Origin of the sequence: Chitinophaga filiformis (assembly GCF_021646545.1) — a bacterium.
Classification (GTDB): domain Bacteria; phylum Bacteroidota; class Bacteroidia; order Chitinophagales; family Chitinophagaceae; genus Chitinophaga; species Chitinophaga filiformis_A.
The window spans coordinates 1-57,671 of record NZ_JAKIRP010000011.1 but is presented as its reverse complement, the minus strand read 5'-3'; the positions used below and the strand labels follow the sequence as shown (position 1 = coordinate 57,671).

Sequence of the window (57,671 nt, the reverse complement as noted above, 5' to 3'; positions counted from 1 at the left end):
TCGTCAAACAGGTATTCTGCCAGTGCCTTTGCCAGTTCGGTTTTACCAACACCGGTGGTACCCAGGAATATGAAGGAACCGATCGGACGTTTAGGGTCCTGTAAACCGGCCCGGCTTCTGCGGATAGCATCAGATACAGCGATAATCGCTTCTTCCTGTCCTACCACTCTCCTATGCAGTTCGTCTTCCAGGCGAAGCAGTTTATCTCTTTCGCTCTGCATCATTCTTGATACCGGGATACCGGTTGCCTTGGCAACGTTTTCCGCAATATCTTCCGCGTCTACCTCTTCTTTCAGCAACCTTTTATGGTCGGATGATATGATATTCAGTTCCGCTGTGTAACGGGTGATCAATTCTTCCTGTTCTTTGACCTTTCCGTAGCGGATCTCTGCCACCCTGCCATATTCCCCGTTACGTTCAGCCTGTTCAGCTTCCAGTTTCAGGTTTTCTATGGCACCTTTGGCATTCTGCAGTTTATCTACAATTTCCTTTTCCGCCTGCCATTTCGCTTTAAATGTGCTGCGCTGTTCACCCAGCCGGGCTATCTCTTCATTCAGTTCGCGCAGTTTGTCTTCGTCATTCTCGCGTTTAATCGCCTCTCTTTCTATTTCCAACTGTCTGATACGCCGTTCCAGTTCGTCCAGTTCTTCCGGCATCGAGTTCATTTCCAGGCGGAGTTTGGCCGCGCTTTCATCTATCAGGTCGATGGCCTTATCGGGCAGGAAACGGTCGGTAATGTAGCGGTTTGACAATTCCACCGCTGCAATGATCGCTTCGTCTTTTATCAGTACATGGTGATGGCTTTCATAACGCTCCTTCAGACCGCGGAGGATGGATATAGCATCTTCCACGGTAGGCTCGTCTACCATTACCTTCTGGAAACGGCGTTCCAGTGCTTTGTCCTTCTCAAAATATTTCTGGTATTCATTCAGCGTAGTAGCACCGATGGCACGGAGCTCACCACGGGCCAGGGCTGGCTTCAGTATGTTGGCAGCGTCCATAGCGCCTTCCATGGCACCTGCACCAACCAGCGTATGGATCTCGTCTATGAAGAGGATCAGTTGTCCCTCACTTTCAGTCACTTCCTTGATCACCGCTTTCAGTCTTTCTTCGAATTCCCCCCTGTACTTCGCACCTGCCATTAATGCACCCATGTCCAGTGCATAGATGGTCTTGCTTTTCAGGTTCTCAGGAACGTCTCCGTTAATGATACGGTGTGCCAGTCCTTCCACGATAGCCGTTTTACCCACACCTGGTTCACCTACAAGGATCGGGTTGTTTTTGGAACGGCGGGAAAGGATATGCAGCGTTCTCCGGATCTCCTCATCGCGGCCGATCACAGGGTCCAGTTTACCGGCCCTAGCCAGCTCGTTGAGGTTCTTAGCATACTTCTGCAGGGAATTGTATTGGGTATCAGCTGTTTGCGAGTTCACTGTGCTACCCTTGCGTAGTTCAAGGATGGCGGCCTTTAATCCTTTTTCGGCGAGACCGGCATCTTTCAGCAGTTTGGCAGTATCATCGCTACCACCGAGTAAGCCCAGCAGCAGGTGTTCTACACTGACAAATTCATCCTTAAATTCCTTGATACTGGCGCCAGCTCTCAGCATGGCATTGTTGGCATCGCGGCTGAGTACCTGTCCGCCTTCGCCCCCGGAAACGCGGGCATATTTCTTTATTTGGTCATCCAGTCTTGACGACAGGAAGTTAGTGTTTACATTGTTTTTCTTTAAAAGATAGTCTATAGCACTCTCCTGATCATCGAGCAGGGCCTTCAGCAAATGCCCCGTCTCAATGGCCTGTTGTTGTCCATTAAAGGCTAATTGCTGCGCCTGTTGCAGTATCTCCTGTGATTTAATTGTGAAGTTATTCAAATTCATAACAGTTAGTTTTCTCCTTTTAACGCCTATCTATAAAACGTCTTTATGAGAACAACAAAACCTGCTCCAAGGTTAACAAAGGGGGCAATTTGGCAGAAATACCGGTACCGGACTGCTCTTTTTACAGCATTTCCGGTACCGGACTGCAATTATTTCATTTTTTGACCAGTACTAACCTGGCTCTGTCGGCCTTATACATACCATTATAGAACTTCGCCAGTTCCGGATAGGCTGAGGCGGGGTAAGAACCTCCTTTGTGGTCAATGGAACGGATATAAGTAATTACATTACCTTCTACCGTCACCTTTGAAGCGTAGGCGCCGAATATGCTCTGTAATGCTACCGGCTGGGGCATTGCCTCCGGTGTATACCCTTCCGGAATGATGATCTTTACGGTATCCACGTCCCGGTAGGCATCATTCAGGTAAATATCCGATCTGCGGGCGGAATCCGACGTCAGACGCCTGCCTGTTTTGGTCAGCAGATTCGGCTCCAGGAACATACGTTTGCCCGTAACAGTAGCATAGTTGTGGGCAGCAATCTCCAGGTGTTCATCTATAGCGGGCAGCGACTCCTTTAACTGCCTGCACTCGTAGCCGTTAACGTCATAACTGGAAAAATAACCTGCCTGTTTGAGACGCTCCAGGATCTTCTCCCTGGTATAAACATTCAGCATGGCAAGCAGGTCGTCCTGCTGAAGGCCGGTATAACGTGTATCCGCTTTCAGCGTCATGTCCCCCGTTTCGGCAATAGTGGCATTGATGCGACGTATCTGTTGATTCTGTTCCATAGTGTACACCGGAGTGTGGATCAACTTACTCCCCGTTTCATCCACAAACAGCACGTGCCTGTCTGCGGTAAAACTACCCAGGTATCCTGCAGGCTGAAAGTTACTCGTACATTCCAGCCAGGTGCTGTCTTTAGTGCCGGGCACACAGACGATTACATGGTTAAAGCGTGAGGAAGGAAAGCTTGCCTCTGTTACATCTTTATCGTCTTCACCCGCATACACGAGCGCACAGGAAGCTTTAATTCCCGCTTCCTTCAGCAGCGCACACATATAATTAGAAAGTGCTTTACAGTCTCCGTAACCCTTGCTGGCCACATAGTTGGCGTCGAAGGTCTGCCAGCCGCCAATGCCCAGCTGAACGCTGATATACCTGGTATGCTCCTGCAGATACTTATAAAGTTTTGCGATCTTTTCCTCCCGGCTCAGACCATCTGTTAACTGATGCACCGTTTGTTTAACGCCATCAGGCAGCTGGTCCCGCCCCTGGTTCAATATGTACATAAAATGTCCATATGCCTCCCAGGTGTTCATGGCCCCTTTATACTGCTGCATTTCAAAATCCGCAGGCGCCAGTTGGACGGTGGTTGTACGTCTATGCCAGCTGGGTGCATAAGCCTCTTCCGATACCGGCCGCATATTTTTTACTTCCCAGGTATAAGTATTGTCATTCCCTTCTTTTGTGAGCACCGGTTCACCCTTATAATTGAAATGATGGTAACGCAGCACGTAATCTTTCGGAGCTGTCACCGTTAGCTTACTTTGTTCAACAGCATAAGCTGTTGCCCGCTGTGGCATCCAAAAAGGCAGGTAAAAGGAGTGATTGTATCTTATTTCAATTTCGTATTCTATTGTATGCGGATATACGTTATAATAAAACGCATGTTGCTTATACCTGTCATCCGTCATCAGCGATTCACTGCCTACACCACTGAGGTCCTGTAAATCGCTCTGCTTTAATTTTTTAATGGGAACGCCCAGCGCGTCATACAGGGTGCCTTTAATAGAACGGAGATCGGTCAGTTTATCATAGAACGCTGTGGCTCTCGCGTACCGCTCTCCTTCTGCATCCATCACCGTCAGTACATAATGGGTAGTCACCCTTACATCTCTGGGATCATTGATCTTAATGCTCACCTCTTCCATCCGTTTCACGATATGTGCATTGGACTTGAGCGAATCAGGGATCATTGCTGCCGGGTAAACCGGGTCGCCTGCAAATACAGGCGTAAGAAAGGACAGGAAGCACACACAACAACAGAGGCTGTATGCATACTTCTTTATCATATAGGTTAGCATTGTTTAGCTTTTTCTTTTGAGGACGATTTGTTCGGATTGTTTCTTTACGATCATATCAAAGAAATCACGCAGTGAATTGTATTCATCAGGTGCAAAGACAGCTCTGTTCAGTTTTACTCTTGAACGGAACTGGATAGAATTTTCATTCTGCTGGATGAGGTACTGGAAGATACCTTCATTCTCATTGAATTTAACCATGGCTGATTTGGGTAGTTCCTCCACTACATATCCATCAGGAACGGTCATATTCAATGTATAGGTCTCATCCATTACACAGGGCATTTCAACGGGGTATTTGCGTTCCTGTGAGCGGAAAGGATTTTTACGTGTTGCTTCTGTAAATAAAGGGTTGATATAGAGCATACCGGCATCATCTGCTTTCATCTCAAAATCATACTTCATTTTCAGTACTTCTTCGTTTTCTTCCAGGTTCTCCAGCTCCACACCGCTGATAACAGTTTCTGTTGCAAAGTCTTTTTCCTTTCCTTTAAAATAGGCGTCCTTGCCCTTATCTTTTATAGAAGAACGGATCATGCAGGATTCAAAGTAAGTAGGATATTGCTGCAAACTTCCTTTGAGACTACCGCCTTCTCCACCCATGAGCATCACAAAAGTGCTCTTTTGTTCGAGCAGGTTGTCCGGATTGAAATACAAGGGCGGCACCTCTTTGGATAACAGTCGCGCGTGACCGTTATAACAGGAGATATCTACGCGGCCGAAGCCCAGGTATGGCCGGGAAGCATCCAGGAAATACATCAGTGTATCTACCGTGATAGCTGCCATGGTATAGTTAAAACGGGATTTAAGCGGATAAAGTTCATGGGTCAGGCCATGATTTCGTGTGCTGAGTACCACCGGATCAGCATTCAGCTTTGCGCGGCGTAACATGGCTATCAGCAGCAGATTGATGTCTGTTTCGTTACCGTTACGGGAAGTGAAAACCGTTTTTATTGGTTTGGAAAGATATAAACCGGAATGATCCGTGCAGGTAAAGTTATTCCTCACATAATTGTAAATACGGCGGGCTTTGGCAGTATCATCTTTCAGGCCTTCGGTCAGCTGGTCTACCACATCTCCCAGATAGCCATTGTTCTTACTCAGGTCTGCACCGAAGTCTTCATCCTTGTTCAGCTCTTCTGAGAATTTCTCCCAGGTGCCCATCACCGGTCTGACAGGGGCTCCCGGATATTTTATTGCAGACAACTGGAATTCTATCCTGGTAATATGGTTACGCAGGGAAGTGGTGTAACTTTCTTCCCGCAGGGCAGGAATATCTTTGGCTGTCCATACGTTCTTCGTTGTATTGGAAGAAAAGCTGCCATGCTGTGATGCGCTGGTAGGGCCATTTGTTTCAAAAGTCAGGTTATATGTCGTCCTGTCATACGTTGTTTTTACAGCCAGCATACCGTTGATATCCTGTTTCAGGAAGACGAAGTCATATATCTCCGGAATTGTAACACTGTACTCGCTAAGCAGGCAGGGATGCTCATCCTGGAAGGTCCAGGGCTGCAGGTTGAAGTAGAAGGGAGATGTTACCGAATAGGTATACTCGATGATCGTTCCCTCTTTTACGCCAGGAATGGTGAACTTCTTCATAATGAAGTTCTTGTCTAACTTGTCGGTAAAGACGCTTTTACTCTCAAGTTTCGTTTCTACCACCTGTCCGTTTTCCAGATTATAAGCTACAGCTTTAAGGTTGATCAGTTTTTCTTCCAATTGTCCGGAAACGAAAAGAGGGACCGTTACAGTGGCCTCGTCGTAACCGTTCTTGTCAACGATCTTAATTCTTTTTAATCGCTTGAAAGATAATTCAAAGTGATCCCTTTCCGCCTGGAATTCAGAGGACCCGATGTCTGCAAGAATAACCGCATGTGCGGAGGTATCTTTTTCAAATGATGTCGGAGTAAAGTCTTCCGCACTGATCTTCCCAAATTTGATTTTGTCCCTGGTCTGAGAAAATGTTGTAAGTGTAAACAAGCAGGCTGTCACCAGCTGCAGGGGGAATACAATAGATCTGCTACGCATACAGGATATAAGGATTTTGGGGATGAAGGTAAGGGAAAACTGTATTCGAACCTTTGCTATAGCAAACTTTTATTTTTATGTAACTTGCACTCATTCATGAACCTTGCAGCAAAATATACGGCATTCATCAAGCAGCACGCGGCTGATCTGGGCTTTGACCATTGTGGCATTGCCAAAGCGGTACAGCTCGACGATGATGCCCGCCGGCTTGAGCAGTGGCTGCATAAGGGCATGCATGGCTCCATGCACTACATGGAGAATCATTTTGACAAAAGGATCGACCCAAGGAAACTGGTAGATAATGCCCAGTCTGTCATTACCCTGCTACTCAACTATTATCCTGCTCAGCAACAGCAGCCTGAGGCGCCAAAGATCTCCAAATATGCCTACGGCCAGGACTATCACGAAGTCATTAAAGGCAAACTCAATACCCTGCTGGCCCGCATGCAGGAAGCCTTCGGAGAGGTAAGTGGTCGTGGGTTTGTAGACTCTGCCCCCGTGCTGGAAAGAAGCTGGGCGCAACGCAGCGGTCTGGGCTGGCTGGGAAAGAACGGAAACCTCATCCATAAGCAGGCAGGCTCCTTCTTTTTCATTGCAACACTTATAACCGATCTGGCCCTGGAGTACGATAGTCCTGTAGGCGACTATTGTGGTTCCTGTACCCGTTGCCTGGATGCCTGTCCCACGCAGGCGCTGGTAGCGCCCGGTGTAGTAGACGGCAGCCGCTGTATTTCCTACTTCACCATTGAGCTGAAAGAATTACTGATCCCCGACAACATGCAGGGACGCTTCGAAAACTGGATGTTTGGCTGTGATGTATGCCAGGACGTTTGTCCCTGGAACCGTTTTTCCAAACCGAATCAGACAATGGAGTTTACCCCTATCCCGGAAATTCTCAACTTCAGTACTAAAGACTGGGAAGAGCTGACCGAGGAAGAATTCAAGAAGGTCTTCCGCCGCTCCCCTATGAAACGCTCCAAATATGCCGGTATCCGTAGAAATTTGCGTTTTATTAACGGATGAGATTCTTCCCTTTTGTTCTTTTTGCGTACATTGTTAGAACTAGTATTGCCGACTATTCCTTCACCTATCTGCTAAAGGGAGTGCTATAAAGTTTCTGTTTTATGGAAGTTAAGGTATTAACTGCACCTGGTTTATATGGTTCAGGCCCATTACACTGGCAAAGCATCTGGGAAAAGACATCCGGATATAAACGTATTGATCAGCAAAACTGGGATGCCCCGGTCATGACGGAATGGGTAAAAACAATTGAGGACGCTGTGGCTGAGGCAGGTCCTGACGTGGTGATCGCGGCACATAGTCTGGGTTGCATTGCGCTGGCCTATTGGGCGCAGCAAACGAAGCTTACTATTAAAGGCGCTCTGCTGGTGGCTCCTGCCGACACGGAACGTCCGGGGTTCCCGGCTGCCGCAAGGGGATTTGCGCCTGTTCCGCTAAAACCGCTGCCGTTCAAAAGTATTGTGGTCTCCAGCACGAATGACGAATATGCCAGCCTCGAGAGAGCCAGATTTTTCGCTGATGCCTGGGGCAGCCGTTTTGTGAATGCCGGGCCTAAAGGACATATCAATGCAGATTCCAACCTGGGTGAATGGCCCAAGGGACAAATATTACTGGGTGAACTGGTCAGGAACTGGGAGACGTTGTAATAAAAAAAAGGCCATCCGCCTGAAGGCGGACGGCGATTGATATTCCACGTCATGGCTTATTCAGCCGTTATAGATCTAGTTCTTATTTAAAACCTTTCATCAGGTAAAATGCATCGTTCCAGCGCAGCTCATTCCTGAACTGATACAGGTCTGTATTCTTGCCGATACGTACATATTCAATACCCGCCATGTCTGCAAAGTCCTGCATATGTGCAGCCGTCAGGTTCTGACTGTAACAGGTGTGATGCGCACCTCCCGCCTGAATCCAGGCAGCGCAACCCGTACGCATATCAGGCAGTGGCTTCCACAATACTCTCGCTACCGGTAGTTTAGGCAGCTGATGTAAAGGCTCTACTGCATCCACTTCGTTCACCAGTAACCGGAAACGATTACCCATATCGATCACAGACGCATTGATAGCCGGACCTCCCGCTACGTTGAACACCAGTCTCACAGGATCTGCCTTACCGCCAATACCCAATGGATGGATCTCACAGGATGCTTTGCCATTCGCAATAGACGAACAGATCTCCAGCATGTGTGCGCCCAACACCAGGCGATTATCCGGATCAAAGTGGTAAGTATAATCTTCCATGAAAGAGTTACCACCAGGCAGTCCGCTTCCCATTACTTTCATCGCCCTTACCAGCGCCGCTGTTTTCCAGTCGCCTTCACCCCCAAAACCATATCCGTCAGCCATCAGACGTTGTACTGCAATACCCGGCAGTTGCTCCATGCCATGCAGATCTTCAAAGGTATCGGTGAATCCTTTGAATTTACCTTCTTCCAGGAATGCACGCAGACCTAACTCAATACGAGCTGCTTCCCGCAGAGACGCATGTTGTGCGCCCCCTTTCAGCAGCGGGGCTGCTACTGCATAAGTCTGCTCATATTCCTGTACCAGTGTGCCGATAGCTGCATCGCTGATGCCTTTGATATATTTTACCAGGTCTCCTACACCATAACCATTCACAGAATAACCAAACTGTAATTCAGCTTCCACCTTATCACCTTCCGTTACGGCTACCTGGCGCATATTGTCTCCGATACGGGCAAAACGGGCGCCCTGCCAGTCAAACCAACCCGCAGCTGCACGCAGCCAGGTACCTATTTCGGCAGTTACTTCCGGGTCCTGCCAGTGACCAGCTACCACTTTCCTGTCCATTCTCATCCTCGACATCATGAAACCAAACTCACGGTCGCCATGGGCAGACTGGTTCAGGTTCATAAAGTCCATATCTATATCATTCCAGGGGATGTCCCTGTTGAATTGTGTATGCAGATGCAATAAGGGGCGTTGCAGGATCTTTAATCCCCCGATCCACATCTTGGCAGGAGAGAAAGTATGCATCCAGGCGATCACCCCAATACAATCAGGCGCTGTATTCGCTTCCTGGCAAATGCGGTATATTTCGTCGGGCGTTTTTACGACCGGTTTAAATACAATACGTACCGGTATGTTGGCGTCTGCACCGAGCGACTGCGCGATCTTTTCTGCGTGCGCCGCTACCTGCTTTAAGGTTTCTTCTCCGTAAAGATGTTGGCTGCCGGTGATGAACCAGGCTTCAAATTGCTTCAACTGTATCATGCTGTTGGAATTTTAGATGTGACCTGCGCTATTACGCTTGACCATAATAGGAATCGGGCCCGTGTTTGCGTTCAAAATGTTTTTTGATCAGAGATTCTTTCAGTTTAGGGCACTCAGGACGGATAGTCTCTGTCAGATAGGCCATCCTTGCTACTTCCTCGAGCACCGCTGCATTGTACACTGCTTTATCGGCCGTCTTTCCCCAGGTGAAAGGCGCGTGATTGCCCACAAGCATCATCTCCACATCCTTATATGATAATTTCCTTTCCTCCAGGCATTGCATGATCTGGAAGCCTGTTTCATGCTCATAGTTACCCTTGATCATTTCATCGCTCATCGGCGCCGCGCAGGGTACATCTGCCGTCAGGTGATCGGCATGTGTTGTGCCGTAGATCGGAATGTCCCGTTGTGCCTGTGCCCAGGCGGTAGCATATGTGGAGTGTGTATGTACAATGCCTCCGATATCTTCCCAGTGCTTATATAACACTGCGTGGGTTTTGGTATCTGAAGATGGACGCCCTGTGCCGGCGACGGTCTTTCCGTCGAAATCAACGATCACCATGCTGTCTGGCGACAATAGCTTGTAAGGCACGCCGCTTGGTTTAATGGCAAAGACGCCGGCGCTGCGGTCTACCACGCTCACATTTCCAAAAGTGAACAATACCAGTCCTAATGCGGGCAATTGCATATTGGCTTCGTAAGCCTGTTCCTGGATGCCCTTGTATCGGTTGCTCATACGTAGAGTTTTTCGGTGAATGCGCCCAGTTCCTGGAATTGACGGTAACGGGCCGCATAGTATGGAACATTCTCCTGGCGCGGTTGCCAGACAGTTTCAAAACCTGAGGTCATGGCTTGCTGTGCAGTCTCAATATCGCTGTAAATGCCTGCCGCGGTAGCTGCAAACATAGCAGCACCCAGTGCACATGCATTCTCACTGTTGACGATCCTGATAGGCCTGTTCATCACGTCTGCCAGCACCTGCATGGCATAAGACGATTTCTTGGCTACACCCCCCAGGGCTATCACTTCCTTAATAGGCACCCCTTCTTTTGCGAAACGCTCAGCGATGCTCTGTGCACCGAAAGCGGTGGCTTCTACCAGTGCTTTGAACATCTGCACGGCATCTATCCCCAGGTGTAAGCCGGTGATAGTGCTCTTCACAGTGTGATTGGCATCAGGTGTACGGCGACCGTTAAACCAGTCCAGTGCCAGGGGATCGTTTTCCTTTAAAGGCAGCTGCTGCGCCTGTTGTGCCAGATGGCCTAATAATTTATCTTCTACTGCAGCCAGTTTCTCTTTGTCCTCCGGTAACAGGGCATATAATGGCCCCATAATGAGACGGCGGAGCCAGGCAAATACGTCGCCATAAGCGGATTGTCCAGCCTCCAGTCCCAGCATGCCAGGAATTACAGAACCATCTACCTGTCCGCAGATGCCTTTTACGAACAAGTGTCCTGCTTCCTCCATCGGGGCCACCAGGATATCGCAGGTGCTGGTGCCGATCACCTTACAGAGGGAATAGGACTGGATACCACCACCAACAGCGCCCATATGGGCATCGAAGGCGCCGGTGCCTATTACCACGTCTTTTGACAATCCCAGGCGGGTGGCCCATTCTTCACTGATGGTACCAGCCGGAACGGTGGCTTCCACAGTATCGGTATATGTTTTATCGTATTTGCCCAGGTAAGGGTGTAATTTCTCCAGGAAATCCTTTGGAGGTAAACCTCCCCATGAAGCATGCCACATCGCTTTATGGCCCGCCGCACAGCGGCTGCGTAACAAGGTGCTGAGGCTGCGGTTGCCGGTCAGCAGGGCGGGAATCCAGTCGCAATGCTCTACCCAGGAAGCAGCTTTCTCTCTAACAGCAGCATCTTCAGTGATCACATGGAGGATCTTGGCCCAATACCATTCGCTGCTGTAGATGCCGCCACAGTATTTTGTATAGTCTGTGCCATTGCTATGTGCAGTGTCATTGATCAGCGCCGCCTCGTTATTGGCAGTATGATCTTTCCAGAGTACGAACATAGCGTTAGGATTATCCTCAAAACCAGGTAACAGGGCCAGGGGCGTGCCTGTTTCGTCTACCGGACCGGGGGTAGAACCCGTTGTATCAACGGCGATCCCTTTTACGAGAGCGGCGGTACCTGCCGGACATTGCTTCAATGCCCCGCGGATGCTCTGCTCCAGTCCTTCCAGGTAATCTAATGGGTGTTGACGGTATTGCTGTACAGCAGGGTCGCAATACAGGCCTTTCTGCCAGCGGGGATAATAGTGCACGGCACTACCTACTTCCTCTCCTGTCCGGGCATTCACTACGAGAGACCGTACTGAATCGGTGCCAAAGTCGACACCTATTACAAATGAATTTTCCATAACGTACATCCTTGAACGGTCTTCCTGCCTGTTGGTAGCGGAAGACAGCAGCTATTTAAAAAATGAGTAAATGTTCCAGTATACTTTATTGTCAAACAGACAATTATTAAACAAGGCAAAAAAATGCTGATATGAGCATCCCCTGTTACGGTGAGATCATATCAGTTTGCCTTATTTCAGATTTCCGGGATCGGAAACAAAATTGAGGAAGGCGTGGAATTTGGCGCTGTATTTTCTTTTATCCAGCTTATAATAGAATGCTCCCCTTTTGGAAGTAGCCCTCTCTTTTTCTTTCTGTTTGACAAGCAATCCGGTAGATAATACCTTCCTGCTGAAGTTGCGCTTGTCAAAGCCGGCGTCATATACTGCTTCGAACAGTATCTGCAATTGGGGGATGGTGAACCTGGTAGGCAACAGTTCAAATAAGAGCGGGTGAATGGCCGCTTTATAACGTAACCGTGCCTGTGCCTCTGTGACCATCTTTGCGTGGTCGAAGATCAGTTTGGGTGCATCCTTGAGTGGGAACCACTCAGCTTTGTACTCATCCGTGATCTGTTGCTTGTACTGGTTGATGTCGATCAATGCAAAATAGGCTACAGAAAGCGTACGTTCCATCGGGTCCCTGCTCGGGCTGCCGAAAGCCTGCAGCTGCTCCATATAGACCCCTTCGAGTCCTGTCAGCTTGGTGAGCGTGCGGGCTGCCGCCTGTTCCAGGTCTTCATCTGCCTGTACGAAGCCCCCCATCAGGCTCCATTTTCCCTTTTCCGGCTCAAAACCGCGTTTGATCAGCAGAAGCTTAAGATCCTGTCCGTCAAAACCAAAAATAATACAGTCTACAGCTACCAGCATCCGGGTTTGCCGGGAATAACGTGTCATACTATCCAGGAGTTTAATTCCGCTAATATAAAACTCCCTGTTGACATTGCCATTTTTTTGACCCACAGACTGTTTATTTCTACACAAGATAGAACTTTAAATGTCAACTTTACAATTATTTTTTATCACAGTAATTGTCCTGGGGTCAAAGACCTGTAATCAGCTACAAAAGTGATGATATTATTGTAGTCGCTGAACTCCTCACGGGTGTGCATAGTGGTAAGCACTACGGCCTTCATACCCGCATTGGCAGCTGCTTCCACGCCTTTAGGTGCATCTTCGAACACAATACAGGAAGCAGGATCTGCGCCCAGTTCTGCGGCTGCCTTTAGGAATACTTCCGGATGCGGTTTGCTTGTGCTTACATCATTGGCCGTTATGATACTCTTGAAATAATGGCGTATATGAAGATTATCCAGCGCAAAATCAACGTTAAAAGGAATAGCCGCAGTGCCTATGCCCATGGGGATCCCCTCCTTCTCAGCAGCTTCCAGGAATTCCTGCAGGCCTGGTATTAACTGTAAATGCGGTAAATATGCCGCCTGGTAACGCTTCTCCTTCTCCAGGGATAGTTCATCCATCTCTGCCGCTGTAAAACGGTCCTTTCCAAACACACGCACCAGCAACTCCTGGTTCTTACCGTACATCTCTTTCTTTACTGCCTCCCGGCTCAAACCCGCGCCCAGTTCAGTTAAAGTATTATACCAGCCCTCCAGATGATACGCCATATCGTCGATCATAGTGCCGTTCATGTCAAAAATAAATGCCTTTTTCATATTGCTGCTTTTACAATTTAGCGGGTCAAAGCTAATAAATTAAATAGCTGGATTGTAGCTCCAATTCTACCCTTATTTGCTTAAGTTGCTGTTCAGATCCGGTGAAGGCTATAGCTTACAGGCTCTTTACTATAGCGTTATAGGGGTTGTTCTATAGCCAGGGCTATAGAATAGCAGGCGTAACGCAGGACTATAGCGCCTTTAGGTATGGAATCGCAGGCCATCTTAAGCGAAGTAGAAGTATAGTTGGGCCGGCAGAGTACAGCAACAAAAACATGGATGGGCTGCATTAGCCTCAGTGTTTGTAGCGCGGAGTGCCATTCTGGAACGGCAATACACCGGTCAACAAAACGCCGATCGGCTCCGCTAGGTGCCGTATGTTTGTAGCGCGGGGTGCAACCCCGGGCTTTTTTTTCCGGCAAAGCCGGAAAAAAAAGAAGGTCGAATGAGTTCGACCTTCGTGATCTAGTTCACGTTATTGAATCGACCGCATGCGGCAAAAATTACTGGATTTTGCATGCAGTTCGCAGAAACATTTATATAGTAAACCGGTGCTTCCTTCATCACAACGCGCCACACCTCAAAACTGGAAACAGACCCGGCAGCTATTAAAGCAACCGTAATAGGATGAATGAGCTGTCACAGGATGTCACCCGCCGGATAAAAAGCATAAACAGTGGAACATCCGGATGGGTCAATTTCGGTAAACGTAATTGCTACCTGCTGCAATTTAGTGATAAATGTCAAATTTACAATTAAATTTTTCTTCCCTCCCGGATATAGGAAAGGTCCATAGACAATCGCTCTTTCCCAGCTTTGTCTATGGACCTTTATGTGTTGTATTTTTATTGCCTACTCCCCTACCTGAAAACATCGCATACTGATGCTGCCATTCTGGATCTCTTCATAAGTGAACCTGATCTCCTCATCCGGCTCAGCCAGGCCGAGGCCGTAGATAAAAGGGAAATAATGGTCCGGTGTTGGGATAGATAGCTTTGCCGCCTCTCCCAGCCTTTCGTAATGCAGCAGATCGTCAAAAGAACGTTCCTCTGTTTTGCGCTTTACAGTTGCATCAAACTCCAGTGCCCAGTCGAAGGGAGCCGCATTGTCGCTAAAACTGATCCGCCGCAGGTTATGTACAATATTGCCGCTGCCGACAATAAGGACGCCTCTTTTACGGAGTTCCTTCAGCTCCTGCGCCAGCTGATAATGATAGGCCGGTGGCTTGTAATAGTCGATACTCAGCTGGAATACCGGAATATTGGCTTCCGGGTACATATGTTTCAGGACGGTCCATGTTCCATGATCCAGGCCCCACTCTTCGTCTTCTACCACCTGGGTGCTCTTAATCAGCTTCGCGGTTTCACGGGCCAGTTCCGGTGATCCCGGAGCCGGGTACTGCACTTCATGCAGCGCCTGCGGAAACCCTCCGAAGTCATGTATTGTAGCCGGCCTGGCGGCAGTCAGCACATGTGTGCCCCTCGTCAGCCAGTGCGCAGAGACAACTAATATAGCGTTAGGTAATTGTTTCACTGATTCCCCCATCTCTTTCAGCCGGCGGGTGAAAGCATTGTCGTAAAGCGCGTTCATCGGATTACCATGACCAATAAACATAGCCGGCATTAATGTAGTACGCTGATAATCACGGGTAATCTTTCCCAGTTCTTGTAATTGCATATATAATCCTCCTACAGGCAAAACGGCCATTGCGGCCAGAAAATCCTTCCTGTTCATAATACACAAAGATACTCAACACCCATGGGCAGGAAATGGACAAATCATCTGATAAAGTGGACTTTTCAATATATTTGAGCCATGCGGACCATACTCAAAAATTATAGCAGCCTGCTACTGCTGCTGGGCGGAATTATTGCCGGCAGCATCCTTGGGCTGATCTTCGGAAAACGGGTGGAAGTGATCAAACCGATAGGCGATATATTCCTTAACCTTCTTTTTACGGCTGTTATACCACTGGTATTTTTTGCCATTGCCTCAGCTATTGCAAATGTTGATCCGGGCCAGAAACTGGGCAAAGTGATCTCTGTCATGGGATTGGTGTTCGTCAGCACAGTCCTGGTATCGGCCTTTCTCACTATTGTTGCCATCTGGTTCTTCCCCCTGCAGGCTGTGACCACCGGTTCCGGCGCCATGGAAGAGATGCAGACAGCCGGACCGGGAGAACAACTCACCCGCTTACTGACAGTGGGAGAATTTTATGAGCTGCTGTCGCGGAAAAATATGTTGCCCTTCATCATCTTCTCCGCCCTGGTAGGATTTGCGGCACTGAAGGCAGGAGAATCCGGCAAGGCTTTCCGCCGCTTCCTGGATTCAGGCAATGAGGTCATGAAGCAACTATTGAACATTATCATGTTACTGGGCCCTATAGGTTTGGGTGCTTATTTCGCTTACCAGGTCGGTACCCTGGGACCTGAGCTCTTTGGTACCTATGCCAGTTCAATGGCGCTCTATTATGGCTTCGGACTATTTTATTTCATAGTAATGTTCAGCGTATACGCCTTCCTGGCCGGAGGAATGGCCGGCGTCAGGATCTACTGGAAAAATAACCTGGTTCCCACTTTTACTGCGCTTGGCTCCTGCAGTAGCATCGCTACTATACCGGCCAACCTGGTGGCTGCACAGCGTATGGGCATTCCGGAGCATATCGGCAATGTGGTTGTGCCATTAGGCGGCACGCTGCATAAAGATGGTTCCAGTATCTCTTCTATTGTAAAAATAGGCGTTGTATTTGCCATGTTCCACCGTCCGCTGACAGGCTTAGACACAGTATTGCTCGCATTGGGTGTAACAGTCATCGTGAGTATTGTAGAGGGGGGAATTCCGAATGGTGGTTATATCGGGGAATTATTGGTAATGTCCGTATACGGCTTTCCGATAGAAGCTCTTCCGGCTGTGATGGTGATAGGCACCCTCGTGGATCCCCTGGCTACCATCCTGAATGCTACCGGCGATACAGTAGCCGCCATGATGGTGACCAGGGTGATGAAAGGGCGCCGTTGGCTTAAGGATCGAGCGGATCTTCAGGATCCTGCTGCCAGGCTTTCAGATCCGGTAGTATAATATTCTCTGTGGGAGCTTTTCTTTCCAATCCTGTATAAGGCAGATAACCTATTTCATTGATAAAGCGCGCTGCCATCTTTTCAATGGCGAGCGACTGGAATGAATCTGAGACTATCAGCATTGGCTTGGTGGCAGGCATATTGAACAGGTAAGCCAGTCGTACGGCATTACGGATGTTGGTAGTCGTATGTCTTGCATGTGGCTCTATGATCACTGCACTGTCAGGAATACCCAGTTTGCCCACCATATATTTTTTCATCTCGATCGCTTCACAGAAAGGCGTCTTGTAAGGATGTACATGGCCTCCGGATACGATGATAAAAGGAGCCGCATTATTGCGATACTGTTCTGCCGCCAGCTTGCAACGGAACATGCCCATACTGTCCATCGTCTGTCCTGCTTTTCCCGGACCGCTGCCAGGCACCAGGATGGAGCTGAAACGATAAGCGTTCCAGTTGGTTCTTCTGGACTTTGCAAAAGGTGCTGCATTCTGATCTTTATACAAAGGCTCATAACGGGTAGCTTCATTCCTGCCATTGATTTCCAGTGCCTTCAGGGATCCCAGCAAGGGTTGCCTGTAGAATGCATTGCCTGTACCTGCCGCCAGGATCTGTTGTACTGCCGTTTTCACCTGCCTTACAAAGGCAGGATCTGCGGGCCGGAACGAAATAGAATCAATCCTCGGATAACGCGGAGGTACGCCCTGCAGGTATACCCTGCTGATGTGATTGAGCCCTGCGGCTGCATCCTCCCAAGCTTTACGGATAAAGGTGGTATCTGCATTCTCCGTATATAACGGATAGCGGTCTACGACTTTGAGGCGCTGCACTGTTTCCGCTATATCCGGATTACTGACTGCCAGCCTTTTGAATTCGTCACCCACTTCCTTTATTTCGTCGGCTGTCCATTCCAGCGCTTTGCCAATACAAGCGGCATCTCCACACTGGCTGTAGGCAGTTGTTAAGCGTGCTGCTCTGTCTTTCGCTATCTGGTTAAATACAGCATCCTTCACGACAACGTTATGTGCAGGACCATTTCTTTCCAGGAGATATAACAGGTAGAACGATTTTCTCATCTGCACCTGCTGTGTAGTGGTGTAAGAAGGAGTAACAGCCTTTGCCGCCCTTGCCGTCTTTGTTGTTCTTGCTTTGGATTTCCCCCTTGTTGTTTTTCTGCGTTGCGATTGTGCGGTTAGTGTTACCAGGCACAATAACATGCATAAGCTCATGTTAACTGCTGATCTCATATTTTTTTCCCGGCGCGTTGGCTGCGCTCTAGTTTTGATTACTGTATCTGTTTCCCGTTCTTATAAATAGCTTTAATACTACGTGTAGCTCTGATATCCAGCAAAGGATCTGCGTCCAGCACCATGAAGTCAGCCTTTTTTCCAGGCGCCAGGCTGCCAGTACGCCTTTCTATTCCCAGCATTGCAGCCCCGTTATAGGTAGCATATTTGATCACTTTTAACGGAGGAATTCCAGCGGCTGTCATGAGCAGCAGTTCCTCATGTTCAGAAAAACCTATGGCTCTCACCGGCTGTGCACCGGAGTCGGTACCCATGACAATTTTTATGCCTGCACTATCCATTTTCTGCAGATTCCGGGATGCGATCTGAAGAGCTTTCATCTTACGCTCCCGTTCATCGCTTTGTTGTTTTTGGTACTCCCCGGTCTTCAACATATCCCACACGCCAGGTTCCAGAGAACGGACAAAGAAAGGATCTGCAAACCATCCCGGCAGGGTGGCATAGGCAAAACCAAATTCTTCAATGCAAAGGGTGGGAATATAACAGACGTTCTTCTGTTTCATGGCAATGATCAGGGAGTCATCTACCTCCTGATCCCTGATGCTGTGCGCGATCACATCGACGCCTGCATCGACCAGCCTGCGGGCATCTTCGAGGTAATAAACGTGTGCGGCTACTTTGATATTGTGGGCATGTGCTTCTGTAATAATAGCATGGTATATCTCAGGAAGCATACGGGGTGTTCCATCAACCCAGATCTTAACAAAATCTGGTTTCAATGTGGCCAGGCGGCGCATCTCCTGTAAGGCCTGATCCGCATTTACGGGGCGTAGAATACTGGGGCCGAATGCGACAGGAGGCACTCCTTTCGGAGCACCAAAACCATAGCCGGCAGTATAAAAAGAAGCGCCGGGCAGCATGCCTATGCGTGAAGCATCCTGATAAATGAAGGCGGCTGGTTGGTCGGTTCCCAGGCTCAATACTGTTCCCACGCCATATTCCAGATATTGCATCAGATGGCGGTTCACATTGTCAGGGGTATAATTGGCGGCGGCAATGGTAGTGCCGTTTAGTAATCCGACATGAGCATGACCGTTCACCAGCAGTGGCATCACGGTCATTCCCTGCCCAGCTATTTCTTCAGCGCCCTTAACGGGATAGTTCGTGCCTGCTGGCAGTATAGCGGCAATGGTATCTTCATTGATGACCAGACTGACATGGGAACGGGCTTCTGCCCCGCTCCCGTCAATCAGGGTGATATCTTTGATTATAAAAGAAGTGTTGTCCTGGGCATAAGTGTAGCAACAGATAGCGGAGAGGCAAACACTGAGAAATATACGGTTTAGCATAGTTACGCAATTTGCAGTTTATCAATCCAGAAACTGCAAACTACGAAACTATAGACTTAAAACGGACCCGGCCGCCTGCTGAATTTTATAAAAGGCAAGATCGAGGTCTGAAAGGAGGTCTGCGGGCTCCTCCAGTCCTACTGATAAACGAACGAGACTATCGGCCACCCCGGCGGCTCTCCGCTTTTCATCAGGGATGGATTTATGGGTCATGCTGGCCGGGTGGCATAACAAACTTTTAACACCACCAAGACTCTCAGCCAGCTTAAAATATTGGGTGCCAGTCACAAACGACAGTGCTGTAGCCTCCGTATCATCCTTGAAGGTAAAAGAAACAATGCCTCCAAAGCCTTTCGACTGCTGTTTCGCAATTGCATGTCCGGGATGATTTTTCAGACCGGGATAATAAACTTTATCTACCAGTGGATGTTGTTCCAGGTATTCCGCGATCGCCTGGGCATTTGCACAATGTTGCCTTACACGCAGGTGTAATGTCTCTATACCACGGATCAGCAGAAAACTATCAAACGGTGAAAGAATAGCGCCACAGGCGTTCTGGTAGAATTTAATCTCCGCCCCCAGTTCAGGTGTCCGGGTCACCACCAGACCGGCAATAAGGTCACTATGTCCTCCCAGGTATTTGGTAGCGCTATGTATCACTATGTCTGCACCAAGGGCCAGTGGCTGCTGTAATACCGGAGATGCGAAGGTGTTGTCCACGCAAAACAGGCATTTACTGGCAGCAGCGATCTTCGCAATGGCTGCTATATCAGATATCTTCAATGTAGGATTGGTGGGAGTTTCCAGCCATATCAGCTTAGTGGCCGGGGTAATAGCGTTGAAGACTGCCTGTACATCAGAGGTATCTACATAAGTAACCTTGATACCGAATTTATCATACACTTTGTTGAATAACCGGAAGGCTCCTCCGTAGATATCATCTACAGCAACAATCTCATCGCCTGATTGCAGCAGTTTCACAATGGCGTCAATAGCTGCCAGTCCGCTGGAAAAGGCGATTCCGGTAGCGCCGCCTTCCAGTTGTGCGGCAATTTTTTCCAGTGTTTCGCGTGTGGGGTTGTTGGTCCTTGCATAATCGTAGCCCTTATTTACACCCGGCGCTTCCTGTACGAAAGTAGAGGTCTGGTAAATAGGTACAGCAATAGCGCCTGTTTGTGGATCTACGGGAATAGAATGGATCAGTTGTGTGATTGTGCTCATCTCTTTTTGTTTTTGAGTTTGATGATAATTGTTGATTAAACAGGTCCTTGCGAGGAGCTTATCAAAAAGAGAGGCAGATAGTGGCAGGAATTGCTTAAAAGCAAAAAACTCACCTGGTAGCCAGGTGAGTTTTAATTATTTCAAGTAAAATAGATCAAACCTACTGACTTATCTTTCCCACTGTAAGCGGGATGGATGTAGCACCTTTCCGGTCTGGTGGAACCGGGTGGTTGCTAAGGCTTCGCAGGGCCATTTCCCTCTGCCTTTCTTGATAAGAAACTTAAAGAACTGGTGCAAAGATATACGAGAACAAATTAATCTACCAAATTTATTTTTTATTCTCTCCTATACTTTTCACGGTGATGGCAATACCCTCTTCATAAGAAGTAGGCTTAAAATTGAAATGCTTTTCAAATTTTGAGCTGTCAAAAATATAAGGATGGGTGGTCTGGTACATCATCTCATGCAATTCAGCGATCGTCTTGTTAAACAGACCTGCCAGGCGGATCATAAAACCATTGAGCTTCGTGTAACGGGGCTTTACATGTAAAGCTGCTGCCACCATTTCCACATATTCTTTCCCGTTAGGCGCAGGATTTGTCGTAGGCAGATGCCATACCTGGTTATAGGAAGACGGATCAGCTGCGAGCAGATAAAGCGCCTTTCCTGCATCGGGTGTAAAAGTATAGCTGTGCGTTACCTGATCATTGCCCATCCAGTTGGCAGCTTGTCCCTGTGCCAGTTTATTGATCACCATAATGTTGAGAATGCCGGTACTATCAGCAGCGGGGCCATAGAAGTCGGCCGACCGGGCGATGGTCGCTGTGAGGTTTCCCTGTTTAACATGCTGCATGATCTTATCTGCAATCATTGCCCTGACCTCTCCTTTTTTACTACGCGGATTGTAAGGCGTATCTTCCCTCATTGCGCCATTTACCAGCCCATACATATAAACGTTGTCAAAAAAGATCAAAGGAACACCGCCTTCGCTGCAGGCTTCTATTACATTTTGCATGATCTTCGGCCATTTGTCCTGCCAGACCTTATGGTCATACGCCAGTCCCACACATAAGAACACGACAGCTGACCCGCTCACCGCCCTGCGTGTCTGCAAAGGATCCGTAATATCTGCCGCGATGATATCTGACACTCCTTTTATCGGTTTAGCCTGCCTGCTTACCAACCTGACCTGCTTACCCTGTTCGAGTAAAACGGTTGTCAACTCCCGGGCTATGCTTCCTCCTGCTCCTAAAATTGTATAAACTCCTGATCCTGTTAGGTTTGATTGTGTTTTGCTGGCCATGATAGGGTTGCTTTTTGATAAATTAATGACGTAAAGCTAAAAGAAATATTTTATTTACTGAACACTGTTCAGTAAGTTTGTGGCGTAAAGTTAAAAATATGGGCATTACAGACAGAAAGGAACGGGAAAAGCAGGAAATGAGAAAGCTGATCATCAGTGCCGCGATGGAGATGTTTATTAAAGAGGGGTTTGACAGAACATCTATACGCAACATTGCTGATAAGATCGAATACAGTCCTGCTACCATTTACCTCTACTATAAGGATAAGGACGAGCTGTTGTATGAAGTCCAGGGCCAGGCGTTCCTGGAGCTGTACAACGCCTTCGTCAGAGACGTAACAGCTATTGATCCGATGGAAAGACTGGAACAGCTGTTTCACTCCTATGTCAACTTTGGTTTTGAACATCCTGACCTGTACGACCTGATGTTCATCCTTCGCTCTCCGATGAATGCTGTGGATGAGGGCAATGACTGGCCGAACTGTGAGGAAGCTTATAAGTTCCTGACAGACACACTCGAGTCATGCATCGACCAGCTACGCTACGAGAATGCGCAGATTGCCGCTCTGACTATCTGGGCACTGGGACATGGCCTTATCTCCCTTTTCATCAGAGAACGCATTAAGGTGATGCAACTGCCTGACGATCAGATCCGTAATGTCATTACAGCCACCGTAAACGAACAACTGCGGCTGATAAAAAAATAAACATTGGCCTCTGATGATTGACCGTATCAACTATCAGAGGCCGCAATAAACAAATTACCAGCCTGTTATTTGACCTTGTCAACATAATACCTGTATCTGCATGAGCTACAGCGGATACTACGGCACCTGAGGTGTCTTTTTTTAAGCACAATTACTAAACACCGTTCATAATTTCAACTACGATCATGAAAAGAAAAACGTTCATAATACTGTTCGCCTTGTCCGGAATCGCCATGCGGTACAGCTATGGGCAGGGAAAGATACTGGACGACTACATCCAGAGCGCCTTTTCGCAGAACCAGGGACTGAGACAACAGCACTTTCAGCTGGATAAATCGCTCTATGCGTTAAAAGAAGCTAAAAGCCTTTTCTATCCCCAGGTCGGCCTGGCAGGCAGTTATACCAAGGCCGATGGCGGGCGAACCATCGATGTTCCTATCGGCGACCTGATGAATCCGGTGTACAGCACACTTAATCAGCTTACCAACAGCCAGAAATTCCCGCAGGTGCAAAATCAGTCGTTCTTACTGAACCCTGATAACTTTTATGATGTGCATGTCCGTACCTCGCTCCCTCTGGTAAATACAGAAATATGGTACGCTAACAAGATCCGTAAGGAAAGTATTACGCTTCAACAGGCTGCAGTGAACGTTTACAAACGCAAACTGGTAAAAGACATTAAAACTGCTTACTATCAATATTATCAGGCGGGGAAAGCTGTGGAGATCTACAATACCGCCCAGTTGCAGGTGCAGGAGAATATAAGGGTTAACACCAGCTTCCTCGCCAATGGCGTTACCAACAGCACTGCACTTACGCGCGCAAAGGCAGAACAGCAAAAGATCGCTGCATCTATTACGGAGGCAGAGAATAAACAACGAAACGCCCAGGCTTATTTCAACTTCCTGCTGAACCGGGACCTGAATGCGCCTATTGCAATAGACAGCAGCATCTTTACACCGGAAGAGATAGCACCTGCTCCCGCTTCCGCCGGCAACACGAGAGATGAATTGGTGCAAATATCCCAGCAACAGAAGATCGCCTCCCTCTTTTATCGCCAGTCAAAGTCGTACCTCGTGCCCAAAATCAGCACCTTCCTCGATCTTGGCTCACAGGGCTTTAACTGGAGCGTTGACAATAAGTCCCGTTACTACATGTGGGGCGTCAACCTGCAATGGGATCTTTTCGCCGCCGGCCAGCGTAAATACAAGGCACAGCAGGCTGCTATTGACGTCAGTAATCTACAGGCAGCTTACAACGAAACCAGTATCTCATTTCAGCTGGAACAACAGGTAGCAGAGAATAACTACCGCACGGCCGTAGCCAACTTCAAAAGCGCCAGAGAACAATTACTATTATCCGAAAAGTACTATACAGACCAGTCGAAGGTATACAAGGCAGGACAGCTACTGTATATCGAATTGCTGGATGCACAAAACCAGCTGACTAATGCAAAACTGCAACTGTCGGTAGCCTTTGCCGCCGTGCAAACTGCTATTGCTGACATTGAACGCACACAGGCCTCTTATAAACTTTAATCTCCTTCTTTAAAAATATTCAACATGAAATCTATTCTCTCTTTCTCACTACTGGCGTCCTTTTCCTGCCTGGTCATCTCCTGCGGAGCACCCAGCGCGGCAGAAAATAATAATCCTCCATCTGCAGAGATACCGGTGAAACTCCTTCCACTAAATGGTAATATGAACGCCAATCCGGCTATCTCCGTATCGGGCCAGTTCACCACCGACGATGAGGTATTGCTTTCCTTTAAGACCGGCGGTATCGTCCAGCGCATCATGGTGAAGGAAGGCGATGCTGTTAAAAAGGGACAGCTGCTGGCAGTATTGAATCCTGTCGAGATCAATGCACAGGTACAACAGGCGCAGCTGGGTTTTGAAAAGGCACAACGGGATCATAAACGCGTGGAGAATCTTTATAAGGATAGTGTTGCTACCCTTGAACAGTTACAGAATGCCAAGACAGCACTGGACATTGCCGGAGAACAGCTGAAGACCGCACAGTTCAACCGTGCGCACTCACAGATCCTGGCAACCGAAAACGGTTATATACTGCGCAAACTTGCCAGTGAGGGACAACTGGTACAACCAGGTACGCCTGTACTGGAAACCAATGGCGCCCAATCAGGCAACTGGTTATTGCGTGTGAATGTCAGCAATAAAGAGTGGGCCGCTATCAATCTGCAGGACAAAGCAAGCGTAGAGGTAGAAGCCGTTCCCGGCAAGATTTTCCAGGGAGTGGTTTCCCGCAAGTCGGAAGGCGTACAGCCACAAAGCGGCTCTTTCACTGCAGATATTAAGTTGACCGGAGAAAAACCCTCCGCGATCGCTTTCGGCATGTTCGGTAAAGCCGTCATCAAACCCCTGGTTGTCACTTCTGCTGACGGCAAAGGTCCCTGGGCGATCCCTTACGACGCCTTGCTGGAAGGCGATGGCAGTACCGGCTATGTATATGTTACCAACGACAATAAAACCGCTCACAAAATAGCAGTCACTATTGCCGGAATGGAAGCCGATAAAGTGATCATCAGCAAAGGACTACAGGAAGCAGGAGCCCTGATCATTTCCGGTAGCGCTTACCTGACAGAAGGCAGCATTATCACCGTAAAATAATACCGCACAGTAACGGAACTCCTCTAATAAATCAACGAATCATGAAAATTTCTTCATACGCGGTAAAGAACTATCAGTTTACACTGGTGATCTTTATTATGATCATCGTACTGGGTATTACCACCATTCTCACGATGCCCCGGTCAGAAGATCCCGAAGTTAAGTCGCCTTTCTTTAATGTAGTGGTTGTATACCCGGGTACAAGTCCGAAAGACATGGAAGACCTGGTGGTGGACCCATTGGAAAAGGAACTGTCTTCCCAGGAAAATATTAAACGTGTAAGGACCAGTATCGGGGACGGTCTGGCTGTAATACGCGTGGAATACAAATACAACAGCAATGTAGATGATAAATACCAGGAAGTACTGCGTGTGGTGAATGGCAAACGTAACGAATTGCCGGAGAACATCAGTATTGATGTGATGCGCCAGCAACCCAGCGATGTAAATATCATGCAGATAGCCCTGGTGTCGGAAACCGCATCCAGAGACAAACTGCAGTACTATGCAGAGAAACTGCAGGATGATCTGGAAACCATCAAGGCCCTGAAAAATGTGGAGATTCACGGTATTCCGGACAGACAGGTAAGAATTGAGCTGAACCTCGAAAAGATCGCCCAGATGGGCCTACCGGTATACAAGGTTATTTCCAGCATACAGAACGAAATGAGCAATATCCCCGGTGGTAGTATTGAAGCCGGAAACCGCAGCTATAATATTAAAAGCAGCGGCAGTTATCAGCAGCTGGGCGAAATACAAAATACAGTTGTCTTTAACAGTAATGGGAAAAATATCTTCCTTAAAGACGTCGCCGTTATCTATTATGGTCTGGCCGATGAACAATATGAAACGAGACTGAACGGACGCAGATGCGCCTTTGTGGTGGCTGCACAGAAAGAAGGTGAGAACATCAGCAAGACCAAAGACGTTTACCTGCCTGTATTGACCCAGTTTAAGAAAACACTGCCATCAAACATCGACATGATCCAGCATTTTGACCAGGCAGACAATGTAGACAGGCGTCTGGGAGGCCTCGGAAAAGACTTCATGATCGCTATACTGCTGGTGGCCGTTACCCTGCTTCCGCTTGGCTTCCGTCCGGCATTGATCGTGATGATCTCTATTCCTTTATCGCTGGCTATCGGGATCATCTTGCTGAATATATTCGGTTATAACCTGAACCAGCTGAGTATTGTAGGGCTGGTAGTGGCACTGGGGCTACTGGTAGATGACAGTATCGTAGTTATAGAGAATATTGAACGCTGGATACTGGAAGGGCATTCAAGAATGGAAGCCACACTCAAAGCCACCAAACAGATCGGCCTGGCCGTAGTGGGATGTACAGCTGCACTGGTGATCGCCTTTATGCCATTGGTGTTTTTGCCTGAAGGCGCCGGCGACTTTATCCGCGGACTTCCAATGGCAGTTATTCTGAGTGTATTTGCGTCTATGTTTGTTTCGCTGACGATTATTCCTTTCCTGGCCAGCAAACTGCTGCCCGAACATGCTGGCAATCCTGAAGGTAACATCTTCATGCGTGCCCTTAAAAGAGTGATCCATGGCAGCTATTCCCGCGTATTGGACAAGGCTTTAAAAAGACCTGTTCTTTCGATCATCATCACCGTGATCATCTTCGGCGGTTCAATGGTATTATTCCAGGTAGTAGGTTTCAGCCTTTTCCCGGCTTCAGAGAAACCACAGTTCCTGGTGAATATTACAACGCCGCCGCAATCCAGTCTTGCCTATACCAAGAGTATCGCCAGACAGGTGGAACAGGCGTTAAAGAAAGAAAGGGCCATTACCTATTTCGCCACCAATGTTGGTAAAGGTAATCCGCGCATCTATTATAACGTCATTCAGGAAAATGAGAGAAGTGATTTCGCCCAGATATTCATACAGCTGGACAATCACACCAGTCCTTATGACAAGCTGCAGCTGATTGAAAAATTGCGTAGACAGTGGACTCCATATCCGGGGGCTAAAGTGGAGGTGGTGAACTTCGAACAGGGACCACCTGCCCCGGCCCCGGTGGAAGTACGCCTCTTTGGCGACAATCTTGATACTCTCCGCAGCCTGGCGGCACGGGTAGAACTCATGCTGCAGAAAGTGCCAGGCGCCATTTACGTGAACAATCCGGTTAAACTGCTTAAAACAGACATCAGGGTAGATATTGACAAGGAAAAAGCACAGCTGCTGGGCATTCCAAGTATCAATATCGACAGAACGGTGAGACTGGCGGTAGCAGGGTTAAACCTGGGCCATTATGCCGATAAGAACGACAACGATTATGATGTACTGCTGACACGCAACAAAGATGGCCGTCCTACGATGGATGTCTTTAACAATCTTTATGTAAACAACCAGGATGACAAACCCTACCCGTTGTCGCAGGTAGCCAGTCTTAAGATGGAGGCTTCTCCCCTGCGCATCAATCACCAGGAAAAACGACGGGTAGTGTCTGTGACAGCTTCTGTGCAGGAAGGTTTCCTGACTGACCGGGTAATCAACAGCACTATTGAAAAGATGGACGCGTTCCCGCTACCTGCTGGTTATAGCTATGAAATGGGCGGAGAAGTGGAAACGAGACAGGACTCTTTCGGCGGCTTCATGAGCATTATTATAGTCACCATATTCCTGTTCGTAGCAGTACTGGTACTGGAATTTAAGACCTTCAAAAGTACGCTGATCGTACTATCGGTAATACCACTGGGTGTGGTAGGCGCCGCTGTTGGATTGTGGCTGACCGGTAACTCTCTGTCTTTTGTTGCCATTATTGGTATGATAGCCCTGGCGGGGATTGAAGTGAAGAATACCATCCTGCTGGTAGATTTCACGAACCAGCTCAGAGAGCAGGGCAAGTCGCTCGATGAGGCGATCAGAGAAGCGGGGGAAATACGTTTCCTACCTATCGTACTCACTTCGCTGACTGCTATTGGCGGATTGATCCCCATTGCGATATCCACCAACCCGCTGATAGCGCCATTGGCTATAGTGCTGATTGGCGGCTTGATCAGCTCAACGCTGTTGTCGAGGATTGTAACGCCGATCATCTACAAACTGATCCCTCCGAAAGTTGAACATCACTCATAATGAAAGGGGACGTCAAAAATAAACGGACGTGCCTGGACATGAAAAAAAAAGAGCACCAGATTCCATCAGGTGCTCCAACAAAAAGGGGCTGGTATCAAAAGTTTGATACCAGCCCCTTTTTTGCTTATTCAGGAGAATTATTTCCTGATCACGTCCATCCAGGAAGCCGCCATCAGGGATGCGCCGGCTATAGCAGGATGTACGCCATCGCCTGTCCAGTAAGAGCCTGGTGCAGACTGCTGGGCCTTATCATAGATAGCCTGGTATGGAATAAAGGCAGCATTGAATTTTGTCGCGATTTCATGAGCGGCCGCACGATATTCGTCAAATGCAGGGAACCATTTATCAGTTACCGCCTTCACACCATTCACAGCAAAAGGCTCACCGATGATCAGCTGCACGTCAGGCAGTTGCTGTTTGGTCCGCTCCAGCAAAGCCGTAAAATCGTCACGGTACGTTTTAACAGTACCGCTATAGTTACCGTTAAACATGTGCCAGTAGTCATTTACACCGATGAGGATACTCAGCACGTCAGGTTTTATCTGCAAACAGTCGGCATCCCATCTTTCGGCCAGCTGGTATACTTTGTTACCACTGATACCCTTGTTATAGATCTTCAGATTTTTCCCGGGAAATTCCTTCAGCAAAGCGGCCGCGGCAAGGTAAGCATACCCGTTGCCCAATGCGCTGGTATTGTTGGCTTCGGTCTGGTCCCGTTTACGTCCTGCATCTGTAATAGAGTCTCCCTGGAAGAGAATGACTGCATCCTTCTTCAATGTTACTTTCTTAGCATGGGCTTTCATGTCTTTTGTAGCTGCTGAGACAATATCCGGAAGGCTGAGGGCTGCCAGACTACCCAGTGATACGTTCCGGATAAAATTTCTCCGGTTTGAATTAGGTTGTTGTTCCATGGAATTGTGATAGTTAAGTATGCACGTAGTGGTTATACCACGCAAATGGCGAACCTGTAAGGGAATAAAGCTAATGAATTATGGCAATAAAAGAAAGATGCCGCCCAGGAATGAGCGGCAATTTAGTTATCTATCCTATGAAAACCTGTGTTTAAAAAATCTTTCGCATTTGCCTGGTATACAATCTCATAATCAGCATGCCGGGCTTGCGAAACCATGTGGCTTTATTATGGATATGGATATGGCACTGTTAATATGATCAGATATGTCGATTAAACATATAATTGTTCTGACTTATTGATATTAATTTTTACTTCAAATGCAATTAAAGCTAAACGATTTATGCATTTCTTATGTAAAGATGTACAATTGTTGCTGCCAATTTCGTAAATTTCAGGAGCTTATACGTAAAATGAGTAAGGACACACATATTTCTAGGTGCTAACACTTATTTTCAAGAAGCACAGCGGACTTGGCGGTAAAAGGCCCCATTATTTGACGCATATTTACGCCCAGCTCACTGCTTTAGCTGTTTTTACCCACCAATCTTCTCTGGAAAACCTCATTAAAAGTAGATCCTGTATTGTCCGCGTTACATTGCTGCAGACGCTACAGGGTGTGAATTGTTCATCGATCACTAAATAGACTTATTTGAACACAACATTTAACACGCGACCTATAACTATGCGGATACAATCTTTGCCGGCTGCCAATTTCAGCGGCAGTTATCCGTTTAATGAAAAGAAGTCAACCGAATGTCCGGCAAACAGGTATGATGACAAAAGCACTAACTGGGACGAACAAACTACCTCAAACTGACAGCCAATGAACGAGCCAATTTATAGCATACTGGTTATTGAAGAAGATGCTGCTTTAATAAAAAAGATTCACCAGTTATTAACCCTGCATCATTATGACGTTTATACTTCCACTACTCCGGAAGAAGGTATTTACATCTGTCGTCAGTATAAACCGGACCTTGTCGTATGTGGTGTAAGACTACGTGGCGGGAGCGGGTATCATTTTCTTATGGAACTGCGGAACGACCCATCCTTACAGCATATTCCACTCATTTTCATCAGTGGAAAGGAAGGGAAGGAAGACATGCGCATGGGAATGAATCTTGGGGCTGATGACTTTCTTTCGAAGCCTTTCAAGAGTAAGGAATTACTACTCAGTATTAAATCCCGGCTTACCCGCTTTACGATCTTTAATGTACAGCAGCGGGAGAAAAAACACACTACCATCGTTTCAATGCCCGTTATTCCTCCCGAGGTGCATCACAAACTGAGCAAAACGGAATTCAGGGTTATGCAGATGATTGCGGAAGGCATGAGCACTAAAGAGATTGCACAGACACTTAATATTAGTATTAAAACAGTCGAGAATCACCGGCATAATATCTCAAAGAAGCTGAACCTTACCGGGCATAATTCACTGATAAAATATGCCATAAAACACCTTACCCAACAGTACAAAGTATTATCATAAGGTTGAATGCTACGGGCGCTTATGGGGCGGTGAGCCTTTACTTCAGATGTATGACGCCATTTTCGTCGTAGCTGTGGTGAATATCGCCGATCAGTTCCAGCGTTTCGAGGAAGTAATCCAGCTTTTGAAGCTTTTCAAGTCCGCCGGTAAATTTTTTACCAGCCAGCGCCTTATTGTCAAAGACAACCTTCACACCGTACCAGCGTTCCAGTACCTGGGCTATTTCCTGGAGAGAGGTATTATGAAATACATATACTCCTTTCATCCAGGCCAGCACTTCGCTCTCGTCAAATGAGTGTACGTTGTATCCCTGATCTGTTTTGTAAACTGCCTCCTGTCCCGGCCGGAGACGAACCTCTTTTCCATCTGCCCTGGCCACTATGGCGCCGCTTACCAGCGATGTTCTGGTAATCTCGTTGTTGTACGCATTGACGTTAAAGGAAGTACCCAGTACTTCTATATCCGTTTGCCCGGTGTGAACTATAAACGGTTTGGAATCGCTTTTTGCTACCTGGAAAAAGGCCTCCCCGTCCAGGTACACCTCTCTCTTATCGCCGGAGAAATTGAAGGGGAACCGTAATCTGGAAGTGGCATTCAGCCACACTTCTGTACCGTCTGCCAATAACAGCTTGTAATCCATTTTGGGAGGTACGGTCAGTGTATTGAACCCGTTGCCCATGGCAGTCCCTCCTGTGAATTGTAACTTCTTGGCGCCGGCACTGAGCTGTACATCGCCTGCCTTGATATGCTGTTTTTCCTGGTTATACGGCAATGCAATGGTCTCTCCCCCAGCCAGCTGCAACTGCAGTCCGTTAGCTGGAGCAGGAGTTGTTGCAAGCACCGGAGGGGGTTGCTCAACTTTACGGTGTGTGCTTTTCCATATCAGGCTGATACCGATCATGGCTACGCTCAATACTGCGGCTGCAAACAGCCATTTCCTGATGCTGTAGATACCGGTATTTTTTACATATAATTCACTCCTGACGGCAGTCCACGCGTTGGCTACGTCTATCTGCTGCCAGAATTTCTCCTCTCCGGGCAATGAAAAGCTGTGTTTTAATGCCCTCCACATCAATTCGACATCCTCATGACCCGCAATTAACGCTGATACATACTGATCATCAGATTCGTTAATTGTACCATTCCGCTTTTTCAGCAACAACTGGTAAATGTGTTCGTGATTTTCACTCATCATTCTTAACTGTTCGATTTTATGGTAGATGGCTCCGCACGTGGATGATGCAGGTATGTTCACTGCAATCTATTGCATGAAGCTACGTACATCTGGTCATTAAAACTGTTAATTACCAGTTAACGCATTTGCTAACAAATTGTTACGAGGGCTGCAAGGTAAACGATTGCGCAGGAAATGGTATCGCGGTATGAGGTGTATAACGACATCTGAAATCAAACGGTAATATAAAAGAAAATGGCTGCCCTGTACTTAGCAGAGCAGCCATTAGACTCATATCTATATATGATCAATACTTTGAATCCGGACGGTTAGCCGCCAGTTTTCCAAAATCAGACGGCTTATTGCCCATCGTGATCTTCAATACACCTCCCTTGAGGAGATCTGAATGACGGATAAAACTGTTATTATACGGTTGGCCATTCAGGGTTACCTGCTGAATGTAGATGTTTTCAGCACTGTTGTTGATCGTTTCTACGGTAAATGTTTTTCCACCCTGCAGTTTCAGGCTCGCCTTTTCAAACAGCGGACTACCGAATACATAAATACCTTTGGCAGGATTTACCGGATAGAAGCCCAGGGAAGAAAATACATACCAGGACGACATAGCGCCAACATCTTCGTTACCCGCCAGACCTTCAGGGCTCTTGGTATAGAAATCTCTCATTACCTGTCTTACCTTTTCAGCCGTCTTCCATTGATTACCGGCATAAGCATACATGTAGGTCACGTGGTGGCTCGGCTCATTACCATGCGCATACATACCGATCAGACCGGAAATATCGTTAGATGCCTGGGCGCCCATATCTCCCTTTGCAACGAACAGGCTGTCCAGTTTTTTGGTGAAGGCGTCATCACCACCCATCAGGCTGATAAGACCTTCCACGTCCTGCGGTACCAGCCAGGTATACTGCCAGCCGTTACCTTCAGTGAAATCGCCTTTCTCGTGGATAGAGTGGAAAGGATCGTAAGGTGTTTTGAAGCTGCCATCATCCATTCTTGGACGAACGAATCTGATGGTGCTGTCGAAGTAGTTTTTATAGTAGCCAGCTCTCTTTGAATAATATTCAAAATCAGCCGTACGGCCCAGTTTCTTTGCTACAGCAGCAATACACCAATCGTCGATAGCATATTCCATCGCTTTGGATACGGATTCGTATTCTTTATCGGCCGGAATGTATCCTTTAGCCTTGATATCTTTCATACCCAGATCATCTCTGGTGGAAGATGCTTTCATGGCCTCAAAGGCTTCGTTGATATCAAAACCCTTGAATCCCTTCAGATACGCGTCAGCAATTACCGGTACGGCATGGTAACCCACCATGCAGTTTGTCTCGCTGCCCATCAGTGGCCAGATAGGCAATTTACCCTGCTGCTTGTGGATGGTCAGCATAGAGTTCACAAAACTGTTTACTCGTTCTGGCTGTGTCAGCGTGTACAAAGGAGCGCAGGAACGGTAAATGTCCCAAAGAGAGAAAACGGTGTAATTGTCAAAACCCGGATTGCTGTACACTTTCTTATCAGTACCACGGTAAGCGCGGTTATGATCATTGAAGAGAGCAGGTCCGATCATGGTGTGATACATAGCGGTGTAGAAGATGCTCCTGTTGGTCACATCTTTGGTTTCCAGCTGTATCTTGGACAGTTCCTTGTTCCATTTTGCAGTAGCGGTTTTCACTGTACCTGCAAAATCCCAGGACGGGATCTCACTGTTGATGTTTGCCAGGGCATTTTCACTGCTAACCGGAGAAATACCCACTTTCAGCATTGCCTGCGCCGGAGCTTTATCAAATGAAATCACCCCTTTGATATTCTTGCCTTTGCCCTCGGTACCGGTCAGTTTCTCATCGCCATTGAATACCTGGAAGTCCTTCAACGGCACGCTGCTGCGAATGGCAAACCAGAGACGCTGGTCTTCCGCCCAGCCCTTGGACAAACGATAACCAACCAGGGTATAATCATCTTTCTTCTGAATGAAGGTCTCTACCGGAGCGTCCCAGCCAATGCCTTCTTTCAGGTCTACGATGATATGACCTTCTTCTCCCTGCGGGAATGTATATTTATGGAAACCGACCCTTTCGGAAGCCGTCAGTTCTACTTTAATATTATAATCTTCCAGCTGCACGGAATAATATCCGGGCTTTGCTGTTTCATGCGCATGTGTGTAACGGGAACCATATCCGCTGGTAGGGTTCTCCTGACTACCGTGGTTGGTCCTGATCTTACCTGTATAAGGCATGATCAACACATCTCCGAGGTCGCCTATCCCCGTACCGCTAAGGTGCGTCTGCGGAAAGCCGATCACAACGCTGTCCGAATAATGATACCCGGAGCACCAGTCCCAACCTTTCACAATGTTGGTAGGCCCAACCTGTACCGCACCAAATGGCACGCTTGCTCCCACAAACACGTGACCATGACCACCCGAGCCAATGTAGGGATCTACATATTCTACCGGTTTAAAATCTCTTGCTGCGGTGAAAGCTGTTTTTTTCTCTTGTCCCTTTACCTGCATGCCCGCTAATAATAGTGAAGCAGCCAGCACAGGATAATGCTTAAGTCCCAATTGCATATCTCAAAATTCCTTTAGACAGGCAATATACGGAGCAGAACGCAGAAAACGAAGGCCAGACCGGGACCTTCATATCTCATTATAACAATCCACCATGGATTACCAGCTGAAATTATTCCAGTTACGCACAATAATACTATCTGTTAAAATATGGTAACACGTTTTGGGGAAGCATCCGGAATTGAGTATAAGCACTGAAAAACCGGTGTGTCACTCATGGTTGATAATCAATGCCTAATATCCCCCTACTTAAAGTATTCTTTCAGTTCATATACCACGAAAGTTGTAAAAATACAGGCCAAAATGAGTATAAGCCCCTCACTTCTACATCCAACGTGTAGCTGGTTTGTGTAAACAATACATTAAAATAAGAATAAATAGAATATAAGTCATATCTTTACTTTATTTATAATATAAGATATAATATAATATTATATGCTTATAGCCTTATTACTGTTATAACTTGTATGAGATGAAAGCAATTTTACTCATTTTATTAGTCCCCATTTTCGTCTGTTCGGGCTTCATCGCAAAAGCGCAGCAAAGTGGCTTATGGGGTATCAACTACCAGGCTATCGCCAGGGAAAACCCTAAAGGTGCTGTAATCGGCCTGCAGGCAATACGGGTGAAATTCAGTATCCTCGACGGTAGCCCCGATGGCAATCCCTTGTACACTGAAACGCATGCAACCACTACCAACACCCAAGGTCTCTTTTCCCTGGTGATAGGTACCGGTACCCCTGAAATCGGAGACTTCAAAACCATTCCCTGGAGCAGAGGTAATCAGTACTTAAGAGTGGACTTGGACATAAATGGGCAAGGTGACTTTGTGCCTATGGGCGTAATGCCGTTTATGGCAGTTCCTTATGCGCTCTATGCAGCTAATGGCGGTTCCGGCGGCGGTGGCGGCAATACTACCCTGGTTAGCATTGAGTGGCTCGGTACGCTGACAGCGCCACCTGCAACACCTACTGCGGGCCAGGCATATTATAACAGTACAGATAAGCGCTCCTACATTTACGATACTACTGGCTCCGTTGGTAACTGGAATATCATGGCCCAGGACGGTTTGCCCGGTACGGCGCTTTCCTGGTTAGGCTCCTTTACAACAGAACCTTCCAGTCCGGGCGCAAACCAGGCATATTACAACCTGACCGACCGGAAAGCATATATATATGATGGCACTGCCTGGCAGGTTTTCTCTGAGAGCGGCCAGAATGGTGTCGGTACAGGCATCAGCTGGATGGGATCTCTGGCAACGCCACCTGCCAGCCCGGTTGTAAATCAGGCTTATTATAATACTACCGACAAAAAATCCTATATCTACGATACTACCGGCACAGGCAGCTGGCAGATCCTGACGCAGGATGGCATCTCCGGCACGGGCATTAGCTGGTTAGGTACGCTGGCCACACCTCCGGCCACGCCGTCGCAGAATCAGGCTTATTATAACAGTACTGACAAAAAATCTTACATCTACGATACCACGGGTACCGGCAGCTGGCAGATCCTGGCGCAGGATGGTAGCTCCGGCACCGCCATCACCTGGCTCGGTACATTAGCAGCCGCTCCGACTGATCCGCTGGTAAACCAGGCATATTACAACAGTGCAGACAGAAAAGCTTACATCTATGATACTGCCGGCACCTGGCAAATCCTGGCACAGGATGGTACCGGCTGGAACCTGTCGGCACTGGAATTCCAGGAGAACGGCGCATTAGGACTGACAACAACAGCGAACACCGATACAGTAAAATCAGTAAGCAGGGCATGGTTGATCAGAGGTAACAAAGACACCAACCCCGCGCTCGATTTTATCGGCACAGTAGATGATAATCCATTTATTATAAAGGCTGGTGGTACCGCTCCTTCATTTGAAAGGCTGCGTACCTTCCCCGATAAACCGGTAACCATCCTAAACGGTACTGACGATGCGGGTGCGCAGGTTGGTAAAGCCGTGTTGACAGTATTTTCAAGTGAAGTGCCGACCGGCATTATTAATAATGATCCAAATTACGCCAACGGTATTGTGGGATACGCCAACAGTAGTACCGGCGCTGGTGTGGCAGGATATAACTTTGGTAGCGGTCCTGGTATCAGAGGTGCTACAGCTTTCGGACCGGCCGTTCTCGGAACTGGTACTTCACGTTATATTCAAGGTGTAAAAGGAACCAACTCTTCTACCAACGGTGGTCTGGGCGTTGAGGGTACAACCAACTCTCCTTATAAACCAACAACAGAAGTAAGATCTGCCGGTGTAATGGGTTCATCTACCCATGCCTCTGGTTACGGTGTAGTGGGTATCGGTAACAACCTGAAACCTGACCTGTTCACCAACCCGCCAACAATTGGTGGTGGTATGATGGGTATGGGTACCCGTGCAGGTGTGGTTGGTTTCGGAACAACTGCCACCAATGGTCTTGGTGTAGTTGGTGGTGGTAATAATGAAGTGGTTGTATATCCGATCGGTGGCGCCGGTGTTGCTGGTTCCGCAGGTGGATTGAATGTGGGTGTAGGTGTACATGGCTTCGCAAAAGGTAACGCCACCGATATTGATCGTTGGGGCGGTGTTTTCCAGTTTGGTACCGGTATCAGCAACGTTCATGTATACACTTACCTGGCAGGTGCTAATTCCAGCGGTATCTATGGTGTTGTCTCCAACGGCACCAAATCAACTATTGTAAAAGACGCCGCAGGTGAAAACCGTCTCCTGTTCTGTACAGAAGCGCCGGAAGTGCTCTTCCAGGACTTTGGAACCGGTGAACTTCAGAATGGTTCCGCTCATATCGACCTCGAAGGTCTGCTTACAAAGGTGATCCGCGTAGACGCTAAACACCCGATGAAGGTGTTCATTCAGCTGGAAGGCGAATGTAACGGCGTATATGTGACCAATAAATCAGCTAAAGGCTTCGATGTAAAAGAGTTACAGGGCGGTAAATCAAATGTTCCTTTTACCTGGCAGATCGTAGCATCCCGTGCGGATGAGGTCCTGCCTGACGGTACAGTGCTGCCTTACTCAGACAGACGTTTCCCTGTTGGTCCTGGCCCATTACCGGTACAGGAAGCATCTACCGCAGCCACTCCCGATGCTCCGGTAACCGCCGCTACACCAGTCCTCAAAACAGTAGAGCTGAAAACAACAGAAAAAGAAGTTATCAATAAAGCATTCTCCAACCTCCAGTTTGCCAGTGCAAAAGCAGATATCGCTACAACATCACTGCCTTCCCTGGATAAAATGGCCAACCTGCTGCAGGCGCATCCGGAATGGCATTTATCACTGAGCGGACACACTGACAACGAAGGAACAGAGACATTTAACCAGACTTTATCAGAAAAAAGAGCGGAAGCGGTGAAACAATACCTGGTTAGCAAAGGTGTTACTGCCGGCAGAATTTCCGCTAAAGGGTACGGACAAACGAAACCACTCGCTGCCAATGACAGTAAAGCTGCCAAAGGAAAGAACAGAAGAGTGGAAATGGAAATCCTTACTGAAGAAAAACCTTAAGAATGACAGTCATCAGAAAAATATTCACTGTTAATGTTGTGTGTGCGTCTCTCCTGTCAGCAGGAGCGGCGCACGCCCAGTATATTGAAAGACAGGTGATTACGAGTACCAGTAAGAACATCACTTATGAAGCTGGTGAGGACTTTGAATTCGGACTCGACCTGGATTGGTCCGTTGGTGATATTGCTGTAAGCACCATTAAGTACCCGGAAGTGGCAATACTCACACAGGGATTCCTGCAACCCCCGCTGCAAAACCTGCTGGTCATGAAAGATAATGACATGATCCTGTACCCCAATCCTATCGTTACAACGCCAAAACTGACCATCGTTTATATGATGGATACTTTATCTACAAGACAGATAGATATCCGTATTATAAGCATCGGAGGCCATACAGTTTACACTGAAAAAGGAATTGTTCCTACCAGGGGAACGGGCGCCAGATTTGACCGTGAGGTGGATGTCAGCAAATTCTATCCCGGCGTTTACGTAGTAACACTGTTCCTAAACACGGGCATCAAAGTGAGTAGAAAATTCATAAAATTTGCATCCCAATGAGTATATTGGAGCATGAAAAGACGGATTCCACAATGCCTTTTACTGGTGGCTGTTATGATCATCTCCGGCATACCAACGTTCGCGCAACGGAAAAGCGCTATGTTAAACCATATAGCGCTTTATGTTTATAATCTGGAAAAAAGCACCGCTTTTTACAGGGATATCATTCAGATAGATACCATCCCCGAACCGTTCCACGATGGCCGTCACACCTGGTTCAAGGTAGCTGAACACAGCCATCTGCACATTATATCAGGAGCAAAGGAGATCGTTCCCCATGACAAAAACTCCCATCTTTGCTTCAGTGTTCCCTCTGTAGATGAATTTATGCAACGTTTGCGCCAGCATAACATCCCTTTCGAAAGCTGGAAGGGCGAAGCTGACAAACCTACCCTCCGTGTGGATGGTGTGAAACAGATCTATTTCACCGATCCTGACGGGTACTGGGTAGAGATCAATGACGATCATCCCTGATCCCCGATCAGCGGACGCTCTCCACGCTCTCCACCTTCAAGAATGGCCCGCTTCTTCGGCAGGCAGTACGCATGGTGCTCCTGTATAAAAGCAAGCATCTGCTCCCGTAAATAACAACGCAGGTCAAAAGCCTTCCCTGAACTGTTGGCGCTCACCAGCATCCGGATTTCTACCGTTTGTTCGGTAATGTTCGTGACCTGCAGCGCCTTCACGCGTTTGTCCCACAATGGCTGATCTTTCAGCAGGCGCTCAAATTCCGTCCGTAATGCCTCTATTGGCGCTGTGTAATCGAGGTAGAGAAAGGCAGTACCCAGTATGGCAGAACCGGTCCTCGTCCAGTTCTGAAATGGCTTTTCTATGAAGTAATTGATGGGCAGGATCAGCTTGCGCTGGTCCCAGATACCAATTACCACATAGGTAAGCGTGATCTCTTCCACCCTGCCCCATTCGCCTTCCACGACCAGCACGTCATCAATACGGATAGGCTGCGTAAAAGCGATCTGCATGCCTGCCAGGAAATTGGACAGGGAGCGCTGCGCAGCAAAACCGACGATAATACCTCCGACTCCGACACCTGTGAGTAGCCCGGCGCCTATCTTCCGCAGATTGTCAAAGCTGAGCAGGACTGCGCAGAGCGTCAGTATCATGATCATGCTGATGGCCAGCTTACGTACAAACTGTAGCTGGGTGCGCATTTTTCTCTCCCTGAGATTATCTTCCTTTTTGAGGTCATAGGTATGTGTTATATAGTCCTCAAATACTTTGACCAATCCGGTCAGCATAAACCCAAAAGAGACGATCAGAGATATTTCCACTACTCTGCTCAGCACGGCCATCGGCTTTCTGGACAACTCCATGAACGGCAGCACCACATCCAGCACCAGCACGGGCAGAAAATAGCTGATCGGTGTTCCCAACCGTTTCAGCACAGACCTTACAAATGAATAATCAGTCACCTTCCTGGAAGTGAATTTCAGGATTACTGCAACAAGGTATTTGATGATCAAGCCGCTGATGACGGCTGCACAGCCCAATAAAATATTCCATAAAAAAGGAGGAAGACGGAGATCCCGCTGCAGATTTTCCAGCATATCAGACGGTTTTTTAATATCCGGCTTTTGCTGCAAAGAACATACCGTATGTGCTCTGCGTACAATTCCTTATCTTTAACTAATATTTTTTTGAATTAAAACCATTTTAGCATTTTGTATTTTGACGAATTTGACCTGGATGACCGGGTTTTGGACGGAATAGATGCAATGGGATACACCACTGCAACACCTGTTCAGGAAAAAGTTATCCCCCCAATCATTGCCGGTAAGGATATTCTGGCCTGCGCACAGACAGGTACGGGTAAGACCGCGGCATTCCTGTTGCCAATACTGCATCGCTTAATCACTGAGCCACACGATACACATAAGATCAACTCACTGATCATAGTACCGACCCGTGAACTGGCAGTACAGATTGCCCAGACGCTGGAAGGTATGTCCTACTTTACGTCCGTCAGCTCCATTGCCGTTTATGGCGGTAGCAACGGCGCATTGTTTTCAGCAGAAAAGAAGGCGCTGACCTCGGGGGTGGATATTGTGATCTGTACACCCGGGCGTATGATCGCACATCTGAATATGGGCTATGTAAAACTGGATGCCGTAAAGTACCTCGTACTGGACGAGGCGGACCGTATGCTGGATATGGGCTTTAATGACGATATCATCAAGATCACGTCCTTTTTGCCCAAACAAAGGCAGAATCTCCTGTTTTCCGCCACCATGCCGGACAAGATCCGGAAACTGGCCCTTAAGATCCTGCATCAGCCTGAGGAGATCAATATCGCCATCTCCAAACCACCGGAGAAGATCGTGCAGGAAGCATTTGTTGTTTTCGAAGAGCAGAAGAACGCGTTGATCAAACATTTACTGTCACAAAAACAGTTCGGTAGCATCATCATTTTCTGTTCCCGCAAGCAGAATGTAAAACAGCTCAGCAATGAGCTGAAAAGAGCCCGTTTTTCGGTAGAAGAGATCCACTCTGACCTGGAGCAGGAAAAAAGGGAACAGGTGCTCCTGGACTTTAAAAATAAGAAACTCAAAATGCTGGTGGCCACGGATATCCTCAGCCGTGGTATCGACATTGAGGATATTGACCTGGTCATCAATTACGACGTACCCAATGATGCGGAAGACTACATCCATCGTATCGGGCGTACGGCCAGGGCAGCTACGGATGGCACCGCCTATACTATAGTCAGTGAAAAGGAACAGCGGAAATTTGCCCGGATAGAAGAAGTACTTGGAAAACCTGTTACCAAAGCAACCGTACCGCCAGCCCTTGGTCCCGTACCTGAATACACGCCAAAGACCGGCCGCTCCGGCGGTGGAGGCAGAGGCGGACACGGGAAAAAGCGTCCCGGCGGTGGCAGTAGCCGCAATCAGAAACCCTCCGGCAATAATAACCGGAACGGTAGTAGCCACCCTTCACAGCATCGCAGCAAGAGTAACAACGGCCAGCGTAGCGGTAACAATCACCCGCAAAAGCCATAACAGGAATGCCTGTTGCCTCCGCTTCAAAAGTAATTACATATCATATTTTCTGAAACGTTCCGCCTCGGCGGGACGTTTTTTTTATGATCCGGCTCTATTTTTCCATTTTCTGGAATTTTTTCCTGCAAATGGACGTTCCCGCCCCCTATGCCAATTACATAGCCAGCCACCATGGCCGATTTGGTACGCTTTCGCATTCTGGCACCCAAATGGATTCTACTTAATCAAACGACGCAATATGGCAAACAAATTCGACAGCAAGATTTATGTAGTAGACGACGATCCATTCTGTCTCGCCACTTATGATAAGCACCTCAGGGCACAGGGTTATGAAAAAGTGACCTGCTTCTTATCAGGCACAGACTTCCTGCTGCAGCTGTCAGATGAGCCGGATATTGTACTGTTAGATCACGACCTTGGAGATATGACCGGACTGGAATTATTAAAGGATATCAAACGATTCAACTCCGACATCTTCGTGATCTTCGCCAGCTCCCGCCAGCAACCGGAAATTGCCACGGAGTCACTTAAGAACGGCGCGTTTGACTACATTATTAAAGACGACAGTGTATTAGATCATATAACTGCCACACTTAACAAACTATTCGTTGTACAGGATTATCTGAAGAAAAAGCGCAGGAACAACAGATTTTTCTTTTTCGTTGGTTTGGTACTGGCCTCCTGTTCACTGTTCAGCTATTTGTACGACGTATTGAGATCTTCATGACCTACGCTTGCCTGCCTGACCTACAACTGTTAAAGAAGTGTTCTGCTTATCCCTATACCTATATTACCACACTCTAACAACGCATATCATGAAAAAGATCATAGCAGTCCATCTGCAGAACGACAGGAGCGGTAACACGCTGGTATTCCGCCAGTCACTGGAAACACTGGTAGAGAAGGAAATGGAAGTACACCTTATTACTAACCGTACGGGTGAGATACCTGGGTTCCTCACAGGCATCCCTGGTATACAGTACCACTACATAAATTATTCTGAACGGGGGAACAAATGGCGTTTATTCTTCAGCTTCCTGCTGGCACAAGTGCTGATCTTCAGGAAAGTATTGAGCCTGTATGAACCGGATGCGAAAGTGTATATCAATACCTTACTGCCTTTTGGAGCTGCATGGGCTGGCAGGCTGAAGAACGCGCCGATCACTTATCACATTCATGAAATGGCAGTACCCCTGCCCTTCTTCCGCACGATGCTGTATGAAACGGCCAAAAGAATGGCAACGCACGTCGTATTTGGCTCAAGATATCTGCAGTCACAGCTGAGTTTTCCGAAAACAGAGAAACACGTTATACACAGTTGTCTGCCGCAGTCATTCGTACAGGAGGCAGTGCTACATTCTAATCATGGTTCCCGCAAGACGGTATTGATGATCTCATCCCTGGATGAAGGAAGCGGATTACATGAACTACTTGAATTAGCAACGCTCATGCCGGCCACAAAATTTGAACTGGTGATCAATGCCCATAAGAAAGATATTGACGCTTATTTCGAAAACTGCCAGATGCCGGACAATTTAATGGTGTATGGTACGCAGCTGAACCTGCATCCTTTCTACCAACGCGCAGCGGTAGTATTGAACCTCTCTCACGTTGAATATAAGGATACGTTTGATATCAGCATTCTGCAGGCAATGAGTTATGGCAGACCGGTGATTGTACCACTGAGCGGAGGAGCAAATGAACTGGTGGCGCATGGATGGAATGGTTATCGGATCAGTGGCCATTATATCGACAAGATACGTAAACACGTAGAGCAGCTGTTACAGAACAAACCGTTATACGCCGATATGTGTTGTGCAGCACAGCTTGTGGCCTCTCAGTTCAAACCAGAGTTTTTCAAACAGCAGGTAGGTGACATTTTTGTGGAAGGCACCTATTTTACCACTTCGCGTAAAAAAGAACAACTGGCTGAAGTGCTGCTCTATCCCGCCGCTTTACAGGAATACATTGACAATTCAAGAAATTAATACAGGATATAGTCAAGGTGCAGGATGCTAATTCGGGAGACTTAGACTAATTCAGGAGTCATTCAGGATACCAATTGAAAATGTGTGTTTGAGTTTGTGGACGTTCATCCCGGCCCCGGTGCAGGAGCTAAGCGTGAAACAGAAGGGGCCGGACGATGAGTCAGCAGCAATTGAAACTGATTATGGATGTGGGTGTTATACTTTGCCAACTTGAGAATGCATCATCCCGGCCCCGGTGAAAATCGGAAAGTGCTGCAGAGGGGGCCAGGCGATGATAACAGTAAAAAAGATCTTTCTAAAAATATTGTGTTGAGTATGTAGACGGTCATCCCGGCCCCGGTGAAAGCGGAACGTGTCGCAGAGGGGCCTGGTGATGATAACGGTAAAGCTCTTTCTAAAAAGTTTGTGTTGAGTATGTGGACAGTCATCCCGGCCCCGGTGAAGCGGAAAGTGTCGCAGAGGGGCCCGGCGATGATACCCGTAAGATGTTTCTGAGTATTGTGTTGAGTATGTGAACGGTCATCACGGCCCCGGTGAAAATGAAAAGTGTTGCAGAGGGGCCTGGTGATGATAACAGTAAAAAGATCTTTCTAAAAATATTGTGTTGCGTATGTGGACAGTTCATCCCGGCCCCTTGTGTGAAATTGCGATTAGTGTGCGTGGAGGGGCCAGGAGATGATCGAAGATGTGATTAGACGTGGACGTGGTCCTTGCCAGCTTTTAAGAGTGCTTCATCACGGCCCCGATGCAAACGGCAGAGGGGCCCGCTGATGAGACCAGAACAGTGAACAAATATTGTTTTTTGCTTGCCTACATAATCCCTATCGGGCCTCCGGCGCTAGCTTTCGAAAAGCATAGCAAAGGAGGCCTTTTTTGATGATGGGAAATTTTACTAAATTAACAGAAAATTCCATGAATGCTCGATTTCAAGATTTTTATTGTTGAGGATGATAAGTGGTACGGAGGATTATTACAGCATTACCTTAGTCAAAACCCCGACTACGAAGTAACCTTGATCGGCTCAGGCAAGGAATGCCTCGCACAGTTGCACCGGAAACCAGACCTTGTGACGATTGACTTCGGACTTCCTGATATGAACGGGGAAGAACTTTACAAAAAGATCAAACAGGCTCAGCCCAACCTTCCTGTGATCATTATCAGTGCACAGGAAAGGATCACTACAGCGGTGGACCTGCTTAAAATGGGAGCAGAAGATTATCTGGTAAAGGACGATAATACCCAACAGCTGTTGTGGAAGGCAATTATCCGTTTACGGGAAAAACTTTCTCTCAAAAACGAGATTTCCGAGCTCAAGGCTGAGCTCAAAACCAAATATGACTATTCCCGCTCTATTATAGGCAATAGTCCCGCGTTACAAACCGTTTTTAAACTAATAGATAAAGCTGCAGGCTCACTTATCAATGTTTCCGTATCAGGAGAGACTGGTACAGGTAAAGAATTGGTGGCGCGTGCTGTACATTATAATTCAGCCAGAAGTAGTCATCCCTTTGTGCCGGTAAATATGGCTGCGATCCCGAAAGAGCTGGTGGAAAGTGAATTATTTGGATACGAAAAAGGCGCCTTTACCGGTGCCCAGAATAAAAAGACCGGCCGCTTTGAAGAGGCAAATGGTGGTACCCTTTTTCTGGATGAGATCGGAGAAATGGACCTGAATATACAAAGTAAGCTGCTCCGTGTATTACAGGAAAAAGAACTGACCCGCCTGGGAGGCACCAGTAAGATCAAGCTGGACTTCCGGCTGGTAGTAGCCACTCATAAGAACCTGGCGGATGAAGTGAAAAAAGGCAATTTCCGCGAAGACCTCTATTACCGCATCATCGGTCTTCCCATTACCCTTCCTTCCCTGCGCGAACGCAAAGAAGATATCCTGTTACTGACACAGCATTTCCTGGCCGGTTACTGCAAAGAAAATAAAGTAGCTGAAATAAAAGTGTCTCCCAGCGCAAGGGAAAAATTACTGAGCTACAGTTACCCGGGTAATGTACGCGAACTGAAATCAGTAGTGGAGCTAGCAGCGGTGATGTCAGAAAATAATCTTGTGGAACCGGAAGATATTACCTTCCTCTCAGGTAATAATCATGATGTGGATACTGTATTAAATACGGAACTCACCTTAAGAGAATATACAAGGCTCATCATCCGCAATTACCTGAAAAGATATGATGACAATGTGCTGCTGGTTGCGGAGAAACTGGATATCGGCAAATCCACCATTTATAAAATGTTACAGACAGGTGAAATAGAGGGCGCCTGACGATACTATCAACCATTATGCGACCGGAACATCAATTGTATACGTATACTTACCTGTACAAGATAAGCAATACCAGTACTTCTTTCATCCAGAAAATGATCATGCTTTTCATTTCGTCACTGGATGAATACCTTATCGAACTGGCAATGCTGCAGGAACAGAAAAATCTCCCGGAACTAAAAAAAGTAATACACAAGATGAAACCCAGCGTCATGAACCTCGAGGTAAAGGGCGCCGCCGAAATTCTGAAATCAATCAATAATGCCAGCTCCTGGAACAATGACACCGATCGGCGCGTCAGCCAGCTGCGGGAAATATTTGCTGCCATCAAACCTATGATGGAAAAAGACCTTGCCCGCCTGGGTACGGAAGAAATATAATGCAAAGAGGCTGCCTCAACTGAGCAGCCTCTTTCAATTTTTTCACCCCGCTTATTGGTTATCTGTCCCTATTTGCATCGCGCAGCGCTTTGATCTGATCGTGTGAAGCCTTTAGAGTGGCTTGCTGTTCACTGATCATTTCATGCAGGTAAGCAGGCAGATCCTCGTCTTCCAGCGCCGTTTTGTACGCACGTTGTGCAGCATCTTCACCAGCTTCACAGTTAGCGAGTACAGTATGACGGTCGTGGCCTGTAAACACGGCTTTTATATCCATCCACGCGCGATAGATCTTACCACTTGTAGTAGTAGAGTGTTCCATATCACCGCCCAGCACATTTACTTCTGTACCTAATGCAAGACGGATCTCATGGCTTTCGCTGATCATGGAAGAAAACAATGCTTTCAGATCGGAATCTTCCGGTTTTAACTCCTTCAACGCTTTTTCATATCCTTCTATACGGTCGTTATTGATCTGGATCAGATCATTCAGTACCTCAATAGTTTCAACTGTAGCTTGCATAATATTTGTTTTATTGGTTAACAGATAAGGCTGTTACAGTGCCTCTGTATTACGCAATAATTCTCACAAAATTATGCCACAGGAATTTCTCTCCTGATAAGCACAGCATCCCGTAGAAGTTGGAGTAATGTTCTCATCACTATGGGTAAATTAAAGGACGGCCTCAGGCGGGAACCTTTACTGCCTGCCTGGCAAGTAATTTCCACTGATTACCATCTTTACTCCACACCAACAAAACGTAAAGCTTTACATGTCCTGCCACACCATTATCATTAGTGTCTGCAGTAAGTGTATGTCTTACAATTGCGGTATTCCCGCTGACAGCGACCTTCTGATCGGAGAGATCAATGGAGACGAAATCAGATTTTCCCTCCGCGATATTGGAAACAAAAGTGGTCTTATCCTCTATTTTACCACTGGAATGTCCGTAAGATAATTTTTCATCAGATAATCTCTCCAGTGCAGCCTTATCTGCATCCACCATGGCTTTTCTCAATGATTCTACCTGCGAAGCGACGGCCTTTTCTTCTTTGGACTGTGCGAAGGAAATTGTTGACATCATGCAAAATGCCAGTAGTATGGAGTATATTTTCATACAGTTTGGTTATACAATAAAAATATAGAATAGCGTGCTAAAAAGTAAGCACTTTTATCTTTTCACGGCAAAGGCAACACGATAAAATTCATATCCTTTTTCACTACGTTCAGGCAGATAATGGTTCCGGTATTCTCCGGCACTATAATCTTCCAGCAGATCCATCTCAAAATTGTCCAGGTAACGCCTGGTGAGGAAGGGCTCCAGTCCGAAGGTCCAGTTTTCTTCGATCTGCTTCAGGTCTTCCAGCAATTTCTCGCCTCCGAAGAAAGCTGCCGGGTACCTGATGATTTTTTCATCCACATAGGTAAAGATCACATAACTGCCGCCGGCAAATTGCTGCATAAATGTAAACGTGGCGGCAACAACCCTGTTTAAGTCTGGCGGTAGACGGATGATCTATTTCAATTACAGGTAATACGCGCAGGAAGCCAAGCCGCAAGGCCCGGGTATCGTAGCCTGCGCCTAATATGATGACCTGTTTAACGCCGTTACGCACAGCCTGTTGCAAGAGTTCATCAATATAACGGGTGCGCGCCACGCCCGACGACAGGGCACCGGGAATCCGCCTGCGAATGATGCGATAGACCAGGCCGTGGATGAAAGGAATAACTGATAATTGCGTAATAAACTTAAATCCGGTGGTGAGAAAAGAAACGGCATAAGGGTCAGTGAACAGTCTTTTTCCGGACGGACGGTTTGTCTCCAGTGCCCGGAACAGCGCCATATATTGCGCCGTACGACTGGCGGTATTTGCTTTCATAACGGGTGGAAATTGTGGTTATTCTTAAAGATAGCAAAAAAAACTGCGGATAAAACTATCAGTAATAGTATTATCCGCAGCCGGTCAAAATGTGCCTTTTACAAAAAATCTATCCTTTAACTTAAAGAATATTCGTTACTCTTCATGAATGCTACAAACGCTTCCTGGGTCCATTGCTTATAATCATCCAGGTTAATGCCCAGTTTTTCATCGCGCTGTATTTCCTTGACTTCGCGGCTATCCCAGTATCCCTTGGCCAAAGATTGCACATTGGCAGCTGTATCCCTCACTTCAACTCCATAATCACCGGGGTAGCTTCTGTAATTACCCATTGCCAATTCCTGGATCGCATGCTTAACGCCTTCTTTACTGTTCTTTGACATAGTTAAAATTTTTAGTTCAGCTGATATAAAACAAGAACTATTCCTCTATGCCAGAAACCGGAAAACGTTAGCGGAACTTTAACTTATCTTTTAGTTTTCTTTTCTGTGATATAGCCGTTGAATGTGATGGGTTGCCTGTTGTTACTGATGACCTGTAATGAAGCGTATCCTGTCTCGGAAACACTTAACGACATTAATCTTGTATCCTGCGTATCGTGCGGTTTGATCACAATATCCCAGCCACCTTTCTTCCTGGCCGTCTGTGTATAATCAAACTTTGTAGTCGTAAACTGGATACCTCCCTTCGTCGGATCCATCGGCGCATTGTAGGCGCGGCCGAAATATGGCAGATAGGTAATGATTGTATCCGGAGAGAACTTTACGTCATAATCAGAATTCAACTGCCTGTTGGCCGTTGGACTGGTAGGTAAAACCGTCTGGGCCTTAAACACATAACTACGGGCTGTGATCAGTTTTTCTATGGCCAATTGTTTACTATCCGGTTTTTGCTGTGCATATAAATGACTGGAAAACAACGCTATAAGAAACATCACTGCTGCTATACCCTTGCATTGTACACTTCTCATATAAAGGAATTTATTGTAGAACATGCTAAGATCATTCCATATTTTGTTATATAAAAGTTATAACATCTATGTGTTATAAATATTCGCTTTTAAACTATGACCTTTGCGTAACTTATCCATTATCAGCATATAGACTCTAAACGCCAGCATTTGCTTAAACTTGTACGTAAACTAGCCGACATATGGGAAGAACTGGTGGGAGACCCTGCATCATTCTCACTTGAGAACCGTGCGTTTAATTCCATCAGCGTTGTGACAATGGCGTTGCTGACGGTATTACTGCCCTTTAATATGTGGCTGGGATTGACGGCTGTATGGGTAATGGTGGCGACCCTGCTGGTTTTACAGGTCTTCTTTTTCTATCTTTCCCGTTACAGGCGTATTTACTATGCGAGTATGCTTGCCTATGTGATAGTGAGCTATATCACCCTGACAGCTACTTTCTACCTTAATTCCGGCAGCCAGGGTCCTGCCCTGCTCCTGTTCTTTCTGACCTTTAACCTGCTGATAGCGTTCAGTCCACGCCGCCAGCACTGGATCTGGGCCCTGCTGCATCTGCTGCTCCCGGTTATTCTGCTTACAAAGGAATATTTCCATCCAGGATGGATCATTGACAGCTACTTTAAGAACGCCTCAAACAGGTATATTGATATCCTTTCCAGTTATATTGTGACCCTGACATGTATCTATCTCATTACCAATTATCTGAGAAAGAATTATGAAAGGGAAAAACAGAATGCGGAAGAACGTGCGAACAAAATAGATACCCAGAATATCAATCTTGAACAGTTAAACCAGAAGAAGGATAAACTGTTCTCCATTATTGCCCACGATCTTCAGAGCCCTCTTAACTCCATCATCACCACTCTTCATCTCATAGCAGAATATGACCTGGAGGAAGCGGAAAAAAAGATGTTGGGCGACGAACTCCTGACGCTGACCAAAAACACTTCCAATCTGCTCACTAATCTCCTGACCTGGTCAAAACTGCAGATGGACGGGAAAGGCGTCAGATTGTCGCAGGAAAATATCTATGAAGCCGTAGAAAGGGTCCTGTCCATTCAGCGTGTGCTGGCCGACAAAAAATCGGTCGACGTCACATCCCACGTAGATCCGAACATCTTTATCACAGCCGATCATAACATGCTGGAGCTGGTGATCCGCAACCTGATCAATAACGCGATCAAGTTTACCCCAACCGGAGGACAGGTTGATATCGATCTGCAGATTAATACCGATACCTGCCATCTCATGGTCTCTGACAACGGGATTGGTATTGACCCCAGTCAGCAGGCGGAGATCTTCTCCCTTAAAAGCCAATCCACTTTCGGCACCAACAACGAGAAAGGGATCGGATTAGGCCTTGTACTCTGCAAAGAACTACTGGCGCTGCAACAGGGGGAATTGTGGTTTGAAAGCGTGCCCGGTAAAGGAACCACCTTTTACGCCAGTTTTCCGCTCAGCCGGGTAAACAGTGATAAAACGCCCTGTTAACAAGCTGCTTTTCACGTCTTTACCATCATTTACAACACAATATTAGGAAAGATTCCGAGTCCATTTTGCATCATGTCCCCGAACTGCAAAATCCTGTCCCTGAACTACAGATTGTTGTCCTTAAACTGCATTTTAGCGTACTCCGGGAAAACAAAGTACTTCGCACGTTTTCAGTATATGGTCAGGATATGACTAGCATATGACCAGGATTAACCTCCGATTATCTTCCGATTTGATCGGAGGATAATCGGAAGTTAATCCTGGTCATATGCTAGTTACATCCTGGTTTGATGAGAGAATATCCCCTTACCTGTCCCACCACAGACGATCTGCCAGTGAACCAACAGCAGGCACATTTTCCCCGTTGCGGCTTGTTTCGGAGGTAGGATAACCAACTCTTCTGACAAAAGTGGTCAGCTGGGCATTCACAGGTAAGCTGAAATCCTTGTATTTGTAATCAAAACGGCGTGCGTCTGTCCAGGTCTCGGGTTGCAGAAAGGTAGCCACATATTTCTCCTTGAAGATCAGGTCTTTGGTAAACGCTGCGACGCCTACCGCAACTACCGGATTGGTCAGATAAGCCTGTTTGTCGCCGGGAGCGACCCCTACCTTATCCATGTTGGCCGCAATACCATCAAGGTATGCCTGGTAAGACCTGGCCTTATCCGTGCTAAAAGAGGCCTCAGCTTCGATGAATTTCATCTCAGCATAGGTGAGCATCAACAAAGGTGCACCACCCCGGGAATAATACCCTTTTGGCGATAAAGCACATGCTGAATTGTCTGTACCGGACCCAACACGGCCTACGCCGTTCACCGTGCCCCTGTAATCCCCGAAGCGAGTAGTATCGGTAATAAGGGGAAGACGGGGATCAAAAACCCCGAAGGTTGTGCCGTCGAGTGCATTTACGAAGTTAGCGCTCAGCCATCCATCCAGGGTACCGCTGGCATTATTCTTTGCCACCCCGTTCCAGAGGCTCAAGCTTTCAAAGCGGGTCACCTGGGCATCGTCGCCGTTACCTGCATAGGCATTTCCCAATGCCGCAAGGATAGCGGCGGGATCATAGCTGGCCTGTTTGCTCATCCGGTTCAGCAGGCGGGCCTTCAGCGCATAGGCGGTTTTGATCCAGGCGGCTTTATTCCCACCGTGTATCAGGTCGTTACTGGGGTCCAGCGCTATCTGCGGATCTGCAATGTTCAATGCCGCCACGCCCTGCTCTATCAAAGACAGGCAACTATCGTAGATGGCATGTGCGGAGTCGTATCCCGGTTTCAGGTTTTCACCTTCACTCCAGGCCTGACGGTAGGGCGCATCACCGAAAAGATCTGTGAGCATGCTCATGTTGAATGCCTCCAGGATATTGGCTACTCCCAGGTGTTCATAGGCATTGCGTTCCAGTGCCAGTTTCTTCATCTGGCGGATGTCTGTGACATTCAGGTAAATATATCGCCAGTTGCTGCTCCTGTCCACGTCGTCATAAACGTCTGAACCACTGCCGGCATTGGGAGAGGCCAGCTGCTGTACATAGTACGACGTGATATTTCCCGTAGAAAAAACGTTCACTGCCGACTGGTACGTCACCCCTGCCAACAGGCCGTTAATAGGCGGATTTTCTGTCAGATTGGGATTTGTCTGGTTTACATCCAGGTATCCTTTCTTGCAGGCGGCCAGCGAGAACAACAGTCCTGCAGCCAGCGCCCATGTATATATGCTGAAATGTGTGCGTTTCATTGATAGGCTGTTTTAGAATTGAAGGTTTACGCTGAACAGGAAACTGCGTGTAGCCGGATAAGTGAATCCGGAGAATGCATCCGATGCGTTATCACCTGCAGATGAGGAACTTGTTTCAGGATCGAAGCCAGTGTACTTTGTATTCAGCCAGAGATTGTTTCCTGTGAATGATACCGTTGCCCCTGTGATCGTCTTTGTAGCACTCAGCCAGTGGGCTGGTAAGGTATAGGACAAGGACGCAGACCGTAACCTCACCCAGGACGCATCTTCGATGAAGTTCTCACTCGCTCCCCGGTAGTAGTTTCTGTAAAAACCAGCGCCATAATCCACCCCATCAGGGCCTACGGCCTGGCCCAGGTAAACAGGTTTGGTATTAGGCGTTCCATCAGCCTTTACACCATTGAAAACAATGGTCTGGTCGCGGTTCTCTGTCTGTTTGGATTCGCCAAAGGCTGCGAGGAAGTTGGACAACTGGTTGTATTTGTAATTGCCACGACGTACATCCACCAGCAATGACAATGAGAGTTGTTTGTAACGAAGGGTTTGCGTAGTGCTACCTATCCATTTCGGCAAACTGTTACCCAGGTAACGCTGATTGGCGGCATCATCCAGCACAGGGAAACCATTGGCGCCGATCAGCAGTGGCAGGTCTTTGCGAAGGGTGATCTTATCATCCGTTTCATTACCATAATAGCGTTTGTAGGTTCTGCCATATAAAGCTCCGTAAGACTGGCCCGGTACCAGTTTGGTGGTCACACTTGAACTGAGATAACCAAATTGTGTGGCGATAACAATCTGTCCGAGGTTCTCATTCAGTTTTTCCACCCTGTTCCTGTTCGTTGAAAAGTTCACGCGGAAATCCCAGCTGAAGTCTTTTGTATGCACCGGCATGGCCGACAATGTTACTTCCAACCCCTTGTTATTGATCTCACCAGCATTGACATAAGCCTTATCAAAACCAGTAGTCGGCGAAACATCCACAGGCACCAGCAGGTCCTTGCTCTTCTGCTGATAAGCGGTCACTTCCAGGCCCAGCCTGTTCTCCAGGAATCTCAGTTCAGTACCTGCTTCCAGCGTCTGGGTAAATTCAGGACGAAGGTTCGGATTACCCAAAGTCCTGTTCTGATAGAAAGGAATGGTTGAACCCAGTGGCAACCCGGTTTCGAAGCCATTGGTTATTGCATAAGCGTCACCGTCCTTGCCGATTTTCGCATAAGACAGTTTTGCCTTACCATAACTCCACCATTTAGGCAGTTTGAACTGATCACTAAAGATATAGCTCACACTTACAGAAGGATAAAAGTAACTGCGATTACTTCTTGATAAAGTAGTGGTCAGGTCATTTCTGCCGGTCAGTTCCAGGAACAGGTAATTGTTCAGTCCCAGGGTGAGATCAGCAAAGTAGCCATAGTTCCTGTAGTCCAGGATGTAAGAATCGGCCGTTACCCGTTTGGCATTACCCAACAGGAAGAGATCAGGCACTACAAGTGTATCTCCCATTACGCTGCTTCTTCTTACCCGCTGATCGCGCAGGTCATGACCCAGTTTCAGGTCGATGGAATATTTTTCGTTGAATGTATGCGTGATGTTTGCCAGAAAGGTAGATGTCAGGTTACGGCTACGCAGGTTATATTCATAAATGAAGCCGTATTCATTGTCATCGAGGTTGGGCGCTTCTCCCACCAGCCCCTTGGGACCGGGCGCCTGGTGCGTTCTGCCATCTGTATAGAAATCGTTCCCGATACGATAAGAAAAATTCAGCCATTGCACTGGTTTATAGGTGATAAACGTGCTGGCGATAGTACGGTTCACATTATCCCTGAACTTATTGGTTGATAAGGTGTAGATGGGATTGTTCGTACCACTGCTGTAAGTCTGTTGCGTGCCGTCGGGTTTCACATAATCTTTCATGTTCCAGCGGGGCGACCAGTATATGATCTGTTCACCATAACGGTCGGAATTTACCCTGTTGCCACCTGAATTGATATAGTTAAGTGAAGCTCCTACGCTGATCTTATCACTGACCTTAAACTGTGCGTTAAGGCGTGCATTGTAGCTGGTATAGTCACTGAAAGGAATGACACCGTCCTGGTCAGAATAGGACATAGAACCCATTAACTGTGCTCTTTCAGAACCACCAGTGAGGTTAACGGTATGGCGTGTCTGCGTTCCCGTTTCAAAAGCCTGCTTGTAGTTGTTGTACAGTTCTGCCGGATGCGTATTATCCAGTTTTTTTGCCTCTTCCACTGTAGGGCCAAAGCTTGGCCAGAAACTGGCAGGATCGTATACACTCAGGTATCCCTGCGAGAATTTTGATTGTACATCCGGTGTTTTGTTTACTTTATCCAGCCCGTACATACCGCTGTAGCTGACCTGCAGCTTACCCGCTTTACCCGATTTGGTAGTGATCAGGATCGCTCCGTTTGCAGCACGGATGCCATATAAGGCTGTTGCAGCACCGCCTCTGAGAACAGATACACTTTCGATATCGTCAGGATTGATATCGCTGGCACGGTTGCTCATACCTCTGGTTTCGGCATCACCGGTAGTATAAGTACTGTTATCAATTTCCACCCCGTCCACAATAAACAACGGCTGACTGTTCCTGTCGCTCGCAATGGAATTAATACCCCTGATAATAATACGGGAGCCCTGACCCGGGCCACCGCCGGCACTGGAGATCTGTACGCCGGCCACCTTTCCCTGCAAGGCGTTCACCACATTCGATTGGTGATTCACGTTCAGGTCTTTGCTTTCTACCTGTTGAATGGTGTAACCTAATGCGCGTTTTTCTTTTTTAACGCCAAAGGCAGTAACTACTACCTCGCTCAGGTCTTTCGAAGAAGACTGCATGGTGATGTTGAGCGTCTCACCATTTCCTGCAGCTAATTGTTGTGTGGCATAGCCCACATAAGAGAATACCAATGTGGCATTGTCGCTGGTAAGGGTTATTGCATAGTCGCCGGTTGCCCCGGTAAAGACATGGTTCTGTGTGCCTTTTTCCAGTACGACCACTCTTTCAAGTGGTTGCCTGTTTTCTCCGGCAACTACCTGTCCGCGCACAGTTCTCCCCTTCTGGGCAAATGCGGTAGAACAGGTAGCCAATAGCATGACCAGTGCCAGCCCTGTAAAAAATTTCATAAGCTGTAAGTTTAGAATAAGTGATGTGAAAAAGCATGAAAAAGTCAACCGTTCCACCGGAACAGCATGGTTTGTCCAAATAGTGCAATAAATAGCTTCCTTTAATAGTTACGAACTTAGAGTTTCCTCGACATAAGCAATTCTTCCTTCTCAGATTTTGGTTAAAACAAGCAGTTTTATATTACTATGCAGGACAAAATATAAAAAGAATCATTCTTTTACAAGAATTTCATATATCATTTTATTTATAATCTGATTATCGGCAAATGTGTGCACTGGAGCGGAAAGGCATGGGCTAATGCACCAACCGGGCATTCATGGAAAAGGTTAATCAGGACTATAAAAAATGATGATCTCTACCCTGCGGTTCTTTCTTCTTCCCTCCGCAGACTGATTATTAGCAACGGGCTGACTTTCACCGGCACCGTTGATCTGCCTGATATCATTTCCGAGGCCATGTGCCTGCATATAATGCGCTACGGCGTACGCACGCTTAACAGAAAGCGTATTGTTATAGGCGGCCGTACCTGCATTATCTGTATGACCGTTGACCTGCAACTGTATACTGCCATCACGGGGTATCTTTTTCATGAGGCTGTCCAGCGAGCCGTAAAACGCGGTATTCAGTTCGCTGCTGTTGAATTTAAAGAGGATATCAGGAATGATGAGGGTATCAGGACGTTGTACCACCTTGCGGTAACGGATAGTATCTTTCGCAATGGGCGGGCGGCAAATGATCATCTCCACGCGGTTATTGTCGCCAGCAGCGTTGCCTGTTGTATCGTAACGGGGATACTTCTTACCTACTCCCTGCACATCGAAGTCATCGAAGCTATATCCTTCGTTGTAGACAAGGTAGTTGACCACTGCTTTGGCTTTATCTGCAGAAATGATCCTGTTATATTCATCAGAAGCGGCCTGCCATGCATGGCCGATCAGCAATATCCGGGCGCGGTTGCCATTCCGGTAACGCTTCAACGCTTCATCGATCTGTTGTTTATAGCGGGCGTTCAGGCTACTTCTGTCGGCGGTGAACAGGTCGTCTTTCAGGATGATGGTATCGCAACCTGACCGGCTGTCCTCGTGATGGACAATGCTGCCGGCGGGGATATATCTTTCGGGAATCGTATGCCGGTGATGCTCTGTATATAGCTGCAGGATGGTACTGTCCTGCCCGGAGCAGGCCACCTGGCCGTCTACAGGTGTTATACTGACACTGTCTATAAACAGTTGCGCATTCTTATAGCCCCCTCCTTTCTTTTCGGGGTGCCTGAAATTGCCTATCAGCAGGTGCGTAGCCGGCCCCATTGCAACGTAGGTTTTCTCCAGGATATACCAGGGGTGATTGAGGCGAAACAGTTTCTTCTGAACGTCATTTTCAGTCAGTTCAATACTGGCGGGCGCCGTAAGGCAGATGGCATTTTCAGTAAAAATGAAAGCGGTATCAAAGCGGATTCCTGCGCGCAGCGGATAGTTGTCTGTATTCATGTACAGACGTATCCTGTAGGCCCGGCCTTTTTCAAGAGGACATAACAGGCGTGTCTGGATATACACCCTGGTATCAGGATTATCACGACCTTCCTGGAGTAAGGTGACATGGTGCTCTCCCTGGAGGGCGGCGCCGTTACACAGGTATTTCATTCTGGCAACCTCCGGGGCTACAGAGAGCCAGGCAGACGGGGCACAGGGCGCTGTATATTCCGTACAGATATTTACATCTTCAAAAGAAGCATTCAGCACCAGGTTCTGGGCCATCGTGGGCGTCGCACAGCAACCATAAATCAGTATCATTACGATACTTTTTCTAATATTGGCCAGCATGCACGTGGAATTATTATATCTTAGTCCATCGAAAACCTACACTAAAGGTAGTACTTATGTTACTCTTAATTAAATTTCTCATTGGCTTTTGCGCCCTGGAGCACCTTTATATCCTATGGTTGGAAATGTTTGCCTGGACCACACGTGCCCCCAGGATCTTTAAACAGCTACCGGCACACCTCTTCGAACCCACTAAGACACTGGCTGGCAATCAGGGGCTTTACAACGGTTTCCTGGCTGCAGGACTGATCTGGTCATTCTTCATCGGCGATATGGAATGGTCATTGAAGATCGCCGCTTTCTTCCTGATCTGCATTGCGATAGCAGGTATTTACGGTGCCCTGACCGCAGGGAAACGTATCTTCTTCGTACAGGCATTGCCGGCGCTTATTGCACTGACCTTGTTGCTGTTCCTCTGAGCCGGAGGCGGGATATTTCTTCGATACGATTACTACCCTGTTGCTTTCATATCTCATCTTTGCATCCGCAAATGCGCACTACTGCGGGTTACATAACCATGCACGATACGCTGCGGCAGTGGAATAACCGTCAACCTGCAAACAGGAAAAAAAGATATTACAGTTAACACCGGCAATGCTGATATGCCTTGCCGTTATAACGGGCAACTCCTTTGCTATTCAGAAAAAAGACAAAGATTTCCTGTTTGCACCAGGACCCGATAAAAGAAAAGAGGGTGTATCAAAAGTACGATACAGCCTCTTTTTATTGTGCGCCCGGCACGGGCGCAAACTCTAGGGTGTAAGTCCCGAACGCGCCTTGATAGTGGGAAGCGTTAACCCAAGGCAAGGGTGTCCTCCGTGAGGAGGAATCTGAAGGAAGCCGGCGGTAAA

The 57,671-nt window shown here is 47.4% G+C and carries 45 protein-coding genes and 1 riboswitch (1 of these 46 running past the window's edge); of the genes, 19 read left to right on the top strand and 26 right to left on the bottom strand.

What is annotated here, in order from left to right; all coding sequences use genetic code 11:
• From clpB to L3C95_RS23295, 3 genes are all read right to left on the bottom strand, one after another.
• Positions 1-1,877 carry the 5' portion of an ATP-dependent chaperone ClpB gene (gene clpB, locus L3C95_RS23305; protein WP_236391191.1) on the bottom strand. The gene continues 748 nt to the left of window position 1, outside the view, so 1,877 of the gene's 2,625 nt are visible here — the first part of the coding sequence; it begins with the start codon at positions 1,875-1,877; its stop codon lies beyond the left edge, outside the window.
• Between the two features lie 154 nt (positions 1,878-2,031).
• Positions 2,032-3,951, bottom strand: coding sequence for a DUF3857 domain-containing transglutaminase family protein (locus tag L3C95_RS23300; protein ID WP_236391189.1), 1,920 nt, complete (start codon positions 3,949-3,951; stop codon positions 2,032-2,034).
• Positions 3,952-3,966: 15 nt separating this feature from the next.
• The gene (locus L3C95_RS23295; protein ID WP_236391187.1) at positions 3,967-5,988 is read right to left on the bottom strand and encodes a DUF3858 domain-containing protein; all 2,022 of its coding nucleotides are present in this window, start codon (positions 5,986-5,988) and stop codon (positions 3,967-3,969) included.
• 96 nt (positions 5,989-6,084) lie between these two features.
• Between L3C95_RS23295 and queG the strand changes: the two genes are divergently transcribed.
• On the top strand, positions 6,085-7,011 hold the full coding sequence (gene queG, locus L3C95_RS23290) for a tRNA epoxyqueuosine(34) reductase QueG (RefSeq protein WP_236391185.1): 927 nt from the start codon (positions 6,085-6,087) through the stop codon (positions 7,009-7,011).
• 101 nt (positions 7,012-7,112) lie between these two features.
• Positions 7,113-7,655, top strand: coding sequence for an RBBP9/YdeN family alpha/beta hydrolase (locus L3C95_RS23285; protein WP_236391183.1), 543 nt, complete (start codon positions 7,113-7,115; stop codon positions 7,653-7,655).
• A gap of 82 nt (positions 7,656-7,737) precedes the next feature.
• Here the strand turns inward: L3C95_RS23285 and araA are convergent, their stop codons facing one another.
• The 6 genes from araA to ygiD form a co-directional block, all read right to left on the bottom strand.
• Positions 7,738-9,243, bottom strand: coding sequence for an L-arabinose isomerase (araA, locus tag L3C95_RS23280; RefSeq protein WP_236391181.1), 1,506 nt, complete (start codon positions 9,241-9,243; stop codon positions 7,738-7,740).
• A gap of 31 nt (positions 9,244-9,274) precedes the next feature.
• Positions 9,275-9,979 carry an L-ribulose-5-phosphate 4-epimerase gene (locus L3C95_RS23275; RefSeq protein WP_236391179.1) on the bottom strand — a complete coding sequence of 235 codons (705 nt, stop codon included), beginning with the start codon at positions 9,977-9,979 and terminating at the stop codon, positions 9,275-9,277.
• Positions 9,976-11,619, bottom strand: coding sequence for a ribulokinase (locus tag L3C95_RS23270; RefSeq protein ID WP_236391177.1), 1,644 nt, complete (start codon positions 11,617-11,619; stop codon positions 9,976-9,978). Before L3C95_RS23270 ends, L3C95_RS23275 begins: the two co-directional genes overlap by 4 nt.
• 171 nt (positions 11,620-11,790) lie before the next feature.
• On the bottom strand, positions 11,791-12,495 hold the full coding sequence (locus tag L3C95_RS23265; protein ID WP_236391176.1) for an NUDIX hydrolase: 705 nt from the start codon (positions 12,493-12,495) through the stop codon (positions 11,791-11,793).
• Between the two features lie 125 nt (positions 12,496-12,620).
• Positions 12,621-13,271: an HAD family hydrolase gene (locus L3C95_RS23260; RefSeq protein ID WP_236391174.1), complete on the bottom strand. Its 651-nt coding sequence runs from the start codon at positions 13,269-13,271 to the stop codon at positions 12,621-12,623.
• An 852-nt stretch (positions 13,272-14,123) separates the two neighbouring features.
• A complete protein-coding gene (gene ygiD / locus L3C95_RS23255) occupies positions 14,124-15,005 on the bottom strand; it encodes a 4,5-DOPA dioxygenase extradiol (protein ID WP_236391172.1) in 882 nt (293 codons plus the stop codon).
• An 81-nt stretch (positions 15,006-15,086) separates the two neighbouring features.
• Here ygiD and L3C95_RS23250 point away from each other — a divergent pair, with 81 nt between their 5' ends.
• A complete protein-coding gene (locus L3C95_RS23250; RefSeq protein ID WP_236391170.1) occupies positions 15,087-16,349 on the top strand; it encodes a dicarboxylate/amino acid:cation symporter in 1,263 nt (420 codons plus the stop codon).
• Here the strand turns inward: L3C95_RS23250 and L3C95_RS23245 are convergent.
• From L3C95_RS23245 to L3C95_RS23230, 4 genes are all read right to left on the bottom strand, one after another.
• A complete protein-coding gene (locus tag L3C95_RS23245; protein WP_236391168.1) occupies positions 16,291-17,595 on the bottom strand; it encodes a YdcF family protein in 1,305 nt (434 codons plus the stop codon). The genes L3C95_RS23250 and L3C95_RS23245 overlap by 59 nt on opposite strands.
• A gap of 38 nt (positions 17,596-17,633) precedes the next feature.
• Positions 17,634-18,944: an amidohydrolase family protein gene (locus L3C95_RS23240; protein WP_236391167.1), complete on the bottom strand. Its 1,311-nt coding sequence runs from the start codon at positions 18,942-18,944 to the stop codon at positions 17,634-17,636.
• A gap of 48 nt (positions 18,945-18,992) precedes the next feature.
• Positions 18,993-20,165: a trans-sulfuration enzyme family protein gene (locus tag L3C95_RS23235; RefSeq protein WP_236391165.1), complete on the bottom strand. Its 1,173-nt coding sequence runs from the start codon at positions 20,163-20,165 to the stop codon at positions 18,993-18,995.
• A gap of 165 nt (positions 20,166-20,330) precedes the next feature.
• A riboswitch (SAM riboswitch) is annotated at positions 20,331-20,443 on the bottom strand.
• A gap of 50 nt (positions 20,444-20,493) precedes the next feature.
• Positions 20,494-21,468: an NAD-dependent epimerase/dehydratase family protein gene (locus L3C95_RS23230; protein ID WP_236391163.1), complete on the bottom strand. Its 975-nt coding sequence runs from the start codon at positions 21,466-21,468 to the stop codon at positions 20,494-20,496.
• A 98-nt stretch (positions 21,469-21,566) separates the two neighbouring features.
• On the opposite strand from L3C95_RS23230, the gene L3C95_RS23225 reads away from it, so the two are divergent.
• From L3C95_RS23225 to L3C95_RS23210, 4 genes are all read left to right on the top strand, one after another.
• Positions 21,567-22,175, top strand: coding sequence for a TetR/AcrR family transcriptional regulator (locus tag L3C95_RS23225; RefSeq protein ID WP_236391161.1), 609 nt, complete (start codon positions 21,567-21,569; stop codon positions 22,173-22,175).
• 185 nt (positions 22,176-22,360) lie between these two features.
• Complete coding sequence (locus L3C95_RS23220; protein ID WP_236391159.1) at positions 22,361-23,713, top strand: TolC family protein; 1,353 nt, start codon at positions 22,361-22,363, stop codon at positions 23,711-23,713.
• 24 nt (positions 23,714-23,737) lie between these two features.
• The gene (locus L3C95_RS23215; protein WP_236391157.1) at positions 23,738-24,805 is read left to right on the top strand and encodes an efflux RND transporter periplasmic adaptor subunit; all 1,068 of its coding nucleotides are present in this window, start codon (positions 23,738-23,740) and stop codon (positions 24,803-24,805) included.
• A 41-nt stretch (positions 24,806-24,846) separates the two neighbouring features.
• Complete coding sequence (locus tag L3C95_RS23210) at positions 24,847-27,894, top strand: efflux RND transporter permease subunit (RefSeq protein WP_236391154.1); 3,048 nt, start codon at positions 24,847-24,849, stop codon at positions 27,892-27,894.
• A 137-nt stretch (positions 27,895-28,031) separates the two neighbouring features.
• On the opposite strand, the gene L3C95_RS23205 is transcribed toward L3C95_RS23210, so the two are convergent.
• Complete coding sequence (locus L3C95_RS23205) at positions 28,032-28,805, bottom strand: SGNH/GDSL hydrolase family protein (protein WP_236391152.1); 774 nt, start codon at positions 28,803-28,805, stop codon at positions 28,032-28,034.
• A 684-nt stretch (positions 28,806-29,489) separates the two neighbouring features.
• Between L3C95_RS23205 and L3C95_RS34990 the strand changes: the two genes are divergently transcribed.
• Both L3C95_RS34990 and L3C95_RS23200 read left to right on the top strand, forming a co-directional pair.
• Positions 29,490-29,624 carry a hypothetical protein gene (locus L3C95_RS34990; protein ID WP_262915918.1) on the top strand — a complete coding sequence of 45 codons (135 nt, stop codon included), beginning with the start codon at positions 29,490-29,492 and terminating at the stop codon, positions 29,622-29,624.
• Positions 29,625-29,630: 6 nt separating this feature from the next.
• Positions 29,631-30,296 carry a response regulator transcription factor gene (locus L3C95_RS23200; protein ID WP_236391151.1) on the top strand — a complete coding sequence of 222 codons (666 nt, stop codon included), beginning with the start codon at positions 29,631-29,633 and terminating at the stop codon, positions 30,294-30,296.
• A gap of 37 nt (positions 30,297-30,333) precedes the next feature.
• On the opposite strand, the gene L3C95_RS23195 is transcribed toward L3C95_RS23200, so the two are convergent.
• Together L3C95_RS23195 and L3C95_RS23190 are read right to left on the bottom strand one after the other, a co-directional pair.
• Positions 30,334-31,491 (bottom strand): FecR family protein, encoded by a 1,158-nt coding sequence (locus tag L3C95_RS23195; RefSeq protein ID WP_236391148.1) that lies wholly within the window; start codon positions 31,489-31,491, stop codon positions 30,334-30,336.
• A gap of 286 nt (positions 31,492-31,777) precedes the next feature.
• Entirely contained in the window at positions 31,778-34,060 is a 2,283-nt protein-coding gene (locus L3C95_RS23190; protein ID WP_236391146.1) for a GH92 family glycosyl hydrolase, read from the bottom strand.
• Positions 34,061-34,532: 472 nt separating this feature from the next.
• Here L3C95_RS23190 and L3C95_RS23185 point away from each other — a divergent pair, with 472 nt between their 5' ends.
• From L3C95_RS23185 to L3C95_RS23175, 3 genes are read left to right on the top strand one after another with little or no spacing between them, the layout of a single operon-like run.
• Positions 34,533-37,565, top strand: coding sequence for an OmpA family protein (locus L3C95_RS23185; protein WP_236391144.1), 3,033 nt, complete (start codon positions 34,533-34,535; stop codon positions 37,563-37,565).
• Positions 37,566-37,567: 2 nt separating this feature from the next.
• The gene (locus tag L3C95_RS23180; protein WP_236391142.1) at positions 37,568-38,125 is read left to right on the top strand and encodes a T9SS type A sorting domain-containing protein; all 558 of its coding nucleotides are present in this window, start codon (positions 37,568-37,570) and stop codon (positions 38,123-38,125) included.
• Between the two features lie 12 nt (positions 38,126-38,137).
• Positions 38,138-38,599, top strand: a complete 462-nt coding sequence (locus L3C95_RS23175) for a VOC family protein (protein WP_236391139.1) — start codon at positions 38,138-38,140, stop codon at positions 38,597-38,599.
• Here L3C95_RS23175 and L3C95_RS23170 read toward each other — a convergent pair.
• A complete protein-coding gene (locus L3C95_RS23170; RefSeq protein ID WP_236391138.1) occupies positions 38,590-39,690 on the bottom strand; it encodes a mechanosensitive ion channel family protein in 1,101 nt (366 codons plus the stop codon). The genes L3C95_RS23175 and L3C95_RS23170 overlap by 10 nt on opposite strands.
• 114 nt (positions 39,691-39,804) lie before the next feature.
• Here L3C95_RS23170 and L3C95_RS23165 point away from each other — a divergent pair, with 114 nt between their 5' ends.
• The 5 genes from L3C95_RS23165 to L3C95_RS23145 all read left to right on the top strand — a co-directional run bounded on the left by L3C95_RS23165 (position 39,805) and on the right by L3C95_RS23145 (position 45,785).
• The gene (locus L3C95_RS23165; protein WP_236391136.1) at positions 39,805-41,142 is read left to right on the top strand and encodes a DEAD/DEAH box helicase; all 1,338 of its coding nucleotides are present in this window, start codon (positions 39,805-39,807) and stop codon (positions 41,140-41,142) included.
• 238 nt (positions 41,143-41,380) lie between these two features.
• Positions 41,381-41,869 (top strand): response regulator, encoded by a 489-nt coding sequence (locus tag L3C95_RS23160; RefSeq protein WP_236391134.1) that lies wholly within the window; start codon positions 41,381-41,383, stop codon positions 41,867-41,869.
• An 88-nt stretch (positions 41,870-41,957) separates the two neighbouring features.
• Entirely contained in the window at positions 41,958-43,130 is a 1,173-nt protein-coding gene (locus L3C95_RS23155) for a glycosyltransferase family 4 protein (RefSeq protein ID WP_236391132.1), read from the top strand.
• 916 nt (positions 43,131-44,046) lie between these two features.
• On the top strand, positions 44,047-45,405 hold the full coding sequence (locus L3C95_RS23150; RefSeq protein ID WP_236391131.1) for a sigma-54-dependent transcriptional regulator: 1,359 nt from the start codon (positions 44,047-44,049) through the stop codon (positions 45,403-45,405).
• 17 nt (positions 45,406-45,422) lie between these two features.
• The gene (locus tag L3C95_RS23145; RefSeq protein WP_236391128.1) at positions 45,423-45,785 is read left to right on the top strand and encodes a hypothetical protein; all 363 of its coding nucleotides are present in this window, start codon (positions 45,423-45,425) and stop codon (positions 45,783-45,785) included.
• 58 nt (positions 45,786-45,843) lie between these two features.
• Here the strand turns inward: L3C95_RS23145 and L3C95_RS23140 are convergent, their stop codons facing one another.
• The 6 genes from L3C95_RS23140 to L3C95_RS23115 form a co-directional block, all read right to left on the bottom strand.
• Entirely contained in the window at positions 45,844-46,305 is a 462-nt protein-coding gene (locus L3C95_RS23140; RefSeq protein WP_236391127.1) for a PA2169 family four-helix-bundle protein, read from the bottom strand.
• Positions 46,306-46,468: 163 nt separating this feature from the next.
• Positions 46,469-46,900, bottom strand: a complete 432-nt coding sequence (locus L3C95_RS23135; RefSeq protein WP_236391125.1) for a nuclear transport factor 2 family protein — start codon at positions 46,898-46,900, stop codon at positions 46,469-46,471.
• Between the two features lie 54 nt (positions 46,901-46,954).
• Positions 46,955-47,245: a hypothetical protein gene (locus L3C95_RS23130; RefSeq protein WP_236391123.1), complete on the bottom strand. Its 291-nt coding sequence runs from the start codon at positions 47,243-47,245 to the stop codon at positions 46,955-46,957.
• A complete protein-coding gene (locus tag L3C95_RS23125; protein WP_236391120.1) occupies positions 47,196-47,663 on the bottom strand; it encodes an SAM-dependent methyltransferase in 468 nt (155 codons plus the stop codon). Before L3C95_RS23125 ends, L3C95_RS23130 begins: the two co-directional genes overlap by 50 nt.
• Positions 47,664-47,779: 116 nt before the next feature.
• Complete coding sequence (locus L3C95_RS23120) at positions 47,780-48,046, bottom strand: hypothetical protein (protein ID WP_236391118.1); 267 nt, start codon at positions 48,044-48,046, stop codon at positions 47,780-47,782.
• 83 nt (positions 48,047-48,129) lie between these two features.
• Entirely contained in the window at positions 48,130-48,633 is a 504-nt protein-coding gene (locus L3C95_RS23115) for a DUF4251 domain-containing protein (RefSeq protein ID WP_236391116.1), read from the bottom strand.
• Between the two features lie 150 nt (positions 48,634-48,783).
• Between L3C95_RS23115 and L3C95_RS23110 the strand changes: the two genes are divergently transcribed.
• Positions 48,784-50,127 (top strand): sensor histidine kinase, encoded by a 1,344-nt coding sequence (locus L3C95_RS23110; RefSeq protein WP_236391113.1) that lies wholly within the window; start codon positions 48,784-48,786, stop codon positions 50,125-50,127.
• 306 nt (positions 50,128-50,433) lie between these two features.
• Here the strand turns inward: L3C95_RS23110 and L3C95_RS23105 are convergent, their stop codons facing one another.
• The 3 genes from L3C95_RS23105 to L3C95_RS23095 all read right to left on the bottom strand — a co-directional run bounded on the left by L3C95_RS23105 (position 50,434) and on the right by L3C95_RS23095 (position 56,790).
• On the bottom strand, positions 50,434-51,858 hold the full coding sequence (locus tag L3C95_RS23105) for a SusD/RagB family nutrient-binding outer membrane lipoprotein (RefSeq protein ID WP_236391111.1): 1,425 nt from the start codon (positions 51,856-51,858) through the stop codon (positions 50,434-50,436).
• Positions 51,859-51,870: 12 nt separating this feature from the next.
• Complete coding sequence (locus tag L3C95_RS23100) at positions 51,871-54,999, bottom strand: SusC/RagA family TonB-linked outer membrane protein (RefSeq protein WP_236391109.1); 3,129 nt, start codon at positions 54,997-54,999, stop codon at positions 51,871-51,873.
• Positions 55,000-55,326: 327 nt separating this feature from the next.
• Positions 55,327-56,790 (bottom strand): OmpA family protein, encoded by a 1,464-nt coding sequence (locus tag L3C95_RS23095; RefSeq protein ID WP_236391107.1) that lies wholly within the window; start codon positions 56,788-56,790, stop codon positions 55,327-55,329.
• Between the two features lie 86 nt (positions 56,791-56,876).
• Between L3C95_RS23095 and L3C95_RS23090 the strand changes: the two genes are divergently transcribed.
• Positions 56,877-57,239 carry a DUF1304 domain-containing protein gene (locus L3C95_RS23090; protein ID WP_236391105.1) on the top strand — a complete coding sequence of 121 codons (363 nt, stop codon included), beginning with the start codon at positions 56,877-56,879 and terminating at the stop codon, positions 57,237-57,239.
• Positions 57,240-57,671: the final 432 nt, after the last annotated feature.

Bases quoted from the DNA above. Each gene is read 5' to 3' on its own strand.
- L3C95_RS23300 (WP_236391189.1), bottom strand. From the start codon at position 3,951: ATGATAAAGAAGTATGCATACAGCCTCTGTTGTTGTGTGTGCTTCCTG.
- L3C95_RS23295 (WP_236391187.1), bottom strand. From the start codon at position 5,988: ATGCGTAGCAGATCTATTGTATTCCCCCTGCAGCTGGTGACAGCCTGC.
- queG (WP_236391185.1), top strand. From the start codon at position 6,085: ATGAACCTTGCAGCAAAATATACGGCATTCATCAAGCAGCACGCGGCT.
- L3C95_RS23285 (WP_236391183.1), top strand. From the start codon at position 7,113: ATGGAAGTTAAGGTATTAACTGCACCTGGTTTATATGGTTCAGGCCCA.
- araA (WP_236391181.1), bottom strand. From the start codon at position 9,243: ATGATACAGTTGAAGCAATTTGAAGCCTGGTTCATCACCGGCAGCCAA.
- L3C95_RS23275 (WP_236391179.1), bottom strand. From the start codon at position 9,979: ATGAGCAACCGATACAAGGGCATCCAGGAACAGGCTTACGAAGCCAAT.
- L3C95_RS23270 (WP_236391177.1), bottom strand. From the start codon at position 11,619: ATGGAAAATTCATTTGTAATAGGTGTCGACTTTGGCACCGATTCAGTA.
- L3C95_RS23265 (WP_236391176.1), bottom strand. From the start codon at position 12,495: ATGACACGTTATTCCCGGCAAACCCGGATGCTGGTAGCTGTAGACTGT.
- L3C95_RS23260 (WP_236391174.1), bottom strand. From the start codon at position 13,271: ATGAAAAAGGCATTTATTTTTGACATGAACGGCACTATGATCGACGAT.
- ygiD (WP_236391172.1), bottom strand. From the start codon at position 15,005: ATGAACAGGAAGGATTTTCTGGCCGCAATGGCCGTTTTGCCTGTAGGA.
- L3C95_RS23250 (WP_236391170.1), top strand. From the start codon at position 15,087: ATGCGGACCATACTCAAAAATTATAGCAGCCTGCTACTGCTGCTGGGC.
- L3C95_RS23245 (WP_236391168.1), bottom strand. From the start codon at position 17,595: ATGAGATCAGCAGTTAACATGAGCTTATGCATGTTATTGTGCCTGGTA.
- L3C95_RS23240 (WP_236391167.1), bottom strand. From the start codon at position 18,944: ATGCTAAACCGTATATTTCTCAGTGTTTGCCTCTCCGCTATCTGTTGC.
- L3C95_RS23235 (WP_236391165.1), bottom strand. From the start codon at position 20,165: ATGAGCACAATCACACAACTGATCCATTCTATTCCCGTAGATCCACAA.
- L3C95_RS23230 (WP_236391163.1), bottom strand. From the start codon at position 21,468: ATGGCCAGCAAAACACAATCAAACCTAACAGGATCAGGAGTTTATACA.
- L3C95_RS23225 (WP_236391161.1), top strand. From the start codon at position 21,567: ATGGGCATTACAGACAGAAAGGAACGGGAAAAGCAGGAAATGAGAAAG.
- L3C95_RS23220 (WP_236391159.1), top strand. From the start codon at position 22,361: ATGAAAAGAAAAACGTTCATAATACTGTTCGCCTTGTCCGGAATCGCC.
- L3C95_RS23215 (WP_236391157.1), top strand. From the start codon at position 23,738: ATGAAATCTATTCTCTCTTTCTCACTACTGGCGTCCTTTTCCTGCCTG.
- L3C95_RS23210 (WP_236391154.1), top strand. From the start codon at position 24,847: ATGAAAATTTCTTCATACGCGGTAAAGAACTATCAGTTTACACTGGTG.
- L3C95_RS23205 (WP_236391152.1), bottom strand. From the start codon at position 28,805: ATGGAACAACAACCTAATTCAAACCGGAGAAATTTTATCCGGAACGTA.
- L3C95_RS34990 (WP_262915918.1), top strand. From the start codon at position 29,490: ATGCGGATACAATCTTTGCCGGCTGCCAATTTCAGCGGCAGTTATCCG.
- L3C95_RS23200 (WP_236391151.1), top strand. From the start codon at position 29,631: ATGAACGAGCCAATTTATAGCATACTGGTTATTGAAGAAGATGCTGCT.
- L3C95_RS23195 (WP_236391148.1), bottom strand. From the start codon at position 31,491: ATGATGAGTGAAAATCACGAACACATTTACCAGTTGTTGCTGAAAAAG.
- L3C95_RS23190 (WP_236391146.1), bottom strand. From the start codon at position 34,060: ATGCAATTGGGACTTAAGCATTATCCTGTGCTGGCTGCTTCACTATTA.
- L3C95_RS23185 (WP_236391144.1), top strand. From the start codon at position 34,533: ATGAAAGCAATTTTACTCATTTTATTAGTCCCCATTTTCGTCTGTTCG.
- L3C95_RS23180 (WP_236391142.1), top strand. From the start codon at position 37,568: ATGACAGTCATCAGAAAAATATTCACTGTTAATGTTGTGTGTGCGTCT.
- L3C95_RS23175 (WP_236391139.1), top strand. From the start codon at position 38,138: ATGAAAAGACGGATTCCACAATGCCTTTTACTGGTGGCTGTTATGATC.
- L3C95_RS23170 (WP_236391138.1), bottom strand. From the start codon at position 39,690: ATGCTGGAAAATCTGCAGCGGGATCTCCGTCTTCCTCCTTTTTTATGG.
- L3C95_RS23160 (WP_236391134.1), top strand. From the start codon at position 41,381: ATGGCAAACAAATTCGACAGCAAGATTTATGTAGTAGACGACGATCCA.
- L3C95_RS23155 (WP_236391132.1), top strand. From the start codon at position 41,958: ATGAAAAAGATCATAGCAGTCCATCTGCAGAACGACAGGAGCGGTAAC.
- L3C95_RS23150 (WP_236391131.1), top strand. From the start codon at position 44,047: ATGCTCGATTTCAAGATTTTTATTGTTGAGGATGATAAGTGGTACGGA.
- L3C95_RS23145 (WP_236391128.1), top strand. From the start codon at position 45,423: ATGCGACCGGAACATCAATTGTATACGTATACTTACCTGTACAAGATA.
- L3C95_RS23140 (WP_236391127.1), bottom strand. From the start codon at position 46,305: ATGCAAGCTACAGTTGAAACTATTGAGGTACTGAATGATCTGATCCAG.
- L3C95_RS23135 (WP_236391125.1), bottom strand. From the start codon at position 46,900: ATGAAAATATACTCCATACTACTGGCATTTTGCATGATGTCAACAATT.
- L3C95_RS23130 (WP_236391123.1), bottom strand. From the start codon at position 47,245: ATGCAGCAATTTGCCGGCGGCAGTTATGTGATCTTTACCTATGTGGAT.
- L3C95_RS23125 (WP_236391120.1), bottom strand. From the start codon at position 47,663: ATGAAAGCAAATACCGCCAGTCGTACGGCGCAATATATGGCGCTGTTC.
- L3C95_RS23120 (WP_236391118.1), bottom strand. From the start codon at position 48,046: ATGTCAAAGAACAGTAAAGAAGGCGTTAAGCATGCGATCCAGGAATTG.
- L3C95_RS23115 (WP_236391116.1), bottom strand. From the start codon at position 48,633: ATGAGAAGTGTACAATGCAAGGGTATAGCAGCAGTGATGTTTCTTATA.
- L3C95_RS23105 (WP_236391111.1), bottom strand. From the start codon at position 51,858: ATGAAACGCACACATTTCAGCATATATACATGGGCGCTGGCTGCAGGA.
- L3C95_RS23100 (WP_236391109.1), bottom strand. From the start codon at position 54,999: ATGAAATTTTTTACAGGGCTGGCACTGGTCATGCTATTGGCTACCTGT.
- L3C95_RS23095 (WP_236391107.1), bottom strand. From the start codon at position 56,790: ATGATACTGATTTATGGTTGCTGTGCGACGCCCACGATGGCCCAGAAC.
- L3C95_RS23090 (WP_236391105.1), top strand. From the start codon at position 56,877: ATGTTACTCTTAATTAAATTTCTCATTGGCTTTTGCGCCCTGGAGCAC.